Genomic DNA, 43,855 nt, shown 5'->3' with positions numbered 1-43,855 from the left:
GGCCGCTGCTGGCAGAGCTGCTCGTCGGTGCTGCGTAATACGCTGGGGCGATGACCGACGACTCCCTGGATCCCGAGCTCATCGAGCTCGCCAATGCCCTGCTGGACGCCGCCCGGACGGGCGACGCCGAGACCGTGCGCGCCTTCCTCGACAACGGCGCGCCGGCGAACCTGCGCGACGCCTCCGGGAACTCCCCGCTCATGCTCGCCGCCTATCACGGGCACGCCGCGCTGGTGACCGAGCTCGCCGCCCGCGGCGCCGACGTGGACCTGCTCAACGACCGCGGCCAGTCCCCGCTCGCCGGCGCCGCCTTCAAGGGCTTCACCGAGGTGGCGACGGCGCTGCTCGAGGCCGGGGCGGACCCGGACCTCGGTGAGCCGAGCGGCCTGGCGACGGCGCGCTACTTCGAGCGGGCCGAGATCGTGGAGCTGATCGAGGCGCGTCAGGCCTGAGCCGACGGGACGGGCTCAGGCGCTCGCGGGGCGCAGCACCATCGCGACGTGCTCGATCCCGGCCTCGAGGAACACGTCGCTCACCGTCTCGAAGCCCATCGAGGCGTACCACGTCTCGAGATACGCCTGGGCGTCGAGGTGCACCTCGGCGCTCGGGGCGAGCTCCCGGGCCCGCTCGAGCGCCGCGACCATGAGGCGCCTGCCGTGGCCGCCGCGACGACGGTCCGCACGCACCGCGACGCGGCCGATGCGGAGCGCGCCGTCCGTCTCCCGCAGCAGGCGCAGGTGCGCGATCGGCGCGCCCTCCTCCTCGAGCCACAGCAGCTCCGTGGTCGGCTCGAGCTCGCGCCCGTCGAGATCCGCGTCGGTCGCGCCCTGCTCCATCGTGAACACGTCCTGGCGGAGCGTCACCAGGAGGTAGAGGGTGCGGGCGGAGAGGTCGTCGAGGACGGCGCGGTGCAGGTCGGGCGGGGCGGCGGGCTGGTCGGGCATGGGCGTCAGGGTACTGCCGTCGTCACCGCTCACCGCGCGAGCGCCCAGGGCGCGGCGGGATGCTCGCGGGTCCATCCCGCGCGGCGGCTGCGAACCCGCTGGCAGCGCGGGCACCAGAACACGGTGCGGGCGGCGATCTCGCCCGAGCGCACCGTCGTCCCGCACAGCCGGCAGGGCAGGGTCTGGCGGTGATAGACGTAGAAGGACTCCTCCCGGGGCACCACGTCCGGGTCCTCGTCCCCGTTCTGGCGGGTGCCGCGGGAGCGTTCGACGATCCGCGCCTCGATCTGCCGGTGCTCGGGCTGGGTGGTGACGATCCGTCCTGTCCGTGCGCCGTAGGCCATCAGCGCGACCAGGTCCTCCCACATCTCCTCGCACATCCCGGCGGTGAGATCGCGTCCGGGCACGAAGGGATCCAGTCTCGCCCGGAACAGCAGCTCGGCGCGGTAGATGTTCCCGATCCCGGCGACGACCTTCTGGTCCATCAGCAGCGCGCCGATCGAGGTGCGGGAGCGCCGGATCCCCTCGACGAAGCGGCGCCGTGCGGAGCCGTCGGGGTCCGGGCGCAGCGGGTCCGGGCCGAGCCGGTCCAGCACCCGCTGTCGGCCCTCGGCGTCCAGCACCTCGCAGGCGGTGGGGCCGGTGAGGTCGGCGAGGCCGCGGGGGCCGGCGATCCGCAGCCGCACCGTCTCGCGCGGCACGATCCGCCGCCAGTCGACGGAGCCCTCGCTCTCCTCCTCCCGCTCCCCGATCCTCAGGCGCGGGGCGCCGATCGCGTGGGCGCCTGCAAAGCCGGGATCGCCCGCGAAGGTCCAGGACCCGTACAGGCCCAGGTGGACGTGGACGTGCCGCACCGACGGATCCGCCGCGTCGACCTCGGCCGTGGGGGCGAAGGGCAGGAAGAGGTGCTTGCCCACCGCCTCGGCGCCGAGCAGCACCTGGCCGTCGAGCTGCGTCGCGTCGGAGAAGCGTCCCTGGGGGCTGGAGGTGCGCACCCGCTGCCCGCCGAACCCCCGCGCGAAGGCGGCGGCGAGCCGATGGACGGTGTGGCCCTCCGGCATCAGCGCGCGTCGGCGCCGGCGCCCTGGTCCTCGCTGTAGCCGCCGGTGGCCTCGTAGCGGGCGACCAGGTCGATGCGGCGCTGGTGGCGCTCCTCGCCGGAGAACGGCTCGGCCAGGAACACGTCGATCAGCGCCTCGAGCTCCTCCTCGGAGTGCTGGCGGGCACCCACCGAGATCACGTTCGCATCGTTGTGCTCGCGGGCCAGGCGCGCGGTCTCCTCGTTCCACACCAGCGCGGCGCGGACGCCGGCGACCTTGTTCGCCGCGATCTGCTCGCCGTTGCCGGAGCCGCCGATGACGATGCCGAGGGAGCCGGGCTGCGCGACGACGGCCTCACCCACGTCGGTGCAGAAGGGCGGGTAGTCGTCCAGGGCGTCGTACTCGTGGGCGCCGTGGTCGGTGACCTCGTGCCCCTTGTTCTCCAGCTGGGCCACCAGGCGGTTCTTCAGCTCGAAGCCGGCGTGGTCGGTACCGATGTGCACGCGCATGTCGTGGATGTCTTCCTGTCGTGAGGAGGGGCGAGGAGGCTCGTCGGGGACGGGCTGTGCGGTCAGCTGAAGTCGACGCCGCCGGAGCGGGAGCGCTTGAGCTCGTAGAAGCCGTCGACCGAGGCGAGCGTCGCGAGCGCATCGAGCAGCTTCCCGGCCTCCTCGCCCTTCGGGGCCGGGGAGACGACGGGGCCGAAGTAGGCGGTGCCCTCGCCGAAGGAGATCACCGGGGTGCCCACCTCGTCGCCGACGCGGGAGATCGCGCCCTCGTGCGAGGCGCGCAGCGCCCTGTCGGTCTCGTCGCCGGCGACCGGCTCGTAGGTCTCGATCAGCTCGGCGGGCAGGCCCGCGTCGGCGAGCGCGGCGACGGCGGTCGCGCGACGGTCCTCGTTCTGACCGCCGACGTGGTAGCGCTCGCCCCACGCGGTGTACCAGCGGGCGAAGGCCTCGTTGCCCTCGGCGGCGTCGATCGCGATCGCCAGCCGGGCCGGGCCCCAGGAGTCGTCGAGCATGGCGCGATAGCCGGGATCGAGGTCACGGCCCTCGTTGAGGACGGACAGCGACATCACCGAGTAGGACGGCTCGATCTCGCGCACCTCGGCGGCGTGCAGGAGCCAGCGGCTGGTCATCCAGGCGAAGGGGCAGACGGGGTCGACGAACAGCTCCACGCGACGGGCAGTCATGGACTCTCCTCGGATCGGGGGTGGTGAGCCCCCATTGTCGCACCGGCGCGCCCGCCGTGCGTCGGCCCGCTCACGGCGAGGGAAAACACCTTGCCCCGCAGGGTCCGGACGGGTTGGATCGGACGAGTGCTCGACTCCTCCCCCGCCGCGGCCGCGGCGACCTCCTCCCCGGCGCGCCCCGCCCCCGGCGTGCTGCGCTCCATCGTGCGCACCCACCGTCGCACCCTCGCACTCATCCTGCCGCTGGCGACCGTGTCCGAGGGCGTCGAGATGCTCATGCCGATCGTGCTGGGCCTCCTCATCGACCACGGCATCCTCGCCGGCGATCTGCGGCTGACGGTGCTGGGCGCGGCGGGGCTGATCCTGCTGCGCGTGCTGGGAGTGCTGCTGTGGGTGTGGACCTTCCTGCTCTCGCAGAAGGCGGTCATGTACGAGCGGCACCGGCTGCGGGTGGGCCTGACCGGCGCGGTGCTCGACCCGCGCTCGCGCACGGTGCGCCGCCCCGCCGGCGAGGTGCTCTCGATCGCCACCTCGGATGCGGACAAGGCGTCCGACGTGATGGACATGATCCCGTGGGTGGTCCCCTCGACCCTCGCGGTGCTGGGCGCGACCGCCTATCTCGCCGTGATGGACCCGTGGCTGGGACTCGCGATGGGGCTGGGCATCGTGGTGATGGTGGTGGTGATCCGCGTGATCACCCCGACCCTGTCCGCCCGCTACGACGACCAGCAGTCCCAGGCCGCGGAGGCCGCCGCGACCGCGACCGACCTCGTGCACGGGCTGCGGGTGCTGCAGGGCCTGGGCGTGCAGAGCCGGGCACGGGCGACCTACCGCCGCCGCTCCCGCACCGCGCTGGACGCGGCGCTGGTCAACGCCCGCTACTCGGGCCTCTCCTCGGGGCTCACGACCCTGGTGACCGGGACGATGCTCGCGGCCGTCGTGGTCCTCGCCTCGCTGCGCACCCTCGACGGCGCGCTGACCCTCGGCGTGCTGATCGCCGTGGTGGGCCTGGCCCGCTACGTGATGGGGATGCTGCAGGGCCTCTCCGGCGCCCCGGTGTGGTGGGCCGGCATGTCCACCTCCGCGCGTCGCGTGCGGGACCTGTACACGGACCTCGGCCGCACGGTCGACGACCCGGAGCTGACCCTGGACGTGCTCACCACGCAGCGCGACGAGCGCGGCAGCCGCAGGACGGGCCGACGCGGCGCCGCCGGCGGCCTCCACCTGCCGTTGCTGTCCGTCGCCGACGGCGAGGTGGTGGCGCTGGCCTGCGCGGATCCGGCCGACGCCGCGGACGTGATCGACGCGGTCAGCGGCCGCGTCGACGGCGGCGCCCGCGTGGGCGAGGTGGCGATCACGCCCGAGGACCGGCTGGGCCTGCGGGCGGACCTGCTCGTCGAGCCGCACGTCGTGGACCTCTTCGACGGCACCCTGCGCGAGCAGCTCGCGACCCGCGCCCCCGAGCAGGGCCCCTCGCCGGACACCGGCGACGACGGCTGGGCCGACGCGGCGCTGCACGCCGCCGGCGCCGAGGACCTGCTGCGGATCCTGCCCGAGGGCTACGACACCCGCATCCTGGACCGCGGCGCGAACCTCTCCGGCGGGCAGCGACAGCGGATCGCGCTCGCCCGCGCCGTCGCCGCGGACGCGCCGGTGCTCGTGCTGCACGACCCGACCACCGCGGTCGACGCCGTCACCGAGCAGAACATCGCCGAGGCGCTGGTCGCCGCACGGCACCGCACCGACCGGGCGACCCTGCTGGTCACCCGCGCCCCAGCGCTGCTGCAGGCGGCGGACCGCGTGGTCTTCGTCCGCGACGGGCGGATCACCGCCGAGGGCGAGCACACCGATCTGATGAGACACGAGCAGTACCGGGAGGTGGTGCGGCGATGAGCGCATCGCAGGGATCCCAGGGGACCCGCATGCCGGGCCTGGACTGGGACCGACCGCTCGAGGAGGTCCTCGGCGAGGACGCGACCGCGCGCCGTCAGCTGGCCGAGCACGCGCAGCTGCTGCCCATCGCGGGCCCCGGCGCCTCGATGCGCTTCATGCTCGCGCGGCTGCGGGAGCACTGGCTCTCGGCCACGGCCACGCTGCTGATCACCGTCGGCGGCGCGGTCGCCGCCGCGATCCTCCCCCGTCTGATCGGCTCCGCCGTGGACGTGGTCGCCGCCGGCGGCTCGAGCGCCGAGGTGTGGTCTCTGGGGCTGCGGATCCTCGGGGTCGGGGTGCTCCAGGCGGTGCTGATGGCGGCGGGCTGGTCGATGATCTCCGCGCTCGGCCAGCGGATCCTCGCCGGGATGCGCGAGGACGTGATCGACCGCGCCCTGGACCTGCCCGCGCAGACCATGGAGCGCACCGGCATCGGCGACGCCCTCTCCCGCGTCGCCGACGACGTGGACGTCGCCGCCCGGGCGGTGAACAACCTCGTCCCGAACCTCATCCAGCTCGGATTCCTGGTGCTGATCACCCTGGGCGGCATGGCGATGCTCTCGCCGTGGCTGCTGCTCATGGTCGTGATCATCGTGCCGATGTACGTGCTGGCCGCGACCTGGTACCTGCGCCGCACCGGCCCGATCTACCGCCGCGAGCGGATCGCGATGGGCGCCCGCGCCCAGGGCCTGCTCTCCGCCATCCACGGCATCCCCACCGTGCACGCCTACGGCATCGAGCGGCGCGAGACCCGCCACGTGGCCGTGCTCTCGGAGACCGCCGCGCTGCTGAACATGCGCGTGATGCACCTGGTCAGCCGGCTGGTGCTGGTCCTGAACGTGCCCGAGAACCTGGCGCTGGCGATGGTGATCGGGGTCGGCTTCGTGCTGGTGCAGACCGGTGCGGCGCCCGTCGGCCTGGTCACCGCCGCGGCGGTGTACCTGGTGACCCTGTTCTGGCCGATGATGGCGGTGATCTTCAACCTCGACGAGGTCCAGTCGGCGCTGGCGAGCCTGGCGAGGATGGTCGGGGTGATCACCTCGATCGACCCCGCGGTCTCCCCCGGCACCGAGGTGCCCCGCGACGCCTCGATCCGCCTCGAGCAGGTCTCCCACGCCTACGGCGAGGACGAGGACGGGAACGAGCGGATCGTGCTGCGGCCGCTGGACCTCGAGATCGCCCCCGGCGAGACCGTCTCGCTGGTGGGCGCCTCCGGCGCGGGCAAGTCGACCCTCGCCGCGATCATGGCGGGCACGCTCATCCCGCGCCACGGCCGGGTGCTGCACGGCGGTGCGGATCTCGCGAGCGCGGATCTCGAGGCCGTCCGACGCCATGCCTCGATCGTCTCCCAGGACGTGCACGTCTTCCGCGGCACGCTGCGGGAGGACCTGCAGCTGGCCGCCCCCGACGCCTCCGACGAGCTGCTGCGCGTGGCGCTGGCCAGGGTGGAGGCGCTCGCCTGGGTGGACCGGCTGCCGCAGGGCCTGGACACCGAGGTGGGCGAGAAGGGCGAGCGGCTCACCGCCGAGCAGTCCCAGCAGCTGGCCCTCGCCCGCGTCTCGCTGCAGGATCCGGCAGTGCTGATCCTCGACGAGGCCACGGCCGACGAGGGCTCCTCCGGGGCGCGGGTGCTCGAGCGCGCGGCGCTCGAGGTCGCCCGCGGCCGCACCACGATCATCGTCGCCCACCGCCTCTCGCAGGCGCGGGTCGCCGACCGGATCCTGGTGATGGCCGACGGTGCGGTCGTCGAGCAGGGCACCCACGACGAGCTCGTCGCCCGCGGCGGGGACTACGCCCGGCTGTGGGAGGCCTGGGCGGGCTGAGCCCTTCCGCACCGGTCCTGCCGGGCATCCCCCGTCGGGACCGGCCCGGTCAGCGGCGGCGCAGGACCAGCGCGCCCGCGGCGGCGAGGGCGAGACCGCCGAGGCCCAGCACCCCGGCGCCGGCGAGGCGGCGCGCTGCTCCTCCTCGCGCTGCTGTGCCTCCTCGGCGCAGCGGGCCTGGCCTGGACCGCGCTGACCTGAGCCGACGCTCCGATTCGGCGCCCGCCGCGACGGCGTGCCGCCACCGGCTGAGATGACGACGAGGTAGGGTCGCCCCATACGCCTACCCCTCCACGGGCAGCGCAGCCCCGGCCCGGTGGCCGGTCGGTACGGGGCGTCCGCGGAGGCCGATCCGGCCGGGACCTCCACCATGTCTTCCACCCCGCGCTGGTCGCCCGGCGACCAGGTGACCTGGACCTACTACACCCCGCAGCACCCCACCCGCACCGTCCGCCCCGGCACCGTCGTGCTCGACGACGACCGCGGCGTGGTGGTGTGGATCGCCCCCGGCACCGAGGTGCTGCTGCCCGTGCTCGAGTCCGGGGCGGCGCTGCGCCGCGCCGGCGACGAGGGCATGTTCACCGCACCCCGCGTGCAGTCCAAGCAGCTCTGGACCGGCAACGGGATCCTCATGATCGGCCTGCCCGACAAGCCCTACTCGATCTGGCTGTTCTACAAGGACGACGGCTCGCTGGGCTGCTACTACGTCAACCTCGAGACCCCCTACGAGCGGACCGAGGAGGGCGTGCGCACCCGCGACCTGGTGCTCGACCTCGTGGTCCTGCCGCGCCGCGACTGGCACTACAAGGACGAGGACGAGCTCGAGGGCGCCGAGCGCACCGGATACTTCAGCCCCGAGGAGGTCGAGGGGATCCGCGCCGCCGGCCGCGAGGCCGAGCAGCACATCGCCGAGTGGACCTACCCCTTCTCCGCCGGCTACGAGTACTTCTTCCCGGACCCCACCTGGGAGCTGCCGCGGCTGCCCGAGCACTACAGCTGGGACCTGGACCTGACCCGACGCTGAGCGCAGGGGCCGGGCCCGGTGGCAGGATGGCCCCATGTCCTCAGAGAACCTCACCCGGGACGAGGCGCGCCGCCGCGCCTCCTTCCTCAGCACCGACGCCTACGAGATCCGGCTGGACCTCACCACCGACGAGCGGACCTTCCGTACGGAGACCACGCTGCGCTTCGACGCCGCGGAGACGCAGGAGACCTTCCTCGACCTGATCGCCGAGGAGGTCCACGAGATCGAGCTCAACGGGGAGCTCCTCCCCGATCCCGCCTCCCGCTTCGACGGCGCCCGCGTCCGCCTGCCCGCCCTCGCCGAGGGCGCGAACACCGTGCGCGTCCTGGCCACCGGCCGGTACATGAACACCGGCGAGGGCCTGCACCGCTTCGTCGACCCCGTCGACGACGAGGTGTACCTCTACACCCAGTTCGAGGTCTCCGACGCCCGGCGCATGTTCGCCTGCTTCGAGCAGCCCGACCTCAAGGCGACGTACCAGCTCACCGTCACCGCGCCCGACCACTGGCGCGTCATCTCCAACTCCCCCACACCGGAGCCGACGGTCGCGGGCGAGGGCACGGCGACCTGGACCTTCTCCCCCACCGAGCGGATGTCCACCTATCTCGTCGCGCTGATCGCCGGCAACTACCAGGGCGGGACCGGCGAGGTCACCGCGCGCGACGGCCGCACGATCCCGATGGGCGTCTTCGCCCGCGCCTCTCTCGCAGACCACGTCGACGCCCAGAACGTCATCGACGTGACGCGCGCCGGGATCGAGTTCTACGAGCAGGCCTTCGACCAGGACTTCCCGTTCCGCAAGTACGACCAGGTCTTCGTGCCCGAGTACAACATGGGCGCGATGGAGAACCCCGGCGCGATCACCTACGTCGAGTCCTACGTCTTCCGCTCCGACGTCGCCGACGCGGTGCGCGAGCGGCGCGACCTCACCATCCTCCACGAGCTCGCCCACATGTGGTTCGGGGACCTGGTGACCATGCGCTGGTGGGACGACCTGTGGCTGAACGAGTCCTTCGCCGAGTACGCCTCCACCCTCGCCAGCGCCGAGGTGACCCGCTGGGACGACGCCTGGACCACCTTCGCGCTGTCGGAGAAGAGCTGGGCCTACCAGCAGGACCAGCTGCCCTCCACCCACCCGATCGTCGCCGACATGGTCGACCTCGAGGCCGTCGAGACGAACTTCGACGGCATCACCTACGCCAAGGGCGCCTCCGTGCTGCGCCAGCTGGTCGCCTACGTCGGACGGGAGGAGTTCTTCGCCGGCGTGCGCGCCTACTTCGCGAAGCATGCCTGGGGGAACACCGAGCTGCGCGATCTGCTCACCGAGCTCGAGGCCACCAGCGGCCGCGACCTGACCCGCTGGGCGCAGCTGTGGCTGCAGCGCTCCGGGGTCAACACCCTCGCCCCCGTGATCGAGCACGACGCCGACGGCGCCGTCTCCCGCTTCGCGATCCGGCAGACCGCCCCGGCGGAGCACCCGGTGCTGCGTCCGCACCGTCTGCAGGTGGGCGGCTTCTCCCTGCAGGACGGGAAGCTGGTGCGCACCGAGACGCTCGAGCTCGACGTCGACGGGGAGCTCACCGAGGTGCCCGAGCTCGCCGGGCGCCGCGCCGATCTCTGGCTGCTCAACGACGGCGACCTGACCTACACGAAGGTGCGCCTGGACGCCGACTCCCTCGCCGTCGCGATGGAGCACCTGCGCGACCTCGAGGACCCGCTGGCTCGCACCCTGCTGTGGTCCGCCGCCTGGGACATGGTGCGCGACGCCGAGCTGCCCAGCCGCCGCTTCCAGCAGCTGGTGCTCGCGAACCTCACCGGGGAGAGCTCCTCCTCCGTGGTCCGCACCCTGCTCCAGCAGCTCGAGTCCGTCGCCGGCCCCTACGCCGCCGCGGAGGAGCGCGCCGGCCGCACCGAGCAGGCGGCCGACGCCGTCTGGGCCCTCGCCCAGGAGGCCGAGGCCGGCTCCGACACGCAGCTGCAGCTGCTGGAGAGCTTCGCGCGCCTGGCCCGCACCACCGAGCACCGCAGCACCCTCGAGGGGCTGCTCGGCGGCGGCATCGCCCTGCCCGGCCGCGAGATCGACACCGATCTGCGCTGGAAGCTCGTGATCTCCCTGGCCGTGCTCGGCGGGATCGACGCCGCCGGCATCGACGAGCAGCTCGCGGCCGACGACACCCAGTCCGGCCGCAAGCACGCCCTCACCGCCCGTGCCGCGCTGCCCACCGAGGTCGCCAAGGCCAAGGCATGGCGCCGCACGGTCGAGAAGGACACGCTGGCCAACGAGTCGGTCACCGCGGTGGTGCAGGGCTTCCGCCGCGTCACCGACGAGACGCTGATCGCCCCGTACCGCCCGCGCTACTTCGAGGAGATCTCCCGGATCTGGGCGGAGCGCTCGAACGAGATCGCGACCCGCCTGGTCTCCGGGTACTTCCCGCACTCCTACGGCGGGCAGGGCGTGCTCGAGGCCGCGGACCAGTGGCTCGCCGACTCCGAGGACGCGCCCTTCGGCCTGCGCCGCATCATCGTCGAGGGCCGCGACACCGTCGCCCGCCAGGAGCGGGTGCGCGCCGCGGACGTCGAGTGAGCCGACGGTGACGAGCCTCGCCCCGTCCGGACCATGACGGCCCCGGCGGGGCGAGGATATCGTCGAGGACATGCCTGACGACTTCCCTCCCGACCTCGGCCCCCTGCTCGCGACGCCCTCCACGGACGAGGCGCTGAGCCTCGCCGACCAGCTGCTCCAGTGGCTCGCCACCAGCGGCGTGAAGATCGTCGTGATCCTCGTGGCGGCCACCGTCCTCAGCCTGGTGGCCGGCTGGCTGCTGCGCCGCTTCTTCACCACGATGGTGCAGTCCGGCTCCCGGATCTCGAACGCGGCGAGCACCGTCATCAAGCGCGATCCCCGCTCGCAGAAGGCCGCCCAGGCACGTCGCGAGCAGCGCGCCGAGACCCTCTCGAACGTCGCCCGCAACGTGGCCCGCGCCGTGATCTGGGCGATCGCGTTCATGATGATCCTCTCCGAGATCGGCGTGAACATCGCCCCGGTCATCGCGAGCCTCGGCGTGGTCGGCCTCGCCGCCGGCATCGGCGCGCAGACGATCATCAAGGACGTCGTCGCGGGCATCGTCATGCTCTTCGAGGACATCGTCGCCGTCGGCGACTGGGTGGACCTCGAGTACGCCGAGGGCACCGTCGAGTCGATCAACCTGCGCGCCACCCAGGTGCGCGGTATGGACGGCGTGCTGTGGACGGTGCGCAACGGCGAGATCATCCGCGTGGGCAACTACGCGCGCGGCTTCTCCAACGCCGTGGTCACCCTCGACATCGACGCCGGCGCCGACGATGAGACGGTCACGAGGATCCTCGAGCAGGTCACCGCTGATCTCCGGTCCGACCCGCAGTGGAAGGAGCTGATCCTCGCCCCGGCGGACATCAGCGGCATCCTCGACGTCGACGGCAACCGCTACCAGCGCCGCGTCGTGGTGCAGACCGTCCCCGGCCAGCAGTGGGGCGTCGAGCGGGAGCTGCGGGCACGGATCCGCGCCGGCTTCGCCTCCGCCCACGTCGCCTTCGCCCTGCCCCGCTTCGTCGAAGCGGGCAAGTGACCCTCGCCCGCCCCTGAACAGACGGAGCACGACCATGACCACTCCCGCAGGCCGCTCGCCCGAGCAGCAGAGCTTCTACGACGCCGTCGGCGGCGCGCCGACCTTCGCCCGGCTCGTCGAGCGGTTCTACGAGGGCGTTGCCGAGGACCCGCTGCTGCGCCCGATGTACCCCGAGGAGGACCTCACCGGGGCGAAGCACCGCCTGGAGACCTTCCTCGCCCAGTACTGGGGCGGGCCGAAGACCTACGGCGCCGAGCGCGGGCATCCGCGGCTGCGGATCCGCCACGCCCCCTTCCCCGTCTCGCCCTCGGCGCGGGACGCCTGGCTGCGCCACATGCGCGTCGCGGTCGATGAGCTCGAGCTCGCGCCGCTGCACGAGCAGACGCTGTGGGACTACCTCGAGCGGGCCGCCCACTCGATGCTCAACACCGTCGATGGCGGCGAGGCGCCCGCGGCCGGGCAGCAGGTCCCCGACCGGCTCTCCTGAGAACGGTCGATGGTTTGCTTTCCCCCCCGGCCTATGAGAGCGTCTGGAAACAGCATTCTTCATGAGAATCAGGGGGGAGCCACATGAACACCCGCAATGCTGCAAAAGCGACCACACTGGTTGCGACCGCAATTCTTGCAATGACCGCCGGTCTCACGTCAGCCCATGCCGACACCAGCAAAGCTGCAACAGCGAATCCCATCGAGTCGACGTCGGCAACTGATCCAGATCAGCAGTCTCTTACCGCAGAAGATGGCACCGTGGTCACCTTCACGCTCGACCCAGCCGCACAGACATTGACCGTCACCAATACTCGAGGAGATCGAGAAGTGGTGACAGTCCCCGAAGACGTCATGAGGGACCTCACCTCGGACGCGGCCGCTGCCACGCCGGGCGCGATCTCACCCCAGCGAGTGAGCGTCGAGACATGCAAGAACATTCTCTCCGCCGCAGGGTATGCCAATGGCATCGTGTGGACACTTGCGACGATCGCTGCCGCACCGACTCTTGCAGGATCGCTCGTCGGGGCGGGAGCGGGCGTCATCACCTCAGCGATGATCACGGAAGCGGGACGCCTCTGCAAATGAATGAATCCACCACTGCCCGACAGGGCCAGCACACCGATAGACGCCACCGTCTCGAACGGTGGTGGGCCGGACTCTCTCGGGCCAAAAGATTCCCGGTGATCGCGGCGTTGATCTTCATCCCTCTGGGACTGATCTCCACCGTGAGCTTCTGCCAGCTGATCCGCGATCCGAGCCTGGCGCCCGGATTCCAGTGGTCCGCGGCACTCCAGCTGGCGACGGGCGTGGCGTGCATCTTCTGGTACCGCTCGCCTGCCAAGAGCAGGCGAGCGGTGCTCGCACATACCGCACTCGGCGTGGCACTTCTTCTGAGCACCGGCTTCGCGCTGTACATAGGGATGCAGGCGCTGCGCGCGCAGGTTCTCGGTGTGGGCCTGCTGCAGGCTGCGGGGCTCTGATAGGTGGCCTCCACCGAAGTCAGTCCCGGAAGGTCAGCGGCTCGCCCGTGAAGGCGCGCAGCGACTCGCGGGCCTCCTGCTCGAGGCGGACCGGGGAGCCGGTCTCCGCGTCCACCAGCACCATGACGGTGCGGGCGCGGGCGTAGGGCGCCCTGCCCTCGGGATCGTCGCGGGTGAGGACGAGATAGTCCGCGGTCAGGCTCGCCCCGCCGATGCGGGAGAGCCACAGCCGCACCACCACGCCGTCGCGGCGGTGGCCGAGCTGACGGACGTACTCGATGCGCTGGGAAGCGATGACTGTCGCGATGGCGGCGTCCTCGGTACCGGCGCCGCTGACCGGCAGCGCGGCGGGCGGCTGCTGCGCCCCGAGCTCGAGCTGCTCGGGCGCGGGCTGCCAGAAGGCCGCGATGCGGGCCTCCTCGAGCAGGCGCACCATGGCGGCGTTGTTCACGTGCCCGTAGGCGTCGAGGTCGGTCCAGCGCACGGGGACGGGCACATCCAGCGGTGCGGGGTGCTCGGGCGTGGCGTCGGTGGTGATCGTGAACTGCATGATGCTCATGCTAGATCCCCGGACCGGCACGGCCTGACCAGTACGATCGGGGCATGACCGCCTCGAACCCCGACCACACGCGCGTCGCCGCTGGCCTCGTCGACCTGCTGGACCTCCGCCCCGTCGACGCCGCGGGGGCGGCCTCCTCCGCCACCGCCGTCGCCGTCTACGAGGGGGACTCCTCCCCGCAGCCCGGCGGTCACGTCTTCGGCGGCCAGGTGATGGGCCAGGCCGTCACCGCGGTGGGCCGCACCGTCCCGGAGGGCCGTCGGATCCACTCGATGTACTCCTACTTCCTCGCCCCGGGCGATCCCGCGCACCCGATCCGCTTCGAGGTCGACGCGCTGCGCGACGGCGGCTCCTTCTCCGTCCGACGCGTGCTCGCGACCCAGCCCGGCCGCACCGAGGAGGAGGGCGAGCGCACGATCCTCGCCATGACCGCCTCGTTCCAGGAGGAGCAGGAGGGGCTCGAGCACGCCGAGCACGCCCCCGAGGCCCCGGACCCCGAGGGGCTGCCGACGACCGCCGAGGTGCTCGCGGGCATCGAGCACCCGGTCGCCGAGTACTGGTCCACGCAGCGGCCGATCGACATCCGCCACGTCACCGACCCGATCTACCTGCGGCCCGACGCGAACGGCGGCACGATCGACGCGCAGATGGTGTGGATGCGCACCCTCGCCCCGGTGGACGCGGACCCGCTGCTGCACGACTCGATCCTCGCCTTCGCCAGCGACTACACGCCCTTCGAGCCGATCCTGCGCAAGCAGGGCCTGAGCTGGATGACGCCCGGTCTGAAGATGGCGACCATCGATCACGCGATCTGGTGGCACCGCCACGTGCGGGCCGACGAGTGGCTGCTGTACGTCCAGCGCTCCCCCTCCGCCTCGGGCGGGCGCGGTCTCACCCACGGGCAGATCTTCGACCGGTCCGGGGAGCTCGTCGCGACGGTCACGCAGGAGGGCATGATCCGCGCGCCGCGCCGGGGCTGATCCGCCGCGGCGGATCGGGCGGGGCCGTGATCCGTCGGTTCCGCCGCCGGTCAGGACATGACCGTGCGGGCGGCCCCCTGGGCGCGGGGAAGCGCCTCCTCCGCCGTGGCGTCGCCGCGGAACACCTCGGCGATGATCGCGAGCGCCTCGCCGGTCGCCTCCGCGGAGCGGGCCCCGTGCTCGGGGAGGGCCGGGTCCTGCGGCACCTCCACCGCGGAGACGTCCACGCCGACGCCCGCCCAGCTCTCCTCCCACGCGCCGCGCAGGTCGCGGTGCGCGGGGATCCCGAGGCGGTTCTCGGCCAGCGGCCGCTGCCCCTCGACCGAGCCGAGCCAGCCCAGCAGCCTCCCGATCGCCGCGGCGCGGTCCGCGTCGTCGGGATCCACACCGGCGGCCGCGACGGAGTGCACCAGCGGACGGGCGCCCTCGGGCCCCGCGACCACCGGGTGCAGGGTCCACTCGAAGGCGCCGTCGATCTCCTCGACCAGGGTGTGGAGGTCGTAGGTGCCGGTCTGCAGCAGCCCCAGCCGCCCGCCGACGAAGAGGTCCCGGCAGCGGCCGGGCTCCTCGAGGGTCTCGGCCGCGGCGGGCGCGAGATGGGAGGAGGCGAGGTCGGCGAGGTACTGGATCGCGGCGACGCCCTGCTCGGTGGCGAGGGTGACGGCGCCCCCCTCGTCCTGCCAGGCCCCGCCCTGCCCGGCGAGGAACGGGCCGAGCACCGAGGAGCGGTCGGGATGGGCGCTGAAGCCGTGGGTGGTGCGGGCGGCGGGGTCGAAGCCCTCGTCCCCGGGATGGCGGCCCTCCCCGTCGGCGGTGAGGGCGGTGGCGAGCTCCCGCAGCGGATCGGAGCCCGCGCCGGGGTCGAAGACCAGCGCGGAGGCGTCCCCGCCCGCGGCGGCGACGAGGCCCTGGTTCGCGATCAGCAGGCTCTGGTCGTAGTACTGGGGCACGCCCCACAGCGTCTCGTCGATCCGGTGGAGGTCGGTGGCGACCTGCTCCCAGGCTGAGCTGTCGCCCCCGACGATCTCGCCGACGTCCAGCAGCACCTCTGCGGCCTGGGTCTCGGCGAGATGGGCGGTGTTCATCCACAGCACGTCGGGCAGGGTGCCGCCGGCGACGTCGAGCGGCAGCTGGGTCCAGTAGTCGTCCCAGCTCAGCACCTCGAGCTCGACCTCGATGCCGCTGTCCGCGGTGAACGCGGCCAGCGACTCCTCGTAGGCGGCGCCGGCCGCCTCGCTCCACACCCGCATCCTCAGCCGGTCGCCGTCCTCGAGCTCGGCCGGGCCGCCGCGGGAGCAGCCGGAGAGGGCCCCGACTCCGGCCAGTCCCGTCGCGGCGGCGGTGAGCAGGAGCTGTCGACGGGTCGGCACGGGTTCGAGGCCTCTCTGACGGGTGCGTGGGGCGGGGAGCCTCAGGCGGTGGTCACCAGCCCGAGCTCGGCGCGGGAGGACAGCACCGGATGCTGCGGGGTGACCCGCACGGTGAAGCCCACCCGGCCGGGGACGGCGAGGGTGAAGCGGGCGGCGAAGCGCACTTCATCCCCGCGTCGCAGCGGGATCAGCTGCGGATCGATGATCTCATCCCCGTCGGCGACCTCTCCCAGGACCGCCTCGACCAGCACGTCCTCGTCCGCGAGGCCGGCGAGGTCGACCTCGGCCGAGAGGGTGACCTCGGCGCCGGTCGCCACCCGGTCCCCGGTCGTGCCCTCGAGGCGCACATCGCGCACGGCGATCTGCGACCACACCTGGCCCACGCGTGCCTTCCACTCGGTGAACGCCCCGGCCAGCGCGGGATTCGCAGCGAAGGCGCCCGCGGCACGAGCGGCCGGGAGGTAGAGGTCGGTGACGTAGTCGCGCACCATCCGGGCGGCGGTGATCTGCGGGGCGATCCGCACCAGGGAGGAGCGGACCTTCGTCATCCAGCCGCGCTGCATCCCGCGCGCGTCGCGCTCGTAGAACAGCGGCGCGATCTCCTGCTCGAGGATCTCGTACAGCGCCCCGGCCTCGATCCGGTCGCGCTCGACCTGGTCGGCGACGTCCGCGGTCGGGATCGTCCACCCGGCCGCATCGTCCTTCATCTCGTCCCACCAGCCGTCGGAGATCGAGAAGGTCAGACCGCCGTTGAGCACGGCCTTCATGCCCGAGGTGCCGGAGGCCTCCTCGGGGCGGACGGGATTGTTCAGCCACACGTCGGCGCCGGCGATCAGCACCGAGGCCATGCGGATGTCGTAGTCGGGCAGGAACACGATCCGGTGGCGCACGCCGTGGTCGTCGGCGAACTGCACCAGCTGCTGGAGGAACTCCTTGCCGGGGCGGTCGGCCGGGTGGGACTTGCCCGCCACGACGATCTGGACCGGGCGCTCCTCGTCCAGCAGGATCCGCTTGAGACGCTCGGGATCCGAGAGCATCAGCGTCAGCCGCTTGTAGGTCGAGACGCGGCGGGCGAAGCCGATGGTCAGGACGCCCGGGTCGAGGATGTGGTCGGTCCAGGCGAGCTCGGCCTCGTCGGCCCCGCGGCGCAGCCAGGAGTCCTTCACGTGCTTGCGCGCCATCGCCACGAGGTCCGCGCGCAGCGCGTCCCGGGTGGAGGTGAGCTCGTGGTCCGTGAGGGCCGACAGCGCGCTCCAGTCCGACATGGAGGAGATGTCGACGTCGCCGAGCGCCTTCTTGTACAGGTCGTCCATGTGGGCGGAGGTCCAGGTGCGGCGGTGCACGCCGTTGGTGACCGAGCCGATCGGGACCTCGGGCACGTCGAAGCCCGGATACAGGTTCTGGAACATGGCGCGGGAGACGGCGCCGTGGAGCTTCGCGACGCCGTTGGAGCGCTGGGCGATGCGGAAGCCGAGCTGGGCCATGTTGAAGATGTCGCCGCCCTCCTCGATGCCGAGCGCGAGCGCGGCCTCGACCGGGAGGGAGGGGATCAGGCGGGAGAGCCCGTTCTCGTCGGCGTCGAGGTAGCCGCGCAGCTGCGAGGCGTCGAAGCGGTCGATGCCGGCGGGGACCGGGGTGTGGGTGGTGAAGACGGTGCCGGCGCGCACCTCGGCGACGGCTTCGGAGAACCCGGCGCCGGCCTCGATCAGGCGACCCACGCGCTCCAGCCCGGAGAACCCGGCGTGGCCCTCGTTGAGGTGGAAGACGGTGGGGGCCGGTCCGCCGGTGACGCGGGCGTACTCCTGCACGGCGCGGACGCCGCCGATGCCCAGGACGATCTCCTGGACGATGCGGTGCTCGTGATCGCCGCCGTAGAGGCGGTCGGTGATCTGGCGGGCGGACTCGTCGTTGCCCTCGACGTTCGTGTCCAGCAGCAGCAGCGCGACCCGGCCCACCTGGGCCTTCCACACGGCGATCGCCACGTCGCGGCCGCCAGGGAGGGTCACGCGGACGGTGAGCTGGGTGCCGTCCTGCTCGAGGACGGGCTCGACGGGGAGGTCGGCGGGGTCGTTGAGGCGGTACTCCTCCTGCTGCCAGCCGCTGCGGTCCAGGGACTGGGAGAAGTAGCCCCACTGGTAGAGCAGGCCGATGGCGGTCAGCGGGACGCCGAGGTCCGAGGCGGACTTCAGGTGGTCGCCGGCGAGGATGCCGAGGCCGCCGGAGTAGATCGGCAGGGTGGGGGTGATCCCGAACTCCATGGAGAAGTACGCGATCGAGGAGCCCTGGCCGGTGCCCTGCTCGCCCGGGACGGTGCGCTGGAACCAGCGGCCGGAGTCGAGATAGGTGCGCAGGTCCCCGACCTCGGAGCGCATCCGTGTGAGGAAGGACTCGTCCCGCGCCGCCTCGGCCAGGCGCCCGGCGGGCACCATGGGCAGCATCGTAAAGGGGTTCTCGCCGCTGTCGACGAAGGCCTGCGGGTCCAGGCTGCGGAACAGGTCGACGGTCTGTCGACGCCAGGACCAGCGCAGGTTCAGCGCGAGATCGCGCAGGGGGGCGAGGGCGTCCGGGAGCTCGGAGGCGACGGTGATCGTGGAGATCGGCTTCATGGCCCCCAAGATACCCGAGCCGGGGCTCCTTCTTGCAATGGTCTTGCGTGTCGGGATCACCGAAGACCGGGAGAATTTCTGGACCCTCACCAGCACTGTTGGGACGTCTCCCGTTCATCCGCGCGAGTGGCCGTCGCGATCTGTCAACCCTCTTGCAAGAACTTTCAGCGGACTCCGCTCCCCCCTTCCTCCCCCACTCGTCCCCGTTCCGCGCGCTCTGCGCCCGCGGCGGCGCTCCTGCCTGCCACAATGGGGAGCGGCACCGTGGGGGCGGTGCCGTCGACGAGAGCACAGCGCATGGAGGGGCCCGGATGGTCAGCGAGGCAGCGACCGGGGACGTCATGGATCTTCCCGGGATCCCGGAGGACACGATCGACCTCGGGGAGCGGCTCGATCCGGTGCGGACCCTCCTGCGGCGCACCGCGGGTGGGGACCGTCGCGCAGCCGGTGCGCTGCTGGACGTGCTCGGTCCGCGTCTCCACGGTCTCGCGCTCCACGTGACCGGCTCCGCCGCCCGCGCGTCGGCGCTCACCGTCAGCGTGCTGCGCTCGTGCCTGCGCGATGCCGCCGAGCTCGCCGCGAGCGGCCTGCCCGGCGAGGCGGCGGTGCTGGACCGGGCCCGACGCGCGGCGCTCGCGACCCGTTCCAGCGGCGACGTCCGCTCGCTGGTCTCCCCCGCCGCCGCGAACGACCGCACCCGCGACCGACGGGAGGTGGACGTGCTGCGGGTCCTGCTCGGCCTCCCGCTGCCCCAGCGCGCCCTCGTCGAGTCCGCCGCGCAGGGCCGCTTCGCGGCGACGGGGGCCGAGCGGCCGGGAGCCGCGACCGCCCTCGCCCAGGTCCTCGACGCGCTCGTGCCCCTCGGCGGCCCGGAGGACCCGGAGCTGCGGGCCCTGGCCGCCCTCGACGCCCTGGCCCTCGCGGATCCCTCGGAGCGGGCACGGCTGAAGGAGATCGCGCGAGGTCCCGAGACCGCGGGAGTGCACCGCCACGCGATCGAGGCGGCGGCGCGGCTGACGCTCCTGACCGCCGTCCCGCCCTCGCGGGACCTGCATGTGGCCGTGCTCGAGGGCTTCGCCCCGGAGCCGGTCCCCGCCCCGGAGCCCGAGGCGGCCTACAGCGGCGACTACGCGACCCCGGTGCTGGGCACGGACTCGCAGCGCCGCGTGGTGGGGCCGCCCGCCCGTCCCGGTGCCGCACCGGCCGCGGCGCCCGGGGTGTCGGCCCCCTCGGCCCCGACCCCCGTCCCCTCCGGCGGCGAGCAGTCCGCCCCGGACGCCGCCCCCTCCTTCGCCTTCCGCCCCGGCGACGAGGCGGAGCGCGGACGCCGTGCACGCCGCCGGCGCCGACAGCAGGCCCGCGCCGGGACGCGCCGCACCCCCTGGATCTCCCGCACGCTCGCCGCGCTCCTGGCGGTGACCGCCCTGGTGCTGGGCGGGCTGCTGGTGACCACCAGCGGCGATCTCGCCGAGGCCGAGGAGTTCACCGACACCTGGGCGACGCTCTCCCTCTCCCCCGAGGCGCAGCTCGTGCCCGGACTGAGCGACAACGGCACCTGGCAGGCGGTGATCGCGGAGGACGGCGTGGCGCTGCGCGCCGAGGGCGTCGCCGGCTGGGACGGCGAGGTGCTCGAGCTGTGGCGCGAGACCGACGGGGTCGCGCGGAGCCTGGGCGTGCTGGACCTCTCCCGCGACGGCGAGATCGCGTTCACCGCCGACGGGACGGCCGATCGTCTGCTGGTCACGCGGGAGATCGCGCCGGGCAGCGGCTCCGGCTCCCCCTCCCCGCGGGTGGTGGCGACGCTCGACCCCGGGATCAGCGGCATCTGAGCCTGGCGCTCGTCCGGCGCGGATCGCGGCCAGACGTCGGCGCCCGCTCTCCGAGCCGGCCGGGACGATCCCAGCCGACGGAAGGGGCCGATCACCGCGAGGTGATCGGCCCCTTCCGTCGGCTGGACCGGTGCTCCGGCCCGGGCCTCAGTCGCGGGTCAGGCGGCGGTAGGTCACGCGGTGCGGGCGCGCGGCCTCCTCGCCCAGGCGGGCGACCTTGTTCTGCTGGTAGGACTCGAAGTTGCCCTCGAACCAGTACCAGTTCGCCGGGTTCTCCTCGGTGCCCTCGAAGGCGAGGATGTGGGTCGCCACGCGGTCCAGGAACCAGCGGTCGTGGGAGACGACCACGGCGCAGCCGGGGAACTCCAGCAGCGCGTTCTCGAGCGAGCCGAGGGTCTGCACGTCCAGGTCGTTCGTCGGCTCGTCCAGGAGCAGCACGTTGCCGCCCTGCTTTAGGGTGAGCGCGAGGTTCAGGCGGTTGCGCTCGCCGCCGGAGAGCACGCCGGCCTTCTTCTGCTGGTCCGGGCCCTTGAAGCCGAACTGGCTGACGTAGGCGCGCGAGGGGATCTCGACCTTGCCGACCTGGATGAAGTCCAGCCCGTCGGAGACGACCTCCCAGAGGTTCTTCTCCGGGTCGATGTTCTCGCGGTTCTGGTCGACGTAGCTGATCTTGACGCTCTGGCCGATCTTCAGCTCGCCGCCGTCCAGGGGCTCGAGGCCCACGATGGTCTTGAACAGGGTGGTCTTGCCGACGCCGTTGGGGCCGATGACGCCCACGATGCCGTTCGGCGGCAGGGAGAAGGAGAGCCCGTCGATGAGCATCCGCTCGCCGAAGCCCTTCTTCAGGTCCTTCGCCTCAATCACCTGGTTGCCCAGGCGGGGGCCGGGCGGGATGGTGATCTCCTCGAAGTCGAGCTTGCGGGTCTTCTCGGCCTCTGCGGCCATCTCCTCGTAGCGGGCCAGACGGGACTTGGACTTCGCCTGGCGGCCCTTGGCGTTGGAGCGGACCCAGTCCAGCTCCTCCTTGAGGCGCTTGGCGAGCTTCTGGTCCTTCTTGCCCTGGACCTGGAGGCGCTCCTCCTTCTTCTGCAGATAGGTGGAGTAGTTGCCCTCGTAGGGGTAGAGGTGGCCGCGGTCGACCTCGGCGATCCACTCCGCGACGTGGTCGAGGAAGTAGCGGTCGTGGGTGACGGCGATGACGGCGCCCTCGTACTGCTGGAGGTGCTGCTCGAGCCAGAGCACGCTCTCGGCGTCGAGGTGGTTGGTGGGCTCGTCCAGCAGCAGCAGGTCGGGCTTCTCCAGCAGCAGCTTGCACAGCGCCACGCGACGGCGCTCACCGCCGGAGAGGTGGGTGACGGGCTCGTCGCCGGGCGGGCATCGCAGCGCGTCCATCGCCTGCTCGAGCTGCGAGTCGAGGTCCCAGCCGTTCTGGGCGTCGATCTCGGTCTGGAGCTTGCCCATCTCCTCCATCAGCGCGTCGAAGTCCGCGTCGGGCTCGGCCATCTCCTCGCCGATGGCGTTGAAGCGCTGGACCTTCTTGAACAGCTCGCCCATGCCCTCCTGGACGTTCTCCAGGACGGTCTTGGACTCGTCCAGCGGCGGCTCCTGCAGCAGGATGCCGACGGAGTATCCCGGGCTGAGGCGGGCCTCGCCGTTGGAGGGCTGGTCCAGCCCCGCCATGATCTTCAGGATGGTCGACTTGCCGGCGCCGTTGGGGCCGACCATGCCGATCTTCGCGCCCGGGTAGAAGCTCATGGTGACGTCATCGAGGATGACCTTGTCGCCCACGGCCTTGCGGGCCTTGTACATCGTGTAGATGAACTCTGCCAATGTGGTGTCCTTGTCGGAGAGCGGTCGGAGTGCTGGTCTCTCACCGGCGCGCCGCAGGGCGGCGCCGCACGGGAGTCGTCGCGATGACCGACTCTACCCCGCCCGCCCTCCGCGCGACCCGCCCGGGCTCGGCTCGGGCCGCCCAGATGGAGGGCGAACCGGCTCAGTCCGTCGGGACTCCGCGCTCGGCGAGCACCCGCCGGGCGATGCTCACGCCGGGCTCGGTGCCCTCGGGGCGCGGATCGCCGTTGCGGGGCCAGAGATGCGCGTCGATGCCGAGCGCCCGGGCGGCCTCGACGTTCTCCGCGCGGTCGTCGAAGAAGATCACCGCCGAGGGGAGCCGCACTCCCCCGGTCTCGTGCGCCAGCACGTCCAGCAGCACCTCGTAGATCTCCCGCTCGGGCTTCACGGTGCGTTCCTCGGCGGAGATCACCGCGAGGGTGAAGGCCTCGAACCAGTCGGCCTTCCGCACCGCCTCGCCGAAGGCGGCCGAGGCGTTGGACAGCAGCGCCATGCGCACGTCGTTGCGGGCGAGGTCGTGCAGCAGCGCGCGGGAATCGGGCTCCAGGCGCAGGAAGTAGCGGTTGTCGGCGTCCTGCAGCTCGTCGATCTCCGCAGCGGTGAGCTCCTCCACGCCGGCGGCGCGGGCGACCAACCCCCAGTACTCGGCAGGGCTGGTGCGGCCGGCGTCGTAGTCGCCGCGCTCGGCCCACAGCGCCTCGCCGACGGCCTCGACGTCTCCGCCAAGCAGCTCGTGGATGTCGGGGACCGGGTCGTGGCCGGCGCTCAGCACGCCGCCGAAGTCGAAGACGACAGTGGGGCGCTGCGGGGCGCGTCGTCGGTTCTTCTTGCTCATGGGGTCACGTCCTCACAGGTGGGGAGTCCTTCGACGGTGCCGGTCTCGGCGATGGTGGTCGTCGCCTCGAGGGCCTCCTCGAAGGTGCCGACGGCGACGACCTCGAGCCCGTCGGGCTCGTAGCCGACGACCTCCTCGCAGTTCGCGGAGGGGGCCAGGAAGAACTCGGCGTCGGACTCCTCCGCGCCGACCATCTTCTGGCGGATACCGCCGATGGAGCCGACGGTGCCGTCCTCGGCGATGGTGCCGGTCCCGGCGATGGCGTGTCCGCCGGTGAGGGCCCCCTCGGTCAGCTCGTCGTAGACGGACAGGGAGAAGATCAGCCCCGCGCTCGGGCCGCCGACGTCGCCGACGGCGATGTCGATGTCGAGCGGGAACTCGTGGCCCTCGGCGAGGATCACCCCCATCCGCGGCGTGCCGTCGACGAGTTCGGTGGGGACCTGGAGGTCCTTCTCCTCGCCGTCGCGGCGCACGGTCATCTCCACGTCCTCGCCCTCGGGCACGGCGGCGATGAGGTCGCGATAGCCCTGCACGTCGCCGGCGGTCTGCCCGCCGACGGAGACGATCACGTCGCCGCCCTCGAGGGTGCCGGCCGCGGCGCCGTCCTCCTGGACGCCCGCGATCATCACGACGTCGCGGTACTCGATGTCGAGCTCGTCCAGGGCGACCGCGACGGCGTCCTGCTGGGAGGTGCTCATCGCGGCGGTGTTGGTCAGGGTGGTCTGCTCGCGGGTCTGCCCGTCGGGGAAGACCGCCTCGCGCGGCAGCACCATCTTGGAGCGGTCGAACCAGGCGGCGACGACCTCGACGGGGGTCACCCTGTAGCCGGGCCCGCCGTCGACGGAGACCGTGGTCATCATGAGCGACCCCTCGGTGGGGTGGGTCTCGGCGCCGTCGATGACGAGGATCTCCTCGTCCTCCCACTCGCCGAGCACGTCGATGGCGGGCCCGGGCCGCTCGATGACGTAGGGCACGGGGAGCAGGGAGCCGCCGAGGATCATCGCGCACAGCAGCGCGAGCATCGTCAGTGCGAGCCGGGGCCGGGCGAGCTGCGCGTCGTCGATCGCGCGCGCGGCCGCCGCGCGCACCCCGCGGCGGCGGGCAGGGGGCGTGGGGTCGTCGGTCACCCGGCCCATTGTGCCGCACCGGGCGGGACGGTCAGCGCTCTCCCGGGGTGCGGTCGGTACCCTGGGGACCCCACGGACCGCAGGAGGTGGCCATGAGCGATGCCCCGATCCCGGGTGGACCCGGTGACATGGACGAGGAGGCGCTGAAGCGCTTCCTGAAGGAGACCTTCGGGGACGCGCTCCCCGAGGGAGCGCTGGACGGGCTGGACCTCTCCGCCCTGGCGCAGCAGGCGAACCTCCCCCAGGACCCCGCGCAGCTGCGCGCGGCCGCCGCCCAGATGCAGAACCTCTTCGCCGCCCAGGGCGACAGCCCCGTGAACTGGCAGATGGCGGAGGACCTCGCGCGTCGCACCGCCGCCGGGCAGTTGACCCTGCCGGGCGTCGAGACGCCGTCCGGCACGCCAGGCGATCCGAGCCCCTCGGCCGAGCAGGTCGCCGAGCTGCGCCAGGCGGCGCAGGTGGCGCGGCTGTGGCTGGACCCGGTGCTCGCGATCGACGTGCCCTCCGCGGAGCTGCAGGTGTACAGCCGCGGCACCTGGCTCGCGCGCACCCTGCCGCGCTGGAAGCCGATCGTGGAGCCGGTCGCGAAGTACATGGCCGGCGCCATCGGCGAGGCGATCAGCGCGCAGATGGGGCAGATGGGCGATCTGGGCGCCATGGGCGCGGCCGGGATGCAGATGCCCGGCGGCGGCGATCCGGCCGGGATGATGGAGCGCATCGGCGGGACGATGTTCGGCGTCCAGTTCGGTCACGCGATCGGGGCGCTGGCCCGGGAGATCTCCGGCACCACGGACCTGGGGCTGCCGCTCGGCCGCGACGGCGAGCCGGCGCTGGTCGCCGCCAACGTCGAGGACCTGATCTCAGCGCACTCCCTCGACCCGGCGTCGACGCGGATCTTCCTCGCCTCCCGCGAGATCGCGCACACAGCGCTCTTCACCGCCGCGCCGTGGCTGGGACGCGCCCTGTTCTCCGCGATCGAGGACTACTCGCGCGGGATCACCCTGGATCTCGACGCGCTCGACGAGATGGTGCGGGACCTGGACCTCTCGGACCCGCAGTCGATGCAGGCGCGCCGGCCCGAGGAGATGTTCGTCTTCACGCGCCGCGCCTCGCAGGAGCGGGCCCTCGAGGAGCTCGCGACCACCCTCGCACTCATCGAGGCGTGGGTCGACCACGTCACCACCAAGGCGCTGACCGGCAAGCTGCCGGACCTGGAGGCGCTGCGCGAGGTGCTGCGCCGCCGCCGCGCGGCCGGCAGCCCGGCCGAGCAGATGCTCTCGAAGACCATCGGCATCGAGATGCGTCCGCGCCGCGTGCGCGAGGCGCTGTCCTGGTGGGAATCCGTGCTGGCCACCGAGGGCGAGTCCGGCCGTGAGGCGAAGTGGGACCACCCCGACCTGCTGCCCACGGCGGAGGTGCTCTCGGGCACGCCGCAGGCGCCGAGGACCGACGCCGCCGCCCCGGCCGAGGGCGCGGAGGAGCTCGCCGACGTCACCATCCCCGCCGACTTCGACGCGGAGCTCGAGAAGCTGCTGGCCGGCGAGGGCGTGGACGACGCGCCCCACGAGGACGAGCAGGGCCGGCTGCGCGAGGATGGCGAGGGCCCGGGCGATGGGGAGTCCACCGACGACGGCGGTTCGGACAGCGGCGACTCCGACGGGTCCGGCACCGACCAGGACGGGAACGGCCCGGCGGGCGATGCCCGCTGAGGTGGACGACGGCACCGCGGACGCCTCGCCGGTGGCGGATCGGGCTCCTGCCGCCGAGCCGCCCGTGAGCGCTCCGACGTCGTCGGCCGCGCCCGAGCCGGCGGCGACAGAGCTCGCCCTCGCGCTCGAGGGCGCGGCCTCGACGCCCGACCTCGCCCGGGAGTTCCTCGACCTGCTGACGGGGGTGCCGCGCGCCCTGTACCGCGACGGCGGGCCGCGCCATCTCACCGCGAGCGCGATCGTGACCGATGCGCCGGGCGAGCACGTGGCGCTCGTCTGGCACCTCAAGGGCCGCTTCTGGGTGCAGCCCGGCGGTCATCTCGAGGACGGCGAGACGAGCCTCGAGCAGGCGGCGCGGCGCGAGGTCGCCGAGGAGATCGGACTGTCGGGCCTGGAGCGCATCGGCGAGGGCCCGGCCATGCTCCACCGTCACGGGCTGGACGCCGCCTTCGGCCGCTGCCAGGAGCACTGGGACGTGCAGTACCTGCTGCGCGCCCCGCGCCCGGCGGCCCAGATGCCGCTCAGGGCGAGCGAGGAGTCGGGGGACGTGCAGTGGTTCCCCTGGCCCTCCCGCACTCCCCTGCCCGGCCCGGCGGCGAAGCTGCTGCCGGAGGGCGTGGTCCCGGACCTGCCCGCCGCGCTGGATGCCCTCGCGGAGCGCTTCGCGACGCTGCTGCGCTGAGCTCCAGCGCTGAGCTCCAGCGCCGCGCGGTCCGGCGCCGGCCTGTGCTCGACGGCGTCCGCGGGCGCAGCGCCGCCCGCCCCGGCCGCGCTCAGGCCTCTCCGGCGGCCTCCTCGACGTCGTCGCCGTCCAGCGGCGGCATGTTCTTCACCCAGGAGACCCCGTCGAGGAATCCCTGCGCCTTCTCCGCCTGCGGGTAGGCGGCCATCAGGGCCTTGAACTCGGGCCCGTGGCCGGGCACGAGCAGGTGCACCAGCTCGTGCATCATCACCGAGCGCACCACGTAGTCCGGCATGCCCTGCAGCTGGTGCGAGAGCCGGATCGTGCCGTCTGCCGGGGTGCACGAGCCCCAGCGGGTGTTCTGGCGTGTGGACCACGTCACCGAGGCGGGGTGGGCCCGGCCACCGAGATGAGCCTCACTGACCTCGCGTGCCATCCTCATCAGCTCTCCATCGCTGCGCCTCGCGGGGGTGCTGCGCGCCTCCCGCGCGACCATCTGGTCGACCATCTTCCGTGCCCAGTCCCGCTCCTGGCGGGCGCTGAAGGAGGCGGGGATCGCGACCACGATGTCGCCGTCGCGCCTCGTGATGGACACGGTGCGGCGGCGTCGTGCGCTGCGCCGCACGAGCACCCGCTCGCCGCGGGGCCCGCTCAGCTGCTCATGGTGGACCAGATCATTCATGGGGCAAGCCTGGCACGCTCGGTCGACGAAGTTTTTTCGTCCACAGCTGTGCACTGCGATTCGGCCGGTCAGAGCGTCGTGACCGGGGACGATGACGGTTCCTCCACAGTGTTCACACCGGGCGGGGCCGGCTGTCCACAGGATGCGGCCGGTTGTCCACAGTCGGTCCCCGGTCCGTCTTTGACCCGCCCGGTCCGCAGGGGCTAGGTTTCCCTGCACGTAGGACCCCGGGATAACTAGCAGGACGCACACGGGGAAGGTGCGCGTGGTGCTGAGCGCCCCCGGGGTCCTACGGCCCAGGTCGGCCTCACGCTGCCGTCGGGCCGCCGATATCGGCTCGTCGTGCGCACTTCCTCGGCTCCCCGGAGCCCCCAGCCTCCCGAAGCGCACGACGGGCCGGTCAGATCGGATCACCCTTCTTCTGCGCCGCGCCGCGGCTGTTCCTGATTCGTGCGCATGTGCGCCCCCCGCTACAGTGGTCCGGTCCCGGTCCGCGGCGAGAGTCGTGCGCCGGCGAATGTTCATCACTCACGAACCCACGAGGAGCGGATATGGCCGACGAGACCTATGCCGGAGAGTTCTACTGCGTCAAGTGCCGCGAGAAGCGGGAGGCCGAGGGCAACGTCGTCGTCTCCAACGGTCGTCGCATGGCCAAGGCCGTGTGCCCGGAGTGCGGCACCAAGCTGAACCGGATCCTCGGCAAGGCCTGATCGACGTACTGCGAGGCACGAGCGGTAGGAGATCAGGCAGCACGCACTGCTGATCGACGTACTGCGAAGCACGAGCGGTAGGAGAGCAGGCAGCACGCACTGCTGATCGACGTACTGCGAGGCACGAGCGGTAGGAGATCGGGCAGCACGCACTGCTGATCGACGTACTGCGAGGCTCTGCCTCCACAGACCGCGAAGGGCGGGGCACCATCGGTGCCCCGCCCTTCGTCGTCCCCTCGACCGTCGCGGGCGCGCTCATGCCGCGTCGGCGTCGGGGAGGGGGTTCTTCCGCGGGCGGCCGCGGCCGCGCTTGACGGCAATGATGCGGCCGTCCTGGAAGATCGCGCCTCCCCAGACGCCCCAGGGCTCGCTCCGGTCCAGGGCGCCCTGGCGGCACTCCTGGATCAGGGGGCAGTCGGCGCACAGGAGCTTGGCCTGCTCGAGGTCGGCGGGGCGCTCGGAGAAGAAGACGTCGGCCGCGTCCGCGTCGTGGCACGGCAGCATGTCTGCGGAGGCGTCCGCAGGGTTCAGGAAAGTGGTCAGTAGAGAAGTCATCGTCTCGCTGCTTCGACGTCGTCGGGAAGGACGGCCCCGGGAGGGGCGGGAGGGGGCGGCGCCGGTGCCGCCCCGTGCAGCGAGGGTGGACCTCGTCAGCTCAGGCGGAGCACCGCGGGGCATAGCCCCGTTCGCGCGGCAGAAGAGCGGGCGCGCCGAGGGGGCGCAGGCCAGCTCCTGCCAGATTCCTGAAAACGATCACGAGACCCACCCCCTTTCTGTGCGCGTGCCCCGGCTTCCCGGCTCACGACCCGAACGATTGACGTGGACGACTCTACACCCGTCCCGGCGAATGCAGAAGTATTTTTTGACCTGCGGTTTCAGTCCTTCTCGGAGGGTCCGGCGAGGATCTGCAGCAACGCGGCGCCGTACGAGGAGACCTTCGCGGGGCCGATCCCGGGCACGGCCAGCAGCTCCTCCTCGGTGCGGGGCGCGCGCTCGGCGACGGCCTCGAGAGCGGCATCGGTGAGCACGGCGTAGGCGGGGACGCCGCGCCGCCCGGACTCCTCGCGCCGCCAGCTGCGCAGCTCGGCGAGCAGCTCGGGCCCTGCGGTGGAGGGGCAGCCGTCGTGGCGGCCGCGCCGCTGCTCGGTGGCGGAGACGAGGCCCTGCCCGCACACCCGGCACTCGGAGTAGACGGTGGCGGAGCGTCGACCGGTGCGGCGCGGTCCGGGGCCGGGCGCGGTGCGCGGGGAGTCGGGATGGGCGAGCACCCCGTCGAGGAAGCGGGAGGGCTTGCGGGAGCCGCGGGCACCGGGGGTGCGGGCCGCGGCCCAGCTGACGGTGAGCAGGTCGCGGGCACGGGTGAGGGCGACGTAGAACAGTCTCCGCTCCTCCTCCACCTCGGCAGGGGTCTTCGCCATGGAGATCGGCAGCAGCCCGTCGCTCGCGCCGACCACGAACACGACCGGCCACTCCAGGCCCTTGGCGGCGTGGACGGAGGCGAGGGTGACGCCGTCGACGACGGGCGCGGCCTGCGACTCGGCCCGCTCCTCGAGCTCGCGGACCACGTCGGCCATGGTCGCGCCGGGCCGGGCGGTGATGGTGTCGGTGAGGCCGACGAGGGCGTTCAGCGACTCCCAGCGGTCGCGGATCGCGCCGGTGGTCTCCGGGGCCTGCTCGGACCAGCCCTGCTGGGAGAGGACATCACGGACGGCGCGGGCCGGGTCGAGCTGATCGACGCGGGTCGCGGCGCGCAGGGACACCATCGCGCGCCGCACCTCCTGCCGTTCGAAGAAGCGGTCCCCGCCGCGCACCAGGTAGCCGATGCCGCGGGCGGTGAGCGCCTGCTCGAACGCCTCGGACTGGCTGTTGGTGCGGAACAGGATCGCGATCTCGGAGGCGGTGCGGCCCTCGGCGATCAGCGCGCCGATGCGGTCGGCGATCCCGTCGGCCTCGGCGGCGTCGTCGGGGAAGGACTCCACCAGCGGCGGCGGCCCGGCATCGCGCTGGGAGACGAGGGTGAGACGACCGGCGCGGGTGCGGCCCTGCGCGCCGTCGAGGACGGTGTTGGCCATGCGCACGATCTCGGGGGTGGAGCGGTAGTTGCGCTCGAGGCGGATGGTGCGGGCGCGCTTGAACTCGCTGCGGAAGTCCAGGAGGTAGGAGGCGCGGGCGCCGGCGAAGGTGTAGATGGTCTGGGCGGCGTCGCCCACCACGCACAGGTCGTCGGAGGTGCCCAGCCACAGCCGCAGCAGCGCGTGCTGCAGGGCGGAGACGTCCTGGTACTCGTCGACGACGAAGTGCTTGTACTGGGAGCGGACCTCGCGGGCGACATCGCCGCGCTCGGTGAGGAAGCCGACCATGTGCAGCAGCACGTCCTCGAAGTCGATGACGCCCTGCTCCTTCTTCACCTCCTCGTACTGGGTGAGGATGCGGGAGATGGAGCGGGAGTCGAAGCCCGCCACGCCCGGGCGGCGCGTCTGCGCGGCCGCGTCGGGATAGGTCTCGGGGGTCAGCATCGACACCCGCGACCACTCGACCTCGGCGACGATGTCGCGCAGCGCCGCCCGGTCCACGCTGAGGTGCAGGCGGGAGCAGGCCTCGCCCACCCCGGCGTACTTGCTGGCGATGATGTCGGGCATCGGTCCGCCGACGACGCGGGGCCAGAAGTGGCGCAGTTGGCGCAGCGCGGCGGAGTGGAAGGTGCGGGCCTGCACGGCGGGCACGCCGAGGTCCCGCAGGCGCGAGCGCATCTCGGCGGCGGCCTTCGCGGTGAAGGTGACGGCGAGGACGTGGCGGGGGTTCAGCTGACCGGTGGCGACCCCGTAGGCGATGCGGTGGGTGATCGCGCGGGTCTTGCCGGTGCCGGCGCCGGCGAGCACGCACAGCGGCGTGCCGAAGCTGCCCGCCACCTCGCGCTGCTCGGGGTCGAGCGCGGCGAGGAGCGACTCCGCATCGGCCGGGGCGGAGGGGGCGGTGGCGTCGGGGGCGGCGGTCTGGTCGGTCATCGCTCTCCATCCTGCCAGGGCGGTGCGACGCACCACGGGGTGCTGTGGACGGCGGGTGCCTCACACCCCGACGGGCGGCCGATGGGCCGGCGAGCGCCGCTCAGGCCTCGGCGGAGCGGCCGTACCAGTCGTCGATCAGGGCGCGGCCCATCGAGGCGGGGCCGGGCAGCTCGATCTCCTCGGCCGCGAGCGCGGCGGCGAGCTCCTCGCGGCTGAACCAGCGCGCCTCGGCGATCTCCTCGTCCTGGAGGGTGAGCTCGCCGGCCTCCGGCGCCCAGGCGCGGTAGCCGAGCATGAGCGAGCGCGGGAAGGGCCAGGGCTGGCTGCCCATGTACTCGACCTCGGTGACGGCCACGCCCACCTCCTCGGCGACCTCCCGGGCGACGGCGTTCTCGAGGCTCTCGCCGGGCTCGACGAAACCTGCGAGCACCGAGTGGAAGCGGCCGGGGAAGTGGGCGTTGCGGGCCAGCAGCAGGCGGTCCCGGCCGTCCCGCACGGCCATGATCACTGCAGGGTCGGTGCGGGGGAACTGCTCGACGCCGTCCTCACGGCAGCGCAGCACCCAGCCGGCCATCTCGGGCTCGAGCAGACCGCCGCACAGCGGGCAGTGCCGCATCGAGCGGTGCCAGGCGCCCATCGCGACCGCGGCTGCGGCGAGGTCGGCATCCGCATCGGCCAGCCGGTCCGCGACGCGCCGGAGGTCGCGCAGATCACGGCCGGGGTCGTCGAGCTCGGGGCTCGGCTCGGGGATCTCCACGGCGAGCACCCGCACGCCGTCCCGTCGGCCCAGCAGCACCAGCGGCTGGGTGGTGCCGCCGCGAGGGTCCGCGGTCTCCAGCACGGCGTGCAGCGTGCCGTCCTCGTCCTCGGAGAGAGCGACCGCCCCGGCGCGGGTGACGAGATAGCGGGCGTCCTCGCCGGGGGCGAGCACCCCGTCCTCGCCGCGCAGCAGCGCGTCGCGGTCGGAGCCCAGGCGGGTCAGGGGCGTGCTGAGATGCGGTCCACGGAGCGTCGGCATGGCCTCGAGCCTAACCGGCGCGCGGGGTCGGGGCGGGTACGGTGGACGCGTGCATCGCAACTCCTACTCCATGGCTGCCCTCGCCGCGGCGGCGGTCCCCGGGCTGGCCCCGGTGCGGACCTCCTCCATCGCCACCCCGGTCGAGGATCTCGACGTCGCCGGAGTGGTCGCGGAGGACGGCCGCCGAGTGCTGGTCCACTCCCCCGCCACCACGGCCGCCGGGATCCATCTCGAGCGCGACCTGCGCGTCGCCGATGCCCTCACCGGGACCCCGCTGAAGGCCGTGATCCCGCCCGTGCTCGGCTACGTCAAGCTCCCCGAGGGCGGGCGCAGCGCGGTGACCGAGGCCCCCGTCGGCAGGCCGCTCATGCTCGACGACCTCCAGGACAGCGAGGAGCTCGCCCGCTCCCTCGGCGAGGTCCTCGCCCGGATCCACACCGTGCCGCGCTACGCGGCGGAGTCCGCAGGGGTGGAGTCCTTCACCCCGGAGGTGCTGCACGCCCGCCACCGTGCCCGGATCGACAAGGTCCACGCCGCCGGGCACCTGCCCGCCGCGGTCGCGCAGCGGTGGGACGCGCTGCTGGCCGATCAGGAGCTGTGGGACTTCACGCCCCAGTTCATCCACGGGGACCTGTCCGAGGAGAGCCTGTTCGTCTCGGGCCGGCGCCTCAGCGCCGTGCGGGACTGGTCCTCCTCGATCGTCGGCGATCCCGCGGCGGATCTGGCCTGGCTGATCTCCTCGCTGGACCCGGAGCGGTTCGACTCCCTGTACGCCGCGTATCGCGAGGAGCTGCCCACCTCGAGCCATCCCCGGCTGATGGAGCGGGCGCAGGCGCTGGGCGAGTTCGCGGTCGCGGAGTGGCTCGAGCACGGCCTGGAGATCGAGGACGAGGACATCGTCGCCGACGCCCGCGGCATGATCGCCGACCTCGACGCGGACCTCGCCCAGATCGCGCGCGAGGAGGCCGAGCGCGCCTACGACGAGATGAGCGCGAACGAGGACGGCGGGCGGTCCGCCGACGCCGCGCGCTCGGAGGCCTGAGCAGGGCTCAGCGCCTTCACCGACCCGATTCTCCCGGCGGCCGCCGACCCGGGCGGCATGAGCCCGTGGCGGCACCAGCTCACCCGCGGCTTCACTCCCCCGACAGCATCTCCGCGATCCGTTCGCGGGAGGGGTGCTCGGTGACCTCCTGGGTGATCCCGTCGGCCACGAAGTGGAAGGCCGTGCGGATGTTTCGGAGCGGCAGACCGGTCCGCTCGTGCCAGGCCAGGCGGTAGAGCGAGAGCTGCAGGGAGCGCTCGCGCAGCTGGGCGGGGCGGGGCATGCGGCCCGTCTTCCAGTCCACGATGATCACTCCGCCGGTGCCGTCGGGACCTGCCGTGCCGTCGCCGCCCTCGGGCTCGGCGAAGACCGCGTCGATCACGCCGCGCACGCCGATCTCGCCGATCCGGGTGGTGACCGGCTGCTCGACAGCGATCGGGCTGCGGTGCGCCCAGTCGGAGGCCTCGAAGGCCTCGCGCAGGGCGCGGGCGTCGGCGAGGGCGCGCTCCTCCTCCGGGTCCTCGAGATCGGCGAGGTCCTCGAGGTCCAGCAGCGTCGCGCTCTCGAACCGGGTCTCGAGCCAGGCGTGGAAGGCGGTGCCGCGCACCGCGGCCGGTGAGGGGCGGCGCGGCAGCGGGCGCAGCAGCTCGATCGCGGCGGCCTGCGGGTCGCGGGCCTGCGCCACCACCTGGGAGGCGGAGAGCCGCGGCGGGGAGTGCACGGCGGGCGCGGCGGCGTGCTGGGCGAGGTCGGCGAGAGCACGTCGCACGAGCTCCTCGAGCTCCGGGTCGGCGAGCGCGGGCGCCTCGATCCCTGCGGCCGACGCGGGACCGGGCGGGTCCGTCCGGTCGGGCTGCGGGCCACCGGGCGCCGGGTCGTCGGTGGCCAGGTCCGTCGACGCGGCGGCGGTCTCGCGGGCGACCTCGGCGAGGCGGGCGGCGGCGCGGGCGCGGGCCTGCTCGGCCTCGCCCGGAGCGGGCGGCCAGGTGGCGGTGGGCCGCTCGGACTCCAGCGGGTTATCCTCCGGCACCTCCTGCGCAGAGCGGAACGCCTCGGGCACCAGCGGCGCCGCCTCGGTGAGATAGCGGGAGCGGGGCCGCGGGGTGCGCACCCCCTCGCGCCAGGCGGCGGAGGTCAGCAGCAGTCGGCGCCTGGCGCGGGTGACGGCGACGTACATCAGGCGACGGTCCTCGGCCAGCGCCTCCTCGCCCTGCGCGAAGCGGTACTCCTGGATGATCCCCTCGGCGTCGACCTGGGTGTCGGCCTCGGCCCAGGCGAGCTCGGGCAGGGTGTCCGCATCGCCGCGCAGGGCGGTGGGGACGGAGGCGCCGGCGAGCTTGCCGAGCCAGCCGTCGCCGGGCACGCGCACCCGCCCGGTCTCGTCGGCCTTGGCGCGGCGCAGGTCGTAGGAGGGGACGGAGCCCTCGGTGAGACCGGCGACGGCGACCAGGTCCCACTCCAGGCCCTTGGCGGAGTGCATGGTCACGATGGTCACGGCGGCGGGGTCGTGGGCCTGCTCGGGTGCGGCGGTGACGGAGAGCCCGGCCTCCTCGTCCTCGCTGATCTCGAGCAGGTCGAGATAGGCGCCGAGGCCGCCGCGACGGGCGGTGCGCTCGAAGGAGGCGGCGTGGTCGCGGAACGCCTCGAGGTCGGCGAGCGCACCGGTGCCCGGGGCGGTCTCCAGCAGCGCGAGGTCCACCTCGAGCACCCGGATCGCGGCGGTGACCAGGTCCGGCAGGGGCAGCGGGAGCAGGCGCCGCATCTCGCGCAGCATCTGCTGGAGGTGCAGCAGCCGCTCCCGGCCGACGGGGGTGAGGGCGCGGCCTGAGGGGTCGGTCCAGTCCGCGGGCGGCAGGTCGTCGACCGCGTCGACGAGGGAGACCTCCTCGGCCTCGTCCCGGGCGCCGACGGCCCCGGCCTCGCCCGCGCCGGCCCGTCGACGGGACCCCATCCGGTCCCGCCAGCGGCCGAGGACGGCGAGGTCGCGGGCGCCGAGCCGGATCCGCGGCCCGGTGAGCAGGCGCATCAGGGCGTCGCCGCGGCCGGGGTCGTGGGCGCATTCGAGCAGGGCACGCACGTCGGCGACCTCGGGGCGGTGCAGCAGACCGCCGAGGCCGACGACCTGGGCGGGCAGCCCCCTCTCCTCGAGCCCGGCGACGAGGGCGGGGATCTGGCGGCGGGCGCGCACGAGCACCGCGGCGGAGGCGGGCGGGGCATCGGCGGGGCCGGCGCCGTCCCCGGCGTCGCGTCCGTCCTCGGCGCGACGGGCGAGGATCCAGTCCGCGATCGCCCTCGCCTCGGCCCGCTCGTCGGCCGCCTCGAGGATCTCGCAGGCTCCCTCCCCCGCGCCGGGGCGGGGGTGCAGCTCGGGGATCTCGATCCCGGCGCCGGCGGAGCGCAGGGGGGCGGCGACGCGGTTGGCGACGGCGAGCACGGCCTCGTCGTTGCGCCAGGAGGTGGACAGGGTGCGCTGGAGGACCGGCTGCTCCTCGGTGGCGAAGGCGTCGGCGAAGCCGGCGAGGGAGGCGGCCGAGGCGCCGCGCCAGCCGTAGATCGCCTGCTGCGGGTCGCCGACGGCGCAGGCGGCATGGCCGGGGCCGAAGAGGTCGGTGAGCATGCGCAGCTGGGCGACGGAGGTGTCCTGGAACTCGTCCAGCAGCACCACGCGGTGCATGCGGCGGGCGAGGGTCGCGGCGGCGGGGACCTCGCGGGCGATGCGGGCGGCGAGGGAGACCTGGTCGGAGAAGTCCAGTGCGGAGTCGGCGGTGCGGATCTCGGCGAAGCGGCGCAGCAGCGGGATCAGGGCCAGGCGCTGCTCGAGCTGGTCGATCACCTTCGCGACGTCCTTCGGGGTGGTGCGTCGCCTGCCCTCGACCTGCAGCGGGATCTGGGAGAGGTGGTCGCGGATCTCGCGCAGATGCGTCTCGAGCTGCTCGGGGGTGACGAGGTGGTCGGCGAGCGAGGAGCTCAGCGAGAGCAGCCCGGCGGTGAGCGTGGCCGGGGAGGCCTCGAGGTCCAGGGAGTCGTCCCAGCCCTCGACGATCTCGTGGGCGAGCTGCCAGGAGGCGGAGGCGGACATCATGGTCAGGTCCGGGTCGATGCCGACGGCGAGGGCGTGCTCGCGCACCAGGTCCAGGGCGAAGCCGTTGTAGGTGTGGACCAGGGGGCGCTGGCCGACGAGCTCGTCGCCGCCGCGCTCGAGGCCGGGCGGCAGCTCCTCCCCGGCGCCGCGGAGGGCCGCGGCGAGGGTGGCGAGGCGGGCGCCGATCCGCTCGCCGAGCTCGTGGGCGGCCTTGCGGGTGAAGGTCAGGCCCAGCACCTGGCGCGGCTCGACGATGCCGTTGGCGATCAGCCACACCACGCGGGAGGCCATGGTCTCCGTCTTCCCGGAGCCGGCGCCGGCGACCACCAGCATCGGCGCGAGCGGCGCCTCGATGACGGAGGTCTGCTCGGCGGTGGGCGGAGGCTGCTCGAGCAGGGCCGCGAGCTGCGCGGCGGAATACCGGGCGGCAGGAGCTCCGGGGGCGGAGACATGGACGGAGTCGGTGGTCACAGCTGCTCTCCTTCGGGCTGGAGCGGGCAGCTGGAGCGCACCGCGCAGTGGTCGCAGTGCGCGTTGCGGCGCGCCGTGACATGCTCCCCGGAGACCTCCCGGGCCACGTCACGGACCAGCTCGTCGAACCACTGCGGGTGCTCGGCGCGGGGCAGCGCGGTCTGGGTGCGCACCGCGGCCTTCTTCCCGCCGGTGCCGACGTAGACGAGCTGGGCGCCGTTCAACCGCTCGGGGGCGTCCTCCCCGAGCTGCTCGGCGAGCGCCCCCTCGCGCACGGCGGCCTGGTAGGCGGCCAGCTGCAGGTCCTCCTCGGCCTTCGCGGCGGACTTCGCGGTGCGGCCGGTCTTGAGGTCCACGACCCGCAGCCCGGTCGCATCGCCCTCGATCCGGTCGATGCTGCCGCGCAGGCGGACGCGGTCCAGCGCCACCTCGAAGGGCGCCTCGACGGCGAGGGGCTCGCCGGCAACGCGGAGGTGCTCGGTGAGCAGGCGGGCGGCGTCCTCGGCGTGGCGCACGCGGCGGCGGCCGGACCAGGTGTCGGTGCCGGGCATGCCGCGCAGCAGGGTGTGCAGCTCGTCCAGGAGATCGACCTCGCCGCGGGGGTGGATCTGGGCGAGGTGGTGGATCGCGGTGCCGAGCAGCTGGGCGGGGCCGCCCGCGCGGGTGCCGCCGGCGCGCTCCATCAGCCAGGACTGGGGGCAGTCCACGGCGCGCTCGAGAGCGGAGGGCGAGAGGGTGATCGGGTCGTCCGGGCCGTGCAGCGGTGCGGTGGAGCTGGGCTGCTGGTGATACCAGCGGCCGGGGTCGGTGCCGGGGGCGCCGGCGCGGCCCAGGGCCTCCAGGGCGAGGGCCGCGTCGCGGGAGCGGACGGGGTCCTCCTCGTGCAGGCGACGGCGCAGCGCGGCGACGAGGCGGCGCGCGTCGGGGGCGGGGCCCGGGTCGCGGCGCAGCACCTCGGGGTCGATCCACGGCTCCCCCGCCGCGTCCTCGAGCACGTCGAAGAGGGCGGAGGGCTCCTCCTGCTCGCCCTCGATCGCGGTGAGCAGCACGCGGGTCCGGGCGCGGGCGAGGGCGCTGACGGCCAGGCGCAGCTCATCGGCGAGGACCTGCTCGCGCTGCAGGGCGCGCAGCGCCTCGGGGCCCGGGGCGGGGTCGGCGGCGCGGGGGCCGGCGAGCAGGGAGAGGTCCGCGGCGCCGAAGAGGGTCGAACGCAGGCGCAGGTCCGGCCAGGCGCCCTCCTGGAGGCGGGCGAGCACGACGGTGTCGCGGTGCTCGCCGGCGAGCTGGGCGGGGGTGAGCACGTCGATCCGGCCACGGGCGGCGGCGGCCGGGGCGAGGGTGTCCTCGACGACGGCCTGGGCGCGGATCTGCTCGACGAGGTCGAGGGCTCCGGCGCCGGGGCGGCGCTCGGTGAGGCGCTCGGCGGCGGCGAACAGCTCCAGCAGCGCGTCCAGCCTCGCCGCGGCCATCCGGGCGCGGGCGCCGTCCACGTCCCCGGCGTCGCCGAGGGCGGCGCGGCGCCAGCCGCCGGCGAGGCCGGAGGCGTCCCAGGCGTGCCAGAGCACCTGCTCGGCGCCGTCCTCGCGGTGCTCCCGGACGGCGCGGATCATGTCGCGCAGGCGGTGCACGGGGGCGGCGGCGCGGTCGCGGGCGTCCGCGGCGGGAAGGCCGGGCACCTCGTACTCGACCAGGGCGCGGGCGAGCAGCTCCTCGCTCGTGACCGGCGGGGCGGGGGCATCCTCCGTGCTGTCCTTCGGGGGGTCCTCGGCCGACGCGGACTCCTCCGCGCCGCTCTCCCCCGACGCTCCCGGTCCCGTCGGGTCCTCCCCTGCCGCGCTCGCCTCCTCCGCGCGATGGGCGGCCAGCAGCAGGCGGCGGATGCGGCGCAGGCGCAGGTCGTCGGCGTCGCCGAAGGGGCCGCGCAGCAGCGCGGTCGCGGCGCGGGCCTCGAGCAGGGTGCCGGCCGGGGCGAGGCCGAGCTCGAGGATCGTGAGCAGGTCGTCGACCACGGCGACGTCGCGCAGCGGCTGGGGGCGGCGCGGGACCCGCACGGGCAGTCCGGTGCGGGAGAGCAGATCGGCGACGTCGGCGACGGCCGCGCCGGAGCGGCACACCACGGCCATGTCGTCGTAGTCGACGCCCTCGCGGTGGTGGAGGTCGCGCAGGGCGGAGCCGATCAGCCGCGCCTCGTCCAGCGGGTCCGCGGCGCGCAGCGCCACGAGCCCTCCCGGTCGCTCGGCGCGGGGCCGACGGGACGCGGCCGGGGCGCCCGCGAGCGGGAGCCTGCCCCGCAGCGCGTCGACCACGGCGACGAGCCCCTCCTCGCCGCCGTGCGCGCCGTCCAGCGTGATCTCGAGCGGCACGCCGGGCAGGGCCTCGCGCAGCCGGGCGGCGGCATCGGGCAGGGCGCCGCGGAAGGTGTCCACCGCCGCATCGGGGCAGCTGGTCACCAGCACCTTCGCCCCGGCCGTGGCGAGCGCGGCGACGAGGTCGATGCCGGCGGCGGTGAGGTCCTGGGCGTCGTCGACCACCACGGTGCGGAAGGGGGCGGGGAGGGTCGGGTCCGCCAGGAGCACGGCGGCGCGTCGCACCAGCGCGCCGGAGTCGAGGCGGGGGCCGGCGTCGAGCGCGGCGGAGGCCTCGAGGTCGAGCACGCCGAGGTAGTCGCGCAGCAGCGCCGCGGCGTCGCGCCAGGCGGGGCGGCCGTGCTCGCGGCCGAGCTCCTCGAGCGCGGCGGGGCCGAGGCCGAGCTCCCCGGCGCGGGTGATCAGGTCGCGCAGCTCGGTGCGGAAGCCGGGCAGGGTGCGTGCGCCGGGGTCGACGTCCAGGTGCCAGGAGGGGCGCTCGGCGATCAGCTCGGCGAGCAGGGCATCCTGCTCGGCGCCGGTGACCAGGGTCGGCTCGCCCAGCCCTCGGCGCAGCGCGTCGGCGCGGGCGATCGCATGGGCGAGGGCGGGCGGGGTCATGGCGCGGGCGGTGCCCTGTCCGTGGACGGCGAGCGCGTCGCGCAGGCGCCCGGCGGCGAGGCGGCGCGGCGCCAGCAGCAGGGCGTCCTCCCCGGTGGCGTCGGCCGCGGCGAGCGCGAGGGCGGTGCGCCCGCTGCCGGGTCCGCCGTGGACGATCACGTGGTGACCGGCGGCGACGGCGTCCAGGGCGCGGCGCTGGCCCGGGTCCAGCTGCGCGGCGGGCAGCAGCGCGGGCAGCGCCTCGAGATCGGGTCCGAGCAGGCGGATGCCCTCCCCCGTGATGGTGCCTGTACGTCGCATGGGACCATTGGACCCCATGGCCCTGACGTCCGGGATGCTCCGCACCGGCCTCCGACGGCGGTACAGTGTGCGGGATCACCCGATGTCCCTAATGTCCGATTCCGGAGGTTGACCTCATGTCCTCGCCCACCACCTCCCGGATGCCCCGCGAGCAGCGTCGCTCGCAGCTGCTGCGCCTGGCCACCGAGGTGTTCACCGAGAAGGGCTACCAGGCCACTTCGATGGACGACATCGCCACCGCCGCCGGGGTCACCAAGCCCGTCCTCTACCAGCACTTCCGCTCCAAGGAGACCCTCTACGTCGAGGTGCTGGACGTGATCGGCGAGGCGATGCTCGTCGAGGTCCGCGACATGGCCGGGCGCGGCGGCGACGCCGAGGACCGGGTCCGGCTCGGCCTGCGCCGCTTCTACGAGCTCATGTCGCTGAAGAACTCGCTGCGCCTGTTCACCGGCCACGAGATCGTCTCGGACGAGGTCAAGGAGAGGGTCACCCGGATCCTCGACGAGATGTCGATCGAGCTGGCTGGGGTGCTGCTCTCCTATCGCGCGCTGAGCACGAGACAGGCCCGGATCCTCGGCCGCGGGATCATCGGCATCGCCCAGACCACCGCCCAGCAGCTCCACGACGCCGACGACGACGAGGAGAGGGACGAGATCCTCAGCACCGTGACCGCCGTGGTGGTCGACGGCCTGACGGGCTTCGCACCGGTGGTGCAGACCGGCGCCGAGCGTGGGGACGCCGACGACCCGGCACGCGAGCAGGGCGCCCCCCGCCCCTGAGCACCGGTTCGCCCCTCGTGGACGGGGCGCGGTTCCGCCCGCGGCGTACGCGCGCCGGAGCGCACGGGGGTGCACGTAGACTCGCCGTGAACAGCACTCCCGTCTCCGCCCGTGAGCGGAGGGAAGGTCAGGTCATGGAGATCCGCATCGGCATCCAGCACTCCCCCCGCGAGCTCGTGATCGAGTCCGACGAGAACGCCGAGGCGGTGCTCGAGCGCCTGGGCGCCGCGGTCGCCGACGGCAGCCCGGTCACCCTGGTGGACGGCAAGGGCAAGAAGGTCCTGATCCCCGGTGCGAAGCTCGCCTACGCCGAGGTCTCCACCGAGGAGCCCCGCCGCGTCGGCTTCCTCGGCTGAGGACGTGACCACCCCCGAGGAGCCGGACCCCGCGGACGACGCCGCGGGAGCGGCAGCAGCGGGTGGGACCGGGTCCCCGGACGACGCCGGCCCCATCGGGACCGACGGGTCCGCGCAGGACCGCGAGGACGAGCACCCCGCGCAGTCGGCGCCGACGGACGAGGCGAGAGCCCGCCGTCGGCGCCGTCGCCGTGCCCGGGCGCTGCAGGCGACCGCCACCGCCCTGGTCGCGGTGCTCGGTGCGATGCTCGGGCTGCTGCTGGTGCCGGACTCGAAGGTCGAGGTCGGCCCGCTGACCGCCTCGGTGCACGTGCGCCCCTCCCTCTCCTCGGACACGGTGCTGCTGCTCCCGCCGATCGGCGAGGTCTCCTTCGACACCCACGCCGCGCCGGTGTCGATCGAGGCGCGGGTCAAGGGCGTCGACGTCGAGAAGGCCGAGGCGCTCTTCTACTCCGACACTGGCTTCGCCGAGCTGCAGAACAGCGCCCCGGAGGCGATCACCGCGGCCGCGGCGCGCAATGCGGCGATGAACGCCCTGTTCGCGGCCGTCGGTGCGGGTCTCGCCGTCGGCCTCACCTTCCGCCGGGTGCGCCGTTCCCTGGTCGCGGGCGGCAGCGCCGTCGCGCTGGTCGGCGTCTCCGTCGGCGCGACGGCGGTGACCTTCTCCCCCGCCGCCCTGACCCAGCCCCGCTTCGACGGGCTGCTCTCCCAGGCCGCGTACATCGCGGACCTCGGCGAGGCGACCGCGCAGGACTACGCGAGCTATCGCGACACCCTCGCGGAGTTCGTGGGACAGGTCTCGGCGCTGTACATCGCGGCGGACAGCCTGCCCGTGGGCCTGGACCAGGAGAACCTGGTCACGGTGCTGCACGTCTCCGACATCCACGACAACCCGCAGGCCTACGACGTGATCGAGCAGCTGCACACGCAGTTCGCGATCGACGCCGTGATCGACACCGGCGACATCGTCTCCTGGGGCACCCCGGTCGAGAACGAGCTGCTGAACACGATCGGCACGCTGGACGTCCCCTACGTGTACATCAGCGGCAACCACGACGGCGCCGCGGCCGCAGCCACCATCGAGGAGCAGCCGAATGCCACCGTGGTCGACAACGAGGTGGTCGAGGTGGCGGGCCTGACGATCGCCGGGATCGGCGATCCCCGCTTTGCGGCCGACGACGACTCCGACATCGGCAGCGGCTGGCAGGAGGGCAAGGACGCGGTCGCCGCGAGCGCCTTCCAGCTCGGCGACACGATCGAGGCGCACGACGAGGCCCATCCCGAGGACCCCGTCGACCTGGCACTGCTGCACGACCCGACCCAGCCCGACGGCCTCCTGGGCCGTGCCCCGCTGGTGCTCTCCGGCCATATGCACACCTCGAAGGTCGAGCTGGACCGGGAGGGCTCGGGCACCGATTGGCTGACGGCCGGTTCCACCGGCGGTGCCCTCGCCTCCGGAGGCGTCGCCCCGGTGCTGCAGGGCGAGGACCCGCTGGACCTCACCGCCCGGATGCTCTACTTCGACCGCGAGACCGGCCGCCTCGTCGCCTACGACGACATCACCATGGGTGGGCTGGGCCTGGTCTCCGTCTCGATCCACCGCTCCCAGATGCCGCAGGAGGACGCCGAGCTCGAGGTGCCCGAGGGCGCCGAGACCCCCGACGGCACGGTCCCGCCGGAGCAGGAGGTCGCCCCCGGCGAGGGCCTGCCGGACGAGGATCGCGTCACGCCCACCGACCCGGTGAGCCCCGCGCCGGGCGCGAGCGACGGCGGCGAGGGGTAGGAACCGGACCGACGACGTGACACGACCTAGAGCGGCTTCGAATCACCCTGAATCGGCCGTAGGGACTGCCGCATGGATAGGTGACATCTGATCTGGCTTGCCCACTGGACGGCCTGGAAGGATGTGCACCATGCCCGCTCCCTACCCCCAGGAGTTCCGCGACGATGTCGTGCGAGTGGCCCGGTCCCGCGAGGACGGCATCACCATCGCGCAGATCGCGAAGGACTTCGGCGTCCACGAGATGACGCTGCACAAATGGATCCGCCAAGCCGATATCAACGATGGCAACCGGCCCGGCAAGAGCCGGGAGGAATCGGCCGAGCTGTGTGAGGCGCGCAAGCAGACCCGGCTGCTTCAGCAGGAGAACGAGGTCCTCCGCCGCGCCGCTGCCTACCTCTCCCAGGCGAACCTGCCGGGAAAAAGCTCTACCCGCTCGTGAGCGAGCTCGCCGCCGACGGCATCCCCGTCGCGGTGTCCCTGCGGGTCCTCAAGCTCTCCCGTCAACCCTACTACCGCTGGCGGAAACAACAGGTCACCCAGGCCGAGCTGATCGAGGCTTACCGTGCCAACGCCCTGCTGGACGCCCACGTCGACGACCCCGAGTACGGGTACTGGTTCCTGGTCGACGAGGCCGCGGAGGCCGGCGAGGTGATGTGTGAGCGGACCGCGTGGAAGATTTGCCGGGACAACCAGTGGTGGTCCGCCTTCGGCAAGAAGCGCGGCAAGAACGGGAAGCGTCCCGGACCACCGGTCCACGACGACCTGGTCAAGCGCGACTTCTCCGCCGATGACGTCAACGAACTGTGGCTGACCGATATTACGGAGCACTGGACCGATGAGGGCAAGCTCTACCTCTGCGCGATCAAGGACGTGTTCTCCGGCCGCATCGTCGGCTACTCGATCAGCGACCGGATGAAGGCCCGCCTTGCGGTGAGCGCCCTGGACAACGCGGTATCGCGTCGGCGCGATGCCGCCGGATGCATCGTGCACTCGGACTGCGGGTCCCAGGGTGGATTCAATCGGTGGATGCAACACCCTCTTGCTCGAGTGACTGTAGCTGCTCGGCGAACACCTCAGCTGGAGA

The 43,855-nt window shown here is 73.3% G+C and carries 35 protein-coding genes and 1 pseudogene; 20 read left to right on the top strand and 16 right to left on the bottom strand.

Features of this window, described 5'->3' with window-relative positions; all coding sequences use genetic code 11:
- Positions 1–50 precede the first annotated feature (50 nt).
- Positions 51–452, top strand: coding sequence for an ankyrin repeat domain-containing protein (locus L3K22_RS13275; protein ID WP_263311792.1), 402 nt, complete (start codon positions 51–53; stop codon positions 450–452).
- Positions 453–467: 15 nt separating this feature from the next.
- Here the strand turns inward: L3K22_RS13275 and L3K22_RS13270 are convergent, their stop codons facing one another.
- The 4 genes from L3K22_RS13270 to L3K22_RS13255 form a co-directional block, all read right to left on the bottom strand.
- Positions 468–944, bottom strand: a complete 477-nt coding sequence (locus L3K22_RS13270) for a GNAT family N-acetyltransferase (RefSeq protein ID WP_263311791.1) — start codon at positions 942–944, stop codon at positions 468–470.
- Between the two features lie 29 nt (positions 945–973).
- Entirely contained in the window at positions 974–2,005 is a 1,032-nt protein-coding gene (locus L3K22_RS13265; protein WP_263311790.1) for an Fpg/Nei family DNA glycosylase, read from the bottom strand.
- The gene (locus L3K22_RS13260; RefSeq protein ID WP_263311789.1) at positions 2,005–2,493 is read right to left on the bottom strand and encodes a ribose-5-phosphate isomerase; all 489 of its coding nucleotides are present in this window, start codon (positions 2,491–2,493) and stop codon (positions 2,005–2,007) included. Before L3K22_RS13260 ends, L3K22_RS13265 begins: the two co-directional genes overlap by 1 nt.
- A gap of 62 nt (positions 2,494–2,555) precedes the next feature.
- Positions 2,556–3,176: a mycothiol-dependent nitroreductase Rv2466c family protein gene (locus L3K22_RS13255; RefSeq protein WP_263311788.1), complete on the bottom strand. Its 621-nt coding sequence runs from the start codon at positions 3,174–3,176 to the stop codon at positions 2,556–2,558.
- Between the two features lie 126 nt (positions 3,177–3,302).
- On the opposite strand from L3K22_RS13255, the gene L3K22_RS13250 reads away from it, so the two are divergent.
- From L3K22_RS13250 to L3K22_RS13215, 8 genes are all read left to right on the top strand, one after another.
- The gene (locus tag L3K22_RS13250) at positions 3,303–5,069 is read left to right on the top strand and encodes an ABC transporter transmembrane domain-containing protein (RefSeq protein ID WP_263311787.1); all 1,767 of its coding nucleotides are present in this window, start codon (positions 3,303–3,305) and stop codon (positions 5,067–5,069) included.
- Positions 5,066–6,931 (top strand): ABC transporter ATP-binding protein, encoded by a 1,866-nt coding sequence (locus L3K22_RS13245; protein ID WP_263311786.1) that lies wholly within the window; start codon positions 5,066–5,068, stop codon positions 6,929–6,931. The genes L3K22_RS13250 and L3K22_RS13245 overlap by 4 nt, the downstream gene beginning before the upstream one ends.
- A gap of 370 nt (positions 6,932–7,301) precedes the next feature.
- Entirely contained in the window at positions 7,302–7,955 is a 654-nt protein-coding gene (locus tag L3K22_RS13240; RefSeq protein WP_191457820.1) for a ribonuclease FAU-1 family protein, read from the top strand.
- A gap of 34 nt (positions 7,956–7,989) precedes the next feature.
- Complete coding sequence (gene pepN, locus L3K22_RS13235) at positions 7,990–10,539, top strand: aminopeptidase N (protein ID WP_263311785.1); 2,550 nt, start codon at positions 7,990–7,992, stop codon at positions 10,537–10,539.
- A 70-nt stretch (positions 10,540–10,609) separates the two neighbouring features.
- A complete protein-coding gene (locus L3K22_RS13230) occupies positions 10,610–11,560 on the top strand; it encodes a mechanosensitive ion channel family protein (RefSeq protein WP_263311784.1) in 951 nt (316 codons plus the stop codon).
- A 34-nt stretch (positions 11,561–11,594) separates the two neighbouring features.
- Entirely contained in the window at positions 11,595–12,047 is a 453-nt protein-coding gene (locus tag L3K22_RS13225; protein WP_263311783.1) for a globin, read from the top strand.
- Between the two features lie 83 nt (positions 12,048–12,130).
- Complete coding sequence (locus tag L3K22_RS13220) at positions 12,131–12,634, top strand: hypothetical protein (protein WP_263311782.1); 504 nt, start codon at positions 12,131–12,133, stop codon at positions 12,632–12,634.
- Between the two features lie 95 nt (positions 12,635–12,729).
- Positions 12,730–13,029 (top strand): hypothetical protein, encoded by a 300-nt coding sequence (locus L3K22_RS13215; protein WP_126984476.1) that lies wholly within the window; start codon positions 12,730–12,732, stop codon positions 13,027–13,029.
- A 19-nt stretch (positions 13,030–13,048) separates the two neighbouring features.
- Here the strand turns inward: L3K22_RS13215 and L3K22_RS13210 are convergent, their stop codons facing one another.
- Positions 13,049–13,579 carry an acyl-CoA thioesterase gene (locus tag L3K22_RS13210; protein WP_263311794.1) on the bottom strand — a complete coding sequence of 177 codons (531 nt, stop codon included), beginning with the start codon at positions 13,577–13,579 and terminating at the stop codon, positions 13,049–13,051.
- Between the two features lie 53 nt (positions 13,580–13,632).
- Here L3K22_RS13210 and L3K22_RS13205 point away from each other — a divergent pair, with 53 nt between their 5' ends.
- Positions 13,633–14,568, top strand: coding sequence for an acyl-CoA thioesterase (locus tag L3K22_RS13205; RefSeq protein ID WP_263311781.1), 936 nt, complete (start codon positions 13,633–13,635; stop codon positions 14,566–14,568).
- A gap of 50 nt (positions 14,569–14,618) precedes the next feature.
- On the opposite strand, the gene L3K22_RS13200 is transcribed toward L3K22_RS13205, so the two are convergent.
- Positions 14,619–15,938 carry an ABC transporter substrate-binding protein gene (locus tag L3K22_RS13200; protein ID WP_263311780.1) on the bottom strand — a complete coding sequence of 440 codons (1,320 nt, stop codon included), beginning with the start codon at positions 15,936–15,938 and terminating at the stop codon, positions 14,619–14,621.
- Positions 15,939–15,979: 41 nt separating this feature from the next.
- Positions 15,980–18,544 carry an alpha-glucan family phosphorylase gene (gene glgP, locus L3K22_RS13195; RefSeq protein WP_263311779.1) on the bottom strand — a complete coding sequence of 855 codons (2,565 nt, stop codon included), beginning with the start codon at positions 18,542–18,544 and terminating at the stop codon, positions 15,980–15,982.
- 311 nt (positions 18,545–18,855) lie between these two features.
- Here glgP and L3K22_RS13190 point away from each other — a divergent pair, with 311 nt between their 5' ends.
- Positions 18,856–20,373, top strand: coding sequence for a sigma-70 family RNA polymerase sigma factor (locus tag L3K22_RS13190; RefSeq protein ID WP_263311778.1), 1,518 nt, complete (start codon positions 18,856–18,858; stop codon positions 20,371–20,373).
- Between the two features lie 147 nt (positions 20,374–20,520).
- Here the strand turns inward: L3K22_RS13190 and ettA are convergent, their stop codons facing one another.
- From ettA to L3K22_RS13175, 3 genes are all read right to left on the bottom strand, one after another.
- On the bottom strand, positions 20,521–22,203 hold the full coding sequence (ettA, locus tag L3K22_RS13185; RefSeq protein ID WP_263311777.1) for an energy-dependent translational throttle protein EttA: 1,683 nt from the start codon (positions 22,201–22,203) through the stop codon (positions 20,521–20,523).
- A 163-nt stretch (positions 22,204–22,366) separates the two neighbouring features.
- A complete protein-coding gene (locus L3K22_RS13180; protein WP_263311776.1) occupies positions 22,367–23,059 on the bottom strand; it encodes an HAD family hydrolase in 693 nt (230 codons plus the stop codon).
- Positions 23,056–24,195 carry a YlbL family protein gene (locus L3K22_RS13175; protein WP_263311775.1) on the bottom strand — a complete coding sequence of 380 codons (1,140 nt, stop codon included), beginning with the start codon at positions 24,193–24,195 and terminating at the stop codon, positions 23,056–23,058. Before L3K22_RS13175 ends, L3K22_RS13180 begins: the two co-directional genes overlap by 4 nt.
- Positions 24,196–24,278: 83 nt before the next feature.
- Here L3K22_RS13175 and L3K22_RS13170 point away from each other — a divergent pair, with 83 nt between their 5' ends.
- Positions 24,279–25,895: a zinc-dependent metalloprotease gene (locus L3K22_RS13170; protein WP_263311774.1), complete on the top strand. Its 1,617-nt coding sequence runs from the start codon at positions 24,279–24,281 to the stop codon at positions 25,893–25,895.
- 64 nt (positions 25,896–25,959) lie between these two features.
- Positions 25,960–26,577 (top strand): NUDIX hydrolase, encoded by a 618-nt coding sequence (locus L3K22_RS13165; RefSeq protein WP_263311773.1) that lies wholly within the window; start codon positions 25,960–25,962, stop codon positions 26,575–26,577.
- Between the two features lie 91 nt (positions 26,578–26,668).
- On the opposite strand, the gene L3K22_RS13160 is transcribed toward L3K22_RS13165, so the two are convergent.
- Entirely contained in the window at positions 26,669–27,259 is a 591-nt protein-coding gene (locus L3K22_RS13160; protein ID WP_263311772.1) for a M48 metallopeptidase family protein, read from the bottom strand.
- Positions 27,260–27,810: 551 nt separating this feature from the next.
- Between L3K22_RS13160 and L3K22_RS13155 the strand changes: the two genes are divergently transcribed.
- Positions 27,811–27,969 (top strand): DUF5679 domain-containing protein, encoded by a 159-nt coding sequence (locus tag L3K22_RS13155; protein ID WP_010551122.1) that lies wholly within the window; start codon positions 27,811–27,813, stop codon positions 27,967–27,969.
- A gap of 255 nt (positions 27,970–28,224) precedes the next feature.
- Here the strand turns inward: L3K22_RS13155 and L3K22_RS13150 are convergent, their stop codons facing one another.
- From L3K22_RS13150 to nudC, 3 genes are all read right to left on the bottom strand, one after another.
- The gene (locus L3K22_RS13150) at positions 28,225–28,524 is read right to left on the bottom strand and encodes a WhiB family transcriptional regulator (protein ID WP_263311771.1); all 300 of its coding nucleotides are present in this window, start codon (positions 28,522–28,524) and stop codon (positions 28,225–28,227) included.
- Positions 28,525–28,844: 320 nt separating this feature from the next.
- Positions 28,845–30,974, bottom strand: coding sequence for an ATP-dependent DNA helicase UvrD2 (locus tag L3K22_RS13145; protein ID WP_263311770.1), 2,130 nt, complete (start codon positions 30,972–30,974; stop codon positions 28,845–28,847).
- A gap of 100 nt (positions 30,975–31,074) precedes the next feature.
- Positions 31,075–31,992, bottom strand: a complete 918-nt coding sequence (gene nudC, locus L3K22_RS13140) for an NAD(+) diphosphatase (RefSeq protein ID WP_263311769.1) — start codon at positions 31,990–31,992, stop codon at positions 31,075–31,077.
- 49 nt (positions 31,993–32,041) lie between these two features.
- On the opposite strand from nudC, the gene L3K22_RS13135 reads away from it, so the two are divergent.
- Positions 32,042–33,034 (top strand): phosphotransferase, encoded by a 993-nt coding sequence (locus L3K22_RS13135; protein ID WP_263311768.1) that lies wholly within the window; start codon positions 32,042–32,044, stop codon positions 33,032–33,034.
- A 91-nt stretch (positions 33,035–33,125) separates the two neighbouring features.
- Here the strand turns inward: L3K22_RS13135 and L3K22_RS13130 are convergent, their stop codons facing one another.
- Both L3K22_RS13130 and L3K22_RS13125 read right to left on the bottom strand, forming a co-directional pair.
- Complete coding sequence (locus tag L3K22_RS13130) at positions 33,126–36,587, bottom strand: ATP-dependent helicase (RefSeq protein ID WP_263311767.1); 3,462 nt, start codon at positions 36,585–36,587, stop codon at positions 33,126–33,128.
- Positions 36,584–39,853: a UrvD/REP family ATP-dependent DNA helicase gene (locus tag L3K22_RS13125; RefSeq protein ID WP_263311766.1), complete on the bottom strand. Its 3,270-nt coding sequence runs from the start codon at positions 39,851–39,853 to the stop codon at positions 36,584–36,586. The genes L3K22_RS13130 and L3K22_RS13125 overlap by 4 nt, the downstream gene beginning before the upstream one ends.
- Positions 39,854–39,969: 116 nt before the next feature.
- On the opposite strand from L3K22_RS13125, the gene L3K22_RS13120 reads away from it, so the two are divergent.
- The 5 genes and pseudogenes from L3K22_RS13120 to L3K22_RS16780 all read left to right on the top strand — a co-directional run.
- Positions 39,970–40,632: a TetR/AcrR family transcriptional regulator gene (locus tag L3K22_RS13120; RefSeq protein ID WP_263311765.1), complete on the top strand. Its 663-nt coding sequence runs from the start codon at positions 39,970–39,972 to the stop codon at positions 40,630–40,632.
- An 86-nt stretch (positions 40,633–40,718) separates the two neighbouring features.
- Complete coding sequence (locus tag L3K22_RS13115) at positions 40,719–40,988, top strand: DUF3107 domain-containing protein (RefSeq protein WP_444542277.1); 270 nt, start codon at positions 40,719–40,721, stop codon at positions 40,986–40,988.
- 4 nt (positions 40,989–40,992) lie between these two features.
- Positions 40,993–42,771, top strand: a complete 1,779-nt coding sequence (locus L3K22_RS13110) for a metallophosphoesterase family protein (protein WP_263311764.1) — start codon at positions 40,993–40,995, stop codon at positions 42,769–42,771.
- Between the two features lie 130 nt (positions 42,772–42,901).
- Positions 42,902–43,210, top strand: a complete 309-nt coding sequence (locus L3K22_RS13105) for a transposase (protein WP_263311763.1) — start codon at positions 42,902–42,904, stop codon at positions 43,208–43,210.
- Between the two features lie 212 nt (positions 43,211–43,422).
- Positions 43,423–43,737 (top strand): annotated as a pseudogene (locus L3K22_RS16780) (DDE-type integrase/transposase/recombinase); the annotation flags it as partial.
- Between the last annotated feature and the right edge of the window lie 118 nt (positions 43,738–43,855).

This window comes from Brachybacterium atlanticum, assembly GCF_025669985.1.
Lineage (GTDB): Bacteria > Actinomycetota > Actinomycetes > Actinomycetales > Dermabacteraceae > Brachybacterium > Brachybacterium conglomeratum.
Note: the sequence above shows the minus strand (reverse complement) of the source record. Positions and strands in the feature narration are given on the sequence as shown.

Excerpts from the sequence above, each read along its gene's own strand:
- L3K22_RS13155 (WP_010551122.1), top strand. The coding sequence starts at position 27,811 with ATGGCCGACGAGACCTATGCCGGAGAGTTCTACTGCGTCAAGTGCCGC.
- L3K22_RS13160 (WP_263311772.1), bottom strand. The coding sequence starts at position 27,259 with ATGAATGATCTGGTCCACCATGAGCAGCTGAGCGGGCCCCGCGGCGAG.
- L3K22_RS13265 (WP_263311790.1), bottom strand. The coding sequence starts at position 2,005 with ATGCCGGAGGGCCACACCGTCCATCGGCTCGCCGCCGCCTTCGCGCGG.
- L3K22_RS13220 (WP_263311782.1), top strand. The coding sequence starts at position 12,131 with ATGAACACCCGCAATGCTGCAAAAGCGACCACACTGGTTGCGACCGCA.
- L3K22_RS13205 (WP_263311781.1), top strand. The coding sequence starts at position 13,633 with ATGACCGCCTCGAACCCCGACCACACGCGCGTCGCCGCTGGCCTCGTC.
- L3K22_RS13240 (WP_191457820.1), top strand. The coding sequence starts at position 7,302 with ATGTCTTCCACCCCGCGCTGGTCGCCCGGCGACCAGGTGACCTGGACC.
- L3K22_RS13120 (WP_263311765.1), top strand. The coding sequence starts at position 39,970 with ATGTCCTCGCCCACCACCTCCCGGATGCCCCGCGAGCAGCGTCGCTCG.
- L3K22_RS13260 (WP_263311789.1), bottom strand. The coding sequence starts at position 2,493 with ATGCGCGTGCACATCGGTACCGACCACGCCGGCTTCGAGCTGAAGAAC.
- L3K22_RS13170 (WP_263311774.1), top strand. The coding sequence starts at position 24,279 with ATGAGCGATGCCCCGATCCCGGGTGGACCCGGTGACATGGACGAGGAG.
- L3K22_RS13175 (WP_263311775.1), bottom strand. The coding sequence starts at position 24,195 with ATGGGCCGGGTGACCGACGACCCCACGCCCCCTGCCCGCCGCCGCGGG.
- L3K22_RS13145 (WP_263311770.1), bottom strand. The coding sequence starts at position 30,974 with ATGACCGACCAGACCGCCGCCCCCGACGCCACCGCCCCCTCCGCCCCG.
- L3K22_RS13210 (WP_263311794.1), bottom strand. The coding sequence starts at position 13,579 with ATGCAGTTCACGATCACCACCGACGCCACGCCCGAGCACCCCGCACCG.
- L3K22_RS13225 (WP_263311783.1), top strand. The coding sequence starts at position 11,595 with ATGACCACTCCCGCAGGCCGCTCGCCCGAGCAGCAGAGCTTCTACGAC.
- L3K22_RS13125 (WP_263311766.1), bottom strand. The coding sequence starts at position 39,853 with ATGCGACGTACAGGCACCATCACGGGGGAGGGCATCCGCCTGCTCGGA.
- L3K22_RS13245 (WP_263311786.1), top strand. The coding sequence starts at position 5,066 with ATGAGCGCATCGCAGGGATCCCAGGGGACCCGCATGCCGGGCCTGGAC.
- L3K22_RS13150 (WP_263311771.1), bottom strand. The coding sequence starts at position 28,524 with ATGACTTCTCTACTGACCACTTTCCTGAACCCTGCGGACGCCTCCGCA.
- L3K22_RS13255 (WP_263311788.1), bottom strand. The coding sequence starts at position 3,176 with ATGACTGCCCGTCGCGTGGAGCTGTTCGTCGACCCCGTCTGCCCCTTC.
- L3K22_RS13270 (WP_263311791.1), bottom strand. The coding sequence starts at position 944 with ATGCCCGACCAGCCCGCCGCCCCGCCCGACCTGCACCGCGCCGTCCTC.
- L3K22_RS13105 (WP_263311763.1), top strand. The coding sequence starts at position 42,902 with ATGCCCGCTCCCTACCCCCAGGAGTTCCGCGACGATGTCGTGCGAGTG.
- glgP (WP_263311779.1), bottom strand. The coding sequence starts at position 18,544 with ATGAAGCCGATCTCCACGATCACCGTCGCCTCCGAGCTCCCGGACGCC.
- L3K22_RS13180 (WP_263311776.1), bottom strand. The coding sequence starts at position 23,059 with ATGAGCAAGAAGAACCGACGACGCGCCCCGCAGCGCCCCACTGTCGTC.
- L3K22_RS13275 (WP_263311792.1), top strand. The coding sequence starts at position 51 with ATGACCGACGACTCCCTGGATCCCGAGCTCATCGAGCTCGCCAATGCC.
- L3K22_RS13230 (WP_263311784.1), top strand. The coding sequence starts at position 10,610 with ATGCCTGACGACTTCCCTCCCGACCTCGGCCCCCTGCTCGCGACGCCC.
- nudC (WP_263311769.1), bottom strand. The coding sequence starts at position 31,992 with ATGCCGACGCTCCGTGGACCGCATCTCAGCACGCCCCTGACCCGCCTG.
- pepN (WP_263311785.1), top strand. The coding sequence starts at position 7,990 with ATGTCCTCAGAGAACCTCACCCGGGACGAGGCGCGCCGCCGCGCCTCC.
- L3K22_RS13190 (WP_263311778.1), top strand. The coding sequence starts at position 18,856 with ATGGTCAGCGAGGCAGCGACCGGGGACGTCATGGATCTTCCCGGGATC.